We start from the raw sequence: 56,530 nt of genomic DNA on the forward strand, positions 1-56,530 counted from the left end.
CAATAATGTTTAAATTATCTGATATAAAGCCATGTTTTAAAGAAATGAAATTTCCAACTGCAAAATCTTGGCTAAAATCTTCATTATAATTTTCAATATAAAAACTTTCTGTTTTTTTATATGCTTTAAGTCTTTCTTTTTCAACTAGTTTCATTTTTTCTTTAATGCAGTAATTAAATCTATTAAAATCAAAGAAATCTCCTACATGTGTAATATTTCTTTCACTTTCGTTAAATTCAATAGGAGTAGTAATTTTAATAATTTTAATTTTAATATCTTTATCCACTTTCCCCTTAACCTCTTTCATGTGTAGTTTTATACATTATATATTTAAATCTACAAAATAAAAAGATTATATATGAAAAAAGCAACTACACAATATCATTATATTATATTTTAGTACCTAGTACTGTTTATTTATCCTACTCCTCAAACCTACCTAATATCATCAATATAAAAATCTGCATTCGGATATTGTTTATTTAACTTTTCTTAATCTCTCTCGTTCTTTTCATCTTCTTGACCTATACTATTAATAAACACTGGTAATGGCATATTCACATCTACCTTATCCGTAACATGCCGAGCAAATCACGAGCTTTCAAACGATCACTTGTTTTAATAGGTACTTCAACTGTTTCCACATGTTCGTTGTATACGAGGTTCATCCTCCTGTATCTGGATTAACTTTTTTTAACTACAACTTCTTTTGTTTCCGTTTCATCGCCTACTGCTGATTGTGTTAATAGAAACAATGTTTCTTTGGCAGATAAAATGGTATCGTCCATATTCTCAACTTTCTTACTTTGAATCTATTGGTCCGCTTTTTCTTTGCGTAGTAACTTAATACCTGTTACGTGAGCACTATTCGAGCTATGTACTGCCTCTATAACCCTTTGAGTAACATCGAGTGTCTTTATTTATATTTATCACTAATGTAATACATACATTTGTGTCCAACTTATATATTTGTTGTTAATAAGTTATTGCTTGGAAATTACACCATTCAATGGCATTAGCATATTGCATATCCTGGAGTCTTCGGATCCCAACTCATTCAGCATACGATATTTTCATCTCTATCTCAGTATTGTCGCTTTTATAAAAACAGAAATAATAAAATTAGTTGTTTGATTAATCAAATGATTTAGTGAAGTAATAAGTTACTATTTATTCTGGAACTTATTACTTCACTATCTTGTACACTTTTTTTCTTCTCAAAAAACAAAAAAGCCCACAACCACATGGGTTGCAGGCTTGATAATGGAGACGGCGGGATTTGAACCCGCGTCCAGAGGTCCTGATACAAATTTTTCTACGTGTGTAGTTTATCATTGAGTTTCGCATAATGAGAGGTGATAAACAACCAACATTATGCTAGTTTGATTAAGTTTCATCTAAACAGACTTCAAACGGCAGTGTTTAGCATATCCTATTAAGGTTGAATCGCGTTAACAGCACATAGGAAATACTGTTAGGCGATGCAGAGTGCTATTACGCAGCTACTGCGAAATTATTGTTTGATTTGCCAGTTATTATAAACTGAGTGTGTTAGTGACGGAGACAACCCTCCGACACGCTTAATAAGCTCTGGGGACCCCTGTCGAATCCATAAACGTCCCCGTAATAAAAAGTGTACTTTGTAGAATTTAAACTCATCCTTCAGTCCATAACATCTCGACCTCAAACAACATCAAGTCATTCAAGTCGCGAACCAAATTTATGAACTAAAATCAATGCGCTTTTCTAACAAAGCACTTATTAATATATCAAATGTAGCCCGTGTAAGCAATAGTATTGCTTAATAACGGGCTTTTACAGCACGATCCATATCACGTTTAACTGCTTTTTCTTTTAAAGCTTGTCGTTTGTCATATTTTTTCTTACCGCGAGCAATGCCTAGTAATACTTTACATTGACCATGCTTCAAATATAATTTTAACGGAATGATAGAATAACCAATTTCACGTGTACGGTCACCTAATTTTAAAATTTCACGCTTATGCAATAGCAACTTACGAGAACGTAATGGATCATGATTGAAACGGTTACCTTCTTCATAAGGTGCAATATGCATATTATTTAAATAGATTTCGCCACGTTTAACTTGAGCATAACTATCTTTTAAATTAGCACTACCTCTACGTATAGATTTAATTTCTGTACCTTGTAACACTATACCCGCTTCAATCGTATCTTCAATATTATAATCATGTCTTGCTTTGCGATTTTCAGCTAGTGTGCCCGGTGATTTTTTCTTAGCCATTCTGTCTCACCTCTTTGCTGCTTATTTTTTCTTTTTACGTGATTTTTTCTTTACACTTTTGTCTTTGTAAAATGGTTTATGCTTTGTATTTCCTTTTTTATCTTGTTGACGCGCATTTTTACCTTTACGTTGTTTACGTTTATTCTTACCGTTACCTTTATCATCAGATTTTGATTTATCTAATGATTTACCACGTGTCTTCGCTTGGATTGTTTTACCACGTGCTGGTCTTTGACTTCTATCATTTTTAGGTAATGGCATACCAACGATTTGGAAATCAATCATGCGTTCATCTACATCAACATGAGTGACTTTTACTTTAACAGCATCACCAATACGGAATACTTTAGCTTGACGTTCACCAATTAAAGCCATTTGTCGTTCATCAAAACGATAATAATCATCTGTCATATTAGACATATGAACCATACCTTCAATCGTGTTTGGTAATTCTACAAACATGCCGAAGTTAGCTACTGAACTAATGATACCCTCAAATTCTTCACCAATATGTTGTACCATGTATTCAGATTTTTTCAGATCATCTGTATCACGTTCTGCTTCGATAGCACGACGTTCACGTTGAGACGTATGCTCTGCAAGTTCTGGAAGTTTATCTTCCCATTTGCGTTGTTCTTTCTTATCCATTGAATGTTCAATTAGATACTTACGAATTAAACGGTGAACAGTTAAATCCGGATAACGACGAATTGGTGATGTGAAATGAGTATAGTACTCTGCTGATAAACCAAAGTGACCTAAGTTCACATCATCATAATGTGCTTGTTGCATAGAACGAAGCATCATTGTAGAGATAACCATTTGTTCTGGACGACCTTCAACTTCTTCTTGAATACTTTGAAGCGTTGTTGGATGGATGTCTTCTCCAGTACCTTTAATCATAATGCCAAAGTTCGTAATAAAGTCAAAGAACTGTCTTAATCGGTCTGATTTAGGTTGTTCATGGACACGATATATAAATGGTACTTCCAACTTGTTAAAGTGCTCAGCAACTGTTTCATTAGCTGCTAACATGAATGATTCTATTAGTCGTTCACCTTCACCACGTTCACGAATTTGAACGTCAGTTGGAATACCTTCATTATTAACTAAAACTTTGGCTTCGCTAATATCAAAGTCTATTTCTCCACGACGTCTACGCATATTTACTAAACGGTTAGATAAATCTTGAGCTAAATCTAACATTTCAGTAATTTCACTGTACTGACGACGTACATCTGGATTTTGATCAGTGATGATTTGATTGACCGCATCATAAGTCATTCTGTAATTAGAATGGATAACACTGTCGAAAATTTCATGATTGACTACTTCACCACGAGCGTTGATTTCCATACGACAACTTAACGTTAAACGGTCAACCTCTGGATTTAAAGAACAAATACCGTTACTTAATCTATGCGGTATCATTGGAATAACTCTGTCTACTAAGTACACACTTGTTGCTCTGTCATATGCTTCTTTATCTAATGCAGAATCTTCCGTCACATAATAGCTGACATCTGCAATACTTACAGTAAGCTCAGTATTACCGTTTTTTAACTTTTTAACACTGATAGCATCGTCTAAATCTTTAGCATCTGCGCCATCAATTGTAATAGTTAATTCATCTCTTAAATCATGACGACCTTCTATTTCTGAAGGTTTAATTTCTTCTGGAACATTTTCAGCTTCTTTAAGTACATTGTCAGGAAATTCTATTTCTATACCATGTTGATAAATGATTGATAAAATATCTACACCTGGATCATTTTTATGACCTAAGATAGCTGAAATATGTCCTTCTGGATTATCTGAACCATCTGCATATTTTGTAATTTGGACTAATACTTTATGCCCATCAACTGCACCTAAACTTTGACCATTAGGAATAAAAATATCTTGCATGATACGTTTATCATCTGGAATCACAAAACCAAAATGTTTCGCTTCACTATAAGTTCCTACGACTTGAGTGACAGAATGTTTTTCAATAGATTTTACTTCACCTTCTGTTTTACCTTTAAAGTCGCCTCTACCTTTATGAACTTCTACGATAACTGTATCGCCATCTAATGCTCTATTAATTTTTGTTGGTGGAATAAAGATGTCATCTACACCTTCTTCTTCCGGTCTAAGAAAAGCAAATCCTTTTTTATTCTGGCTTAATGTTCCTCTTACCAATTTTGAATTTGTTTTATTAGATTGCTTTCTTTGATATCTATCTGTCTTAGTACGTTCTATTAAACCAGTTTGCTCTAGTTCAACAAGCACCTTTATTAAATCTCTGAATGAGTCGGCACTATTTAAACCTAATGCATCTTGAAAATCTGATACTGACATGGGTTCATAATCAGGTTGTTTAATCATTTCTTCGATGGATTGTTTTAAATTCATTATGCCCCTCCTTTCTATCTATCTTGTTTATTTTTTATTCTGACCAATCTAATGATTCTAAAAAATCGTATATATCTTCAAAGACTTGTTCTTTTTCTTTATCAATCGTAATCACATGTCCTGAATTCGCATACCATTTGATATCTTTATCATCAGATTCTACAGTTTCATATATATAATTTGCTGACTGAGGATCAATCATTTTATCTTGTTCTGCTTGGACAACAAATATTGGGTCCATCACTTCATCAACTTGATTTTTGACACCTTTCATCGTAGCACTTAATTCTTCAAGTGTTTCTGTAGGATGAAAATGTTCCATTTCATAATCAATCGTTGCTTGGTCTTTACCCTCATATTTCTTGAAATTTCTAGCGTATTCTAAAAATCCTTCATAAATCGTGCTTGATGATTTATCATCCATTGGCGCACACATTGTTATAATACCCTTAACATCTCTGTTTAAGCTTAATTTTAATGCAAAAACACCACCTAATGATAAACCAGCAACTGCTATTTCGTCATATCCTTGGTCTACTAAATATTCATATCCATCTAAAACATCTTTAAACCATACATAAGGACTCGATTTCAAAATTTCTTCTGGTGGCGCAGCATGTCCTTCATATTGTGGCGCATAAGACGTATAGCCTTTTTTCTGTAAGAAACGACCTAATTGTCTTACATCTGAAGAATTACCAGTAAAACCATGTAATAACAATACTGCACGTTTACCTTCTTCAAAAAAGAAAGGCTTAGGTAGTTTGATTTGCATTATGTTCATCCCTCTTCCAAAAATTTATAAGATTTATTTAAATATGAGTTTTAAATTACATTAAGTATTATTTTGAACTCTAAGTGTATTATTTGAACTTCATTGCTTTTTATATCATTTATTTTGCAAGTTTAATTATAAATAAAAAAGCCCGACATGAACATCGTCGGACCTTATATACCAAGATAACTTATGCCAATCATAAGTAAAAAGAATATTACAGATAAAATTATTGTTAATCTATGCAAGAATAAATCGACGCCACGTTGTTTTTGTTTACCAAATAACTGTTCTGCGCCGCCACTGATAGCACCTGAAAGTCCATTACTTTTTCCTTCTTGGAGTAATACAACAGTCACTAATGCAATACAATCTATTATTAATAACACGATGAAAAATGTATGCATAAAAATTGTCCTCCATTCATTATATACGAAACGAATTATAACACATCTTCGTATTAATTATCAATCTTCTATCGATTGAATGTACTTTTGCGTTTAATTGAAACGATTAACATATAAGCAGCTAAAATAAGTGATCCAATTACTACAATTAAAATTGGAAATGCAGCAATGACATTTTTAGCTTCTAATATACCTTGTACGACCATATATAGGTTAACAAGAGTAAAAAATGCATTAGAAATATAAACAGCAAACATAAACCACCATAAGTAAGGATGGCGATTCCAATAAGCAATAACGCCTGCTAAGTATGCTAATAAATACATAATACCATCAAATCTAAAACTATTTAATACTTGATTCACAGAGTGTGTTGATGTCTTCTGACCTGCTAATGATAATAGTGATTTCACAGTCGTTGTATCTAACACGAAAAAGTTATGAATGATTAACAGGATAAAAAATATAAGTGAACTGATAGCAATTACATTACCTGTAACAACTTCTCGTCTCGTAGTTTCAGCCATTTTAGTTCTCCTTTTGAAATTGAATACTTCTATTATTATACCAGTTTCAATGTATAAGTTAAATCATGCTAATTTAAATGACATTCTAATATTAAATGTATTTTTAAATATAAAAAACCCGTTACAGCCTCAACTCTGTAACGGGTTATCATCTAGGATGCGATTCCTAGATATTTAGCGTGAACTTTATTGCGTGAACTCAACATTTAAGTCAAACTTATTTGTCTAAATTGTAGAATGATTTGATTCCATCAAATTTAGCTGTTTCATATAATTCATCTTCAATACGTAATAATTGATTGTATTTAGCAATACGGTCAGTTCTTGATAATGAACCAGTTTTGATTTGACCAGCATTAGTTGCTACAGCAATATCAGAGATTGTAGTATCTTCTGTTTCACCTGAACGGTGAGAAACTACTGCAGTGTAACCAGCTTTTTGAGCCATTTCGATAGCATCAAATGTTTCAGTTAATGTACCGATTTGGTTAACTTTAATTAAGATTGAGTTACCGATACCTTGTTCGATACCTTTATTTAGAATTTCAGTGTTAGTTACGAATAAATCGTCACCTACTAATTGTACTTTATCGCCGATACGATCTGTAAGTTGTTTCCAACCGTCCCAGTCGTTTTCGTCCATACCATCTTCAATTGTGATGATTGGATATTTGTTAATTAATTGTTCTAAGTAGTCAACTTGTTCAGCTGCACTACGTTTAGCACCATGTTCACCTTCGAATTTAGTGTAGTCATATACGCCATCTTCGTAGAATTCTGATGAAGCACAGTCAAATCCTAAGAATACTTCTTCGCCTGGTTTATATCCAGCAGCTTCAATAGCTTGAATGATAGTTTCTACAGCATCTTCTGTACCTTCAAATTTAGGAGCGAAACCACCTTCGTCACCTACTGCAGTTTCTAATCCACGTTTACTTAAAATTGATTTTAAGTTGTGGAAGATTTCAGCGCCCCAACGTAATGATTCTTTAAATGATTCAGCACCTACTGGTAAAATCATGAATTCTTGGAATGCGATTGGTGCATCTGAGTGTGAACCACCATTAACGATGTTCATCATAGGTACTGGTAATTGTTTACCATTAAATCCGCCTAAATATTTGTATAAAGGTTGACCTAATAAGTCAGCAGCTGCTCTAGCTACAGCGATTGATACACCTAAAATAGCGTTAGCACCTAATTTACCTTTATTTGAAGTACCGTCTAATTGAATCATCATTTTGTCGATAGATACTTGATCTAATACTGAAAATTCACCTTCAACGATTTCTGGTGCGATAATTTCATTTACGTTTTCAACAGCTTTAGTAACACCTTTACCTAAGTAACGTGATTTATCACCGTCACGTAATTCTACTGCTTCGTGTTCACCTGTAGAAGCACCTGATGGTACTAATGCACGGCCGAAAGCGCCACTTTCAGTTAATACTTCTACCTCAACTGTTGGGTTACCACGTGAGTCTAAGACTTCGCGAGCGTAAACATCTGTAATAATTGGCATGTTTAATTTCTCCTTTAAATATATGATTTAAAGCTATTATAGCTTTATTTATTTGATTAATAAAATAATAATACATGTCGTTAATGAAAAGTTAACAAATAAGGAGTGTTTTCCCCTTATTTGTAACAACTTTCCTAACATTAATGATTAATTAAAGATTCTCCAGTCATATCTTCTGGTTGTTGAACATTTAATAAATCTAATAATGTTGGAGCTAAATCTCCTAAACGTCCTGTTTCTCTTAATGTTACGCCTTCTTTAGTAACAATAACTGGAACTGGGTTAGTTGTATGAGTTGTCATAGGTTGATCATCATCTGTTAGGACTTGGTCAGAGTTGCCATGGTCTGCAGTGATAATCGCATGACCACCCATATCGATAATTTTATCTACAACTTCACCTAAACATTCGTCAACTGCTTCAATCGCTTTGATTGTTGGTTCTAACATACCACTGTGACCAACCATATCAGGATTAGCAAAGTTTAATAAGATTAAATCTAAATCACCTTTGTCTAATTCTTCTAATAAAGCATCTTTGACTTCATATGCACTCATTTCTGGTTTCAAGTCATAAGTTGCAACTTTAGGTGAATCAATTAGTCGTCTACGTTCACCTTCGAATTCAGCATTACGACCCCCACTCATGAAATAAGTAACATGTGGGAATTTTTCAGTTTCAGCTATACGTAATTGTTTAAGATTATTGTCTTGAGCTACTTCACCGATAGTGTTTTTAAGGTCTACTTTTTCAAATACAACTTCTGCATCAACATCATCATTGTATTTTGTGAATGTAGCATAGAATAAATCATTTACACGTTCTACTTCGAAACCTTCGAATGCTTTATTAGTGAATATTTCAGATAGTTGAGCTGCTCTATCAGGACGGAAGTTATAGAAAATAACTGCATCTCCGTCATTAACACCTTCATTTTGTCCTTCAACAATAAATGGCTCAACAAATTCGTCAGTTAAGTCTTTAGCATAGTTAGCTTCTACACCTTCTTTAGCTGTAGAGAACGTTGGACCTTCAAAATTACGAATGGCATTATAAGCTTTTTGCTCACGATCCCAACGTTTGTCACGGTCCATTGCATAATAACGACCTGAAACAGAAGCGAATTGACCAACACCTAGTTCTTTAAATTTAGCTTCAGTGTCTTCGATATATTTAATTGCAGATTTTTGATCAACGTCACGTCCATCTAAAAATGCATGTACATATACTTTTTCAAGACCTTGTTTTTTAGCTAATTCTAAAATAGCGAACAAGTGTTGATAATGACTGTGAACACCACCATCAGAAAGTAAACCAAAAACATGTAATGCTGAGTTATTATCTTTAACATGTTTAACTGCATTGTTTAACACATCATTTTCAAAGAAATCTCCATCTTCGATTGATTTGTTAATACGAGTTAAACTTTGATAAACAACACGTCCAGCACCGATGTTCATATGACCTACTTCTGAGTTACCCATTTGGCCTTCAGGAAGACCTACATCTAAACCACTAGCTTCGATTTGTGTAGTTGGATATTTACTATAATAACGATCGAAATTAGGTTTATTAGCTAATTTCACAGCGTTACCGTGTTCACTTTCACGATTTGCAAAACCATCTAAAATGATTAGGGCAGTTGGTTGTTTTGCCATAATTATTTTGCACCTTCTAACAATTGTTCAAAATCTTCTACTTTTAATGAAGCGCCGCCTACTAATGCGCCATCGATGTCTGATTGAGCCATGTATTCTTTAATGTTGTTAGGTTTAACACTACCACCATATTGAATACGAGTTGCATCAGCTACATCTTGACTTGAAACGTCTGCAAGTGTTTTACGTACGTGTGCACACATTTCATTAGCATCTTCAGATGTAGATGATTTTCCTGTACCGATAGCCCAAATTGGTTCATATGCGATAACAACTTGTTTAAGTTGTTCGTCTGATAAACCTTCAACAGCTTTCTTAACTTGGTTACCTACAACTTCATTTGCTTTTCCACTTTCACGTTCTTCATCTGATTCACCAACACAAATGATTGGTGTCATACCATGATTGAAGATAGCATGTGCTTTTTTGTTAACTTCTTCGTCAGTTTCGTGGAATAAATCACGACGTTCAGAGTGTCCGATAACAACATATTTTACGCCTAAATCAGCTAATGCTACAGGAGATGTTTCACCTGTGAAAGCACCATTATCTTCAAAATATGCATTTTGAGCACCGATTTGTAAGCCTTTAGCTTTACCATCTTTCACTGCTGTAATTAATGCGTCTAATTGGATTGTTGGTGCACAAATTACTGATTCAACTTCTTTTGGATCAGGTAATGTTGATAATTCGTTAACGAAATCTTTAGCTTCTTGAACTGTTTTGTTCATTTTCCAGTTACCTGCGATAATTGGTGTTCTCATTCATTACACTCCTTAATAATTTAATGTTTATTAAAATTCTTAAAATGTCTTTCGTGTTTTATTTTCCCAAATATATTCGAGAAAAACACAGAGTTACATTTATATTATTTATCATTGATTGCTTTAATACCTGGTAATTCTTTACCTTCTAGGTATTCTAATGATGCACCGCCACCTGTAGAGATGTGAGAGAAGTCATCTTCGAATCCAAGTGAGATTGCTGCAGCTGCAGAATCACCACCACCGATAATTGTTACAGCATCTTGTAAGTTAGCGATTGATTTACATACACCAATAGTACCTTTAGCAAAATTACTAAATTCGAATACACCCATAGGTCCATTCCATACTACTGTATGCGCACCTTGTAATTCTTTGTTGAATAATTCAACTGTTTTAGGACCAATATCCATTGATTCTTGATCTTTTGGAATTTCATCAATTGATACTTCAGTAATTTCTGCATCATTTGAAAATTCTTTAGCTACTTTAGCATCAATAGGTAATACGATTTGGTCTCCATTGCTTTCTAATAATTCTTTAGCAAAGTCAATTTTATCTTCTTCTAATAGAGATAAACCAATTTCTTTACCTTGTGCTTTAAGGAAAGTATAAGCCATTCCACCACCGATAAGAATTTTATCAGCAATGTTTAATAAGTTTTTGATTACACCAATTTTATCAGATACTTTAGCACCACCAAGGATTGCTACTACTGGTTTATGTGGATCATTAACTACGCCACCGATGAATTTAATTTCTTTTTCCATTAAGAAACCTGCTGCAGTTTCTAAATGAGTAGAAATACCTACGTTAGAAGCATGTTCACGGTGAGCAGTACCGAAAGCATCATTGACAAATACGTCACCTAATGAAGCCCAATATTTACCTAATTCTGGGTCATTTTTAGATTCTTTTTTACCATCTAAATCTTCAAAACGAGTGTTTTGTACTAATAAAACATCGCCAGCTTTTAAATCTTTAATTGAAGATTCTAATTTTTCTCCGCGAGTTTCAGGTACGAATACTACGTCTTTGTTTAATTTTTTAGATAAATCATCAGCAACAGGTTTTAAAGTTAATGATTCTTTGTCGCTTTCTTCTTTCACTTTACCTAAGTGTGAGAATAATACTACTTTACCACCTTGTTCGATGATGTATTTGATTGTTGGTAATGCTTGAACAATACGGTTGTCGTTTGTAATTTCACCATCTTTTAAAGGTACGTTAAAGTCAGCACGAACTAATACCGTTTTGTCTTTAAGTTCTAAATCAGAAACTATTTTTTTAGCCATTTTCATTTCCTCCTTTAATTAGGAAAACATATATTAAAAAATAAGCGGAGAAGCGTTTGTGCTCCCCGCTTACTCATAAGCTTTATTATAAATTTTAACAGTTAAGAGCACTAGTTAAATTAACTATGCTTTAATTATTTAGATAACTCAGCTAATTTGTTTAAAGTACGTACTAATTGAGAAGTGTAAGACATTTCATTGTCATACCAAGCAGCTACTTTAACTAATTGACGATCGCCAACTGACATTACACGAGTTTGAGTTGCATCGAATAATGAACCGTAAGTCATACCTACAACGTCAGAAGAAACGATTTCATCTTCAGTGTAACCGAATGATTCGTCAGAAGCTTGTTTCATAGCTTTGTTAACGTCTTCTACTGATACGTCTTTTTCTAATACTACTGTTAATTCAGTTAATGAACCAGTTGCAACTGGAACACGTTGTGCACCACCGTCTAATTTTCCGTCGATTTCAGGAATAACTTTACCGATTGCTTTTGCAGCACCAGTTGAGTTAGGGATGATGTTTTCTGCTGCAGCACGAGCACGACGTTTGTCGCCTTTTCTGTGTGGAGCATCTTGAGTATTTTGGTCACCAGTGTATGCGTGGATAGTTGTCATTAAACCTTCAACTAAACCAAATTCATCATTTAATACTTTAGCTACTGGAGCTAATGAGTTTGTAGTACATGAAGCACCAGAAACTACTGTTTCAGAACCGTCTAATTCTTGGTGGTTAGTGTTGTAAACGATTGTTTTTAAATCGCCTGTAGCTGGAGCTGAGATTAATACTTTTTTAGCACCTGCGTCAACGTGAGCTTGTGCTTTATCTTTATCAGTATAGAAACCAGTACATTCTAATACTACGTCGATATCTAAGTCTTTCCAAGGTAATTTGCTTGCATCTGGTTCGTCGAATGATTTAACTTCTTTACCGTTAACGCGGAATCCACCGTCGATAACTTCTACTTCACCAGTGAAGCGTCCTTGCATAGTATCATATTTTAATAAATGAGCTAACATATCGTCATCAGTTAAGTCGTTTACTGCTACTACTTCTAAACCTTCAACGTCTTGAATTCTTCTAAATGCTAAACGACCAATTCTTCCAAAACCATTAATTGCTACTTTTACTGCCATTATAATGGCCTCCTTTAAAATGATATTTAAAAAGCTTTGAACTTTTTATTCCTAATTTAATATTACTTTCGCCGCAGCTTCGTCAGTGATTAACACTGTATTCTCAGGTGCAATTGAAAGATAAGCTTTAATTGCTTCTCCTTTAGATTGACCACCTGCTACTGCAAATATAAAGTCTTTGGACTCAAGATCTTCTAATTGTAATCCAATCGTTTTCACTTTATGGACTACATTGCCTTGAGCATCAAAATAATATCCAAATGCTTCACCTACGGCGTGGTGATGTTGAAGTTTTTCTATCACATCTGTATGTGATTGTCGTCGATACGCCATCTTCAGCGCATCACCGATACCGTGTATGGTTACATTTGCTTGTTTTATTTTATCGAGTGTGTGACTAACTGAAGGTTCTAACATTAATGTATTATATGTAGATTCGCTTACGTTATCTGGTACATACAATGTTGTGTAGTAACCACCTGCTTGTTGCGCCATGCTTGATGCGATAGTGTTTGCTTGATAAACCATGTTCTCACCAAGTCCGCCTCTAGCGGGTACAAAGAATACATTAAATGGTAATAAATGAATGGATTCACTTACATAAGCCATTGTAGAACCACCTGTTACAGAAACAATTGCATCTTCATACAATATGCTTTCTAATAACTGACCAGCTTGTCTACCCATTTCTCTCTTAACTGTTTGTTTCTCGTCAGAATCACCAGGGACAACATGTACTTCTTTTATGTTGTACTTTTCTTTAATAGCTATTGCCATTTTATGGTCATCTGAATAGTGGTTGAAGTAGTCATTCAATTGTTTAATTACTTCTTTACCCTTTTCAGTGATTTCCATACCTGTTGATTTAACATTGATTAGTTCTTGTTTTTTTAATAAATCTGTTTCAGAACGTAGAACTCTTTCCGTCAAATCCATATGTTCACTTAAGCTGCGTCGTCCAACTGGCTCATTTTGAGAAATAGTAGTTAAGATTGAAAAACGACGATACATCTTTTCGACCAAATCTGGAATAATTTGTTGTTGAGTTTCGATCAAATCTTTCACTACTCGTTCCTCCTCAATATATTTCTAAAGGATGAGTCAATTTTGTTGAATCATAGAGGGTTGACGTTTAAAGTCCCACGTGGGACAAAATCTAACCTCTTTACAATTGCAATAGTACTATTATGCGAATTAAAATGCAAGTAAATCCGCTCAAAATTTTCCAAATATTGTGTAAAGCGATTTCATTCGTTGTACCTACAGTTACGTGAATTTAATCACTTGGTTACAATAATTTATCCTTTTTTGAAAGTTTGTTATGTCATCCAATGAATTTACTTTAATAAACAATATATTTATAATATTACCCTTTATATTGTGTACTAACCATTCGGTGATATTCTACGATATTCGACATTCATTTCTATTTCTAACACTTTAATTTATAATCTAATTAAATCAATTTCTAAACTAGGAAGAAGGCTTGTTCCATAATGAACAATAATGAAGAAAATAATGTTGAGGTCATCGACCCAACTGACCCTCGTTATAAAGATGAAGAACATTTTCATCAAAATATACAAGATGACTCTAAAAAAAGATATCAAACATATTCATATGGATGTACACACACAGGTTGTGGTTGCACAATGGGTTGTGGTACATTAATGTTTATTTCTTTTATTATTACAATGATAATTTATTGGCTATTTTAATAAGTTTGGTAATTTTCCTAATAGTATTTGTTAATAGAAAAAAACCGATTAAGTCATAGAGTTGTTTACATATAGTAAATGCTCTACATACTTAATCGGCTTTTTATTTAATCGTCTGATTCACTTTTAGATGAACTGCTTTGACTTTGTGAACTTTGAGAATTACTAGATTGTTGTGTGTTACTACGTTGCGTATTATTGCTTGAATTATTACTCTGTGATGATTGTTGTGTGCTAGGTTTAGCTTGAGTACTTTGTTTCTCTTGCGTACTTGGCTTTTCTTGGGTACTTGGTTTTTCCTGAGTACTTGGCTTTTCTTCAGTACTTTGTTTCTCTTGCGTACTTGGCTTCTCTTCTGTACTTTGTTTTTCTTGTGTGCTTTGTTTTTCTTTTGTTTTATTATCTACTTTTGATTTTTGTTGTGTTTTTTTCTGTTGCGTTCTTTGTTGAGTTGAAGGTTGTTGTGTTGTTTGTTGACGTGTATTTTGCTGAGTTTGCTGAGTTTGTTGAGTCTGTTGTTGAGTATTTTGATTTTCTTTAGACTTATCTTCAGAAGATTTTTCTTTTTTATCTTTATCGTCTTTGTCTTTTTTTTCTTTTTTATCTTTCTGCTCTTGCTTTGTCTCGTTATTAAGGCGCTCATTTGCTTTTTTAGAATGATCTACAAATGAAAATATAGCAAATGCTAGTCCAAATAATAGCAATAAAACAATAATAATACTTATTATTTTAGCGATTCCGCTCATACCTTTTTTGCCTCGATTTTCATAATCATTAAAATCTTGCTTTGACATATTCTCCCTCACTTTAAACATGGAATATTCTATAATATTAAATAAATCTTTATCTTAAGTTGATGAATTGATTCAATCGTTAAAAACATAAGTTAAAATGTTCATTAAGTTTAGCAAATAAATTTATACTTAAACTTATCTTACTTATGATAACATCATAATGAATAAGAAACATCAATTTTAACCATTTTAATATAAATTTAATAAGAACGGTTTGTGATAATAATGAAGAAAATACTTGATGATTCACTGGAATTTGATAAAGAAGAAAAACAAAAAATAACATTAAAAAAGATGCTCATATCAAATGATAATAATCAAAATCATGTTCCTAAACTACGTGAAAGCTTTTTTTATATCATTATCCTGTTGCTATTATTTAGCTTTATATGGATTTTTAATTAGTAATTTCAAAATGTCTTTTTATATTGCATAATATATTTTTCGTTTTTAAGTTAATTTCTGTAAAAAGATGTAATTATCATTTAGAATAGGATTGAAGGTAAAAAAAGACCCATACGCTGCTCGCATGGGCCACTACTAAAGGGAGTCAAAATTTACCTTCGCTAGTATATTATGGGGTATACTCATACTAATTAAGAGATGTTTAATTAATTTCCGAAGGTACAAATTTATTATAACTTAACACAAAAATTTTTAAATACGATTATAAAAAAGTCTTTGACATATTGTTGGCTAAAAAATGGATAAATTTTGAATAACTAGAATCACTACTAAGTAATTTATGAATTACAATTTTCAAGTTGAGGTGAAATAATGAAAAATTATTTAATAACTGGTGGAACGGGTATGGTTGGTTCGCATTTAGTAAACGAAATTAAAAAGTCAAATACCCATATAACAATTTTAACTAGACATGATGAACAATCTAATGATACTAAGGTTTCTTATGTAAATTGGGCTAAAGAAGGTTGGGAAAATAACGTTCCCTATGTAGATATTGTCATTAACTTAGCAGGCGCTACACTTAATAAACGATGGACTGAAGATTATAAACAGACTTTGATGTTAAGTAGAATTCAATCTACTCAAGCGCTAGTTGATTTGTTTAAAGAAAGAAAACATAAACCAGAAGTATTATTTAACGCGAGTGCAATGGGTTATTACCCTCCTGACTATCATCATAGTTATACTGAATTATTTAAAACGCTACCTTTCGACTTTTTATCAGATATCGTCTATCAATGGGAAAGATTTGCTCAACAATTTGAATCCTTTGGAACTAGAGTTGTATTAGGTCGATTTGGTATGATTTTATCTAATGATGGTGGTGCACTTCAAACTATGAAATTACCCTATCAGTTCTATGTAGGCGGTAAACTTGGTTCTGGATATCAATGGTATTCTTGGATTCATATCGATGATTTAACACGTGCTATTCTATTTACTATTGGTAATGAAAAAGCATATGGACCATTTAATTTAACTGCCCCAATTCCTGAACGTCAAAATCTATTTGGCTATACATTAGGTCGAGCTATGCACAAACCTCATGAAACATGGGTGCCAGGTTTTGCTATGAGATTAGTTTTAGGTGAAATGTCAACTGTAGTATTATATACACAAAAGGTATTACCAAATAAACTACAAGCACTAGGTTTTAATTTCATGTATAATAATCTTAAAAGTGCACTTGATGATTTAGTTAGTAAATAAGATAAGAGGTACATCTATGAAGAACTCTCAAAACAATCGATTAACATATATTTTACTCATTATAGCAGGCGTTATTTGTATAATTAACGGCGTACTTGCGTTTGACCATTCGATTATTATGATATCACTCTCTTTACTTTTTATGATTATAGGTATAGGTGTTTTATATTTTTCAATTCGTGGATTGAAAAATGAAACAAAGAAATCCAACAACAAAGCACGTTATAATAAATAAAATTGACACTCAATCAAAGTCGCACTTTGATTGAGTATTTTTTAATTAAAAAAGGTGTCAGAACAATTGAATTTGTCCTGACACCTTTTAGAATATCATTTGTTAAAAAGTTATTGTGTAATGAATTATTGTTTACCTTCTGGTTCCATTACTTCATCAACTAAACCATATTCTTTAGCTTCTTCTGCAGTTAAGAAGTTATCACGATCTGTATCTTGTTGAATTTTTTCAATAGATTGACCAGTTCTTTCAGCTAAAATACGGTTTAATTTTTCACGTGTTTTTAAGATATGGTTAGCAGCGATTTCAATTTCAGTTGCTTGACCTTGTGCGCCACCTAATGGTTGGTGAATCATTACTTCAGCGTTAGGTAAAGCAAAACGTTTACCTTTAGCACCTGCAGCTAATAGGAATGAACCCATTGATGCAGCCATACCAATACAAATAGTTTGTACATCTGGTTTGATGTGTTGGATTGTATCATAAATCGCAAAACCAGCTGTTACACTACCACCTGGTGAATTGATATATAAGTAAATATCTTTCTCTGAGTCTTGTGCTTGTAAGAATAATAATTGTGACACGATAGAGTTTGCTACATTATCATCAATTTGTGATCCTAACATAATAATTCGGTCTTTTAATAAACGTGAATAAATATCATACGCACGTTCACCGCGGTTTGTTGTTTCAATAACTGTAGGAATTAAATTCATTTATATTTCCTCCTTGTAATAACTGTTAATCCTAATTTTAAACTAAAAGTCAAAAATGGTCAAAAATAAAGCTCTTTAGCTTAACTTGTTCATTGACGTTAAGTTAAATACTTTTGTACACTAGAAATAACTATTTTTGATTGTACTTATTTTAATTGATTTAGTACAGAAATAAGCTTTATATCTTTACCCCTCGTAGTGTAATGGATAACACATAAGATTCCGGTTCTTAGAATAGGGGTTCGATTCCCTTCGAGGGGGCTAATAACGAAAAATTAAACACTTTTTGAAAATAAGAATCCCGTAATGACGGGGTTCTTATTATTTTGCCGTCTAATAACACACTATATAAAACAGATTTTTAGGGACTTTTTAGGGACCCAAGTTCCAAATAAAAAAACCACACCCAAAAAGGGTATGGTTAAAATAAATTAAACAGAAGATCTATTGTGAGAGATGGAGTATTGAAACTCCGAAAATAATTATAACACATTGAGAATAAAAAAACATTTATAATTTAACTAGAAATAGAATATAGTAATCTAAAATTAATGTATATAATTGAATATAAAAAAGAGCAGTCCCTTGGACTGCATCTTTAAACGAACAGAATTTTATGAGAACACTTTAAAGTCGAACACTACAATTACATTGGAATGTTCAAATATTAATATACACGATATTTTTACTTTTGACAATACATTATAAAAATACTGTTTTTTGGTAATTAATTCGCAAAATAAAATACTCGCACCTTAAAGGCTACGAGTATTTCGCAAATTTTGCATTACTAAAATGCATGGAAAATAACACTCAGTGACATGCTTGAGTTTTACAAAGGGATTATCGTAAGGCTAAGTTCTTTGCATGTAAAAAAATAATAACATAAAAAAAAGAGATAATTAAAACAATTATCTCTTTAATGCAAAGTATATGAGGTTATACATGCACATTATATAATACAACAATTAATAATATAATGCAAAAAAACAACATGAAGTATATTAGTTGGTTGTTTATACAGTTATATATTCTAAAGAAACACTATTCCAATATATCACACAATATTTTTTATGTACACATTAAATTTATGTATAAAAAATAAGGCGGTCTATTGACCACCTTAAATGCAAATTGAAATAATCCCTACACTCATTATAGCTTGTTTTTGAATACGTACAATAAAAAAGGTAGCCTTTCGGGCTACCCAGCATAAAGAAAAGATAATAATCGTTTAAAATGGTGATTTTATGAGTGTGGATAATTGGGGAATTATACCACAAATTAAATGTATCACTTATTTAACAGTGAAGAAACCCTAAATTGTCTTTTTTTCGATTAAATTCATAAAAAAACCACATTCATTTAGAATGTGGCAATAGAATATAGTACCGTCATAAAGACGTTATCGTTATTAGTTATATTATAGCATATTACTGATTATTTTCCTCTATTTTAATTTGATATTCGTATAGCTTTTCAGTAGTGTTTAAGGTTAAATTATCTACATCACGTTTGCCTTGCCTTAATTGTGATAGTACATATTGTGATACACCAGTAGCTTTATATATTTTATATCCTGTTATATCACTTTCAATCAATTCAATTATTTTTTTCTTGTATTCTGACAAGTTCTTCACCTTCATATCTATACCCTAATTTTTTCATATGTTGGATTCTTGCAAACTTAATTATCTCGGGCAATAATAAAATAAATATTAAAAGCATTACTTTAAAAATGATATTCATTTGAATTCATCACCTATCTGTAATATAATAACCATGAAAAGAGGTAGGGGCTTTTGCCCCTGTTGGATTAATCATTTTTTCTGATTATCTTTCTTGGCTTTAAGATAATCTAGATGCCATTTTCTTAGTTGTTTTATAATTGCTGGTGTTCTTTGTACTGTAGCAAGTACGATGAGCATCAGCATTTTTATGATGTCGTCCAAATCAACCACCTCCTCTCATGGTGGTTTGTAAGTCATTAACTAACTTACAAATACAATTATACTGCACAGTTGTTTATGTTACAAGTGTTTTATTTAAATTTTTACATAAAAAAATAGGGCAGTAGCTAGGACTACCCTTGATTGAAAGGAAATGTGTTAAATTACTTTTAAAGTTCTTTGTGATTATATTAATCAGAACTATATATTTATATTAACATATTATTTCCAGTTTATGGAACCCCAATACTTCTCATTTTTAATTTTTTCTTGTTTGTCTGTTATTTTACATAACGCACAATAGAAATATCCTGATGATGGATTAGTAGGATATTTGAACTTCGCCCACCAATAACCGTCTTTTTTAGTAATACTCACAAAGTCTACCCATTGATTGGATAACAACCAATCAGAACTAGGTACGACAGAACCTTTCACGCTTGGACTACGTCTTACTTTGATTGTTGTATTAGTAGTAAATCTACCTTTCCAATTCCATGTGATCTGTTTTTCTTTCTTTTTCTCTTTCGATTTCTTGAGTAATTTAGATTCTGTTTTCTTTTTACTAAATTTAGGACGTATAAACCACATTTGCGTGTCGTATTCGTGTTTACGACGTGTGACCGTTTCCCAACCGGTTCCATTATTGATTGGTCCACTTGTCCAACCACCACCGAGCCAGTTTTGTTCAAGTACAACGATGTAATCAAGTGTAGCCTCAACGACCCAAGCTACATGACCCCAACCATCGCCCATTTGTTCGCCCCAAACGACTAAATCACCTGGTTTAGCTAAAAAGCTAGGCGTGTTTTTGAATACTGTAGCCTCACTTTTAAATTTATCTTTATTATAAGCATTAAAAGGAATATCTTTCGCTCCATTACCTTTAAGACCATGACCAAATAATTTGTCCCAACCTACGTTTGCGTAATCGAAACATTGAAAAGCTGCGTATAAATCATAATCATATTGTTTATCTACTGTAGATTTTAACCATTTTACGAATTCATCACGTGTAAATGATGTCGCACCTTTTTCTACTTTCACTGGTGTAGCTTTAACTTTTACGTTTTGTTTGTAGTATTTAGCTACTAACTTATCAAGATTTGATGTATTTCTACCATACCCCGATGCCTCTAATGCATTGCCTGGATCTTGTTTACCTGCTTGAATATCTTGATGCCCCGGCATTCTAGTTTTGTAATCAATATGCCAATATTCTGCAAGATATGCTAATATTCTAGCACCGTTATCTAACGTTTTTCTACTACGTTCTTTATCACTGAAATAACATATTTCGACACCTATCGCTACATCATTAGCGTCTCTGTTGTACCAAATGTTATCTGTAGGGGCGTCATAGAGTACATGCCAAGCTTTCTCTGTTGTTGGTATACAAATGATACATTCTTTATCGTCAACGAATATATGAGCACTAGCTACGTTATTCCAAGGTATATTATAAGTGTTTTCATAATAGGTCACATTCGATTGAGCAGTTGTATTAATATTACCAGTATCATGTGCAACGATGAATTGTGGTTTTCCACCATCCATTGTTTCGCCATATCGGCGCGTTCCTTTTGTTAGTAATTGATATCTTACTTTAACACCTTTCCAATTCTCTGTAGCCATTGATAACACTCCTATTTTAAATTATTTTCTTTTAAGTATTCTTCTTGCGCTTTTGAATGCGAGTGAATAACATATGTGTTTTTATAGACGCCATATATCGCAATTACAAAAGGTACTATTGACGTAGCGAAGTTTTGCCATGCGTCTAATTTATCGGGCATTAAAAAAGGAACTTCTATACCACTTGCTTTTAATGCAAGGTATAAAGCCCCTAACATACCACCAAATAATCCAATGTATTGTTTTAATTTATCTGCAGTCATCTGTTTATGCTCCTTTTGAGTAAAATAAAAAGCCGGCATAACGCCGACTTTACTTAAATAATATAGGTGCTAGTCCAATTGCTGCAGATAATAAACCAAATATACCTGTTACAATTGCAGTAGCTATACCTACATTGAATGTTTGTTTTTTAGTTAATATTTGACTGAAACTTTTTATTTGTTCGTCGTGACCTTTAACTTCATACCTCAAGTCGTTAACTTCTGATACGAAATCTGTCATTTTATCACTAATCTTTTCTAAATGACTTTCTTGTTTCTTTTGTGATTCATAGGTTTGTTCTTGAATTACCGTTTGTTTATCCACTTTGTTATTCAAACTACTAATTGCCTCTGTGTGTTTTCTATCGTTCTCGTTGATTCTTTCATATATCTTACCTGTGTTACGCTCCCATTCATGTCGCAACACATATTTTTCATCGTTTTCGGACAATGCCTATCACTCCAAGCACACAAATTATAAAATTTAGCACTGCAAGTGTGGAAAATTGCAATGGTGTAAGCCAATTAATAGCATGAAATATACTTGCCGATGTCATTAAGAAGTAGAACAAACCATTACCTGCACCGCCCAACATAATTAAATAATTAAAAGTATTATTCATTTCTCTTTTAGGTAAGAAAAAAGGAGCGATGATCAACATTAAACTAAATACCATACCAAGAATACCCCATACCCAAATAGGCATGATGTTATGAAGTGCTACATAGAACTGTGAATCGTCTAATATATCTTCTTGTTCTTTTGCCCAAAAGAAACCTCTTTCGAACATAAGTATCCCAAAGCCCATATATAAGATTACTTTATGGATATAATCAAAATAAGTCTTTTTCAATTTAGCACCTCTTTGTTTTCAAAAATAAAACCACAAGCATTAAACTTGTGGTTCCTCTGTATAATTAATATCTATAATTTCTTTAGCTACTTTAATTGTCATTAATTCTTGAACTATACCAAATTCATGATTCAATTCATTCAATGCATTTAATCTTGAAGCTAACTTATCTGCTTTATCCTTTTCTACAACTTTATAAGCAGATGATGTGTTAACACTTGGGAAGAATTGTCCACGATAATCAATACTTAACGCAGTTTCTACACCTTTTTCATTTACCTGTACTAAAATATAATTTTCTTTTTTATTTACTACTTCATTCGCCATTTTAATGACCTCCTAAAATTTTGTATAAAAATAGTGCTAAGGATTACTCTTCCTCAGCACTTTCATTTTGTTCTTGAATGATTGCTTTTAACATTGCGTTTTCTTGCGTTAGTCTTGCCGCTTCCTGTGTTAGAAAGTCTATTGTTAGTTGTGGATTAGCTTGTAATTGATTGTTATTGTTATCTTTCATTGATTTGTTCCTCCAGTTTCTCAACTTTTTCGTTTAATTGTTGTATCGCTCTTAAAGACCATGACAACATTTCGTTAGTATTAACGCCATCTTGTAGTATAAATTCGACTGGGGTATCATAGTTATCTCCAATAACAGGGCCATGATGAATTACTTCTTTTTCATCATCTTTATACTTATAACTATAGAGTTTTAGTTCGTTGCTCAACACTGATAATGCGTCATAATTCCATTCTTGAATTTCTTTTTTATACTTCTCACTTGAGGCTTTAATAAAGTCACTTGCTCTAACCGGTTTATACCCAGTGTCTCCACCATTCCAAAATAAATTGTTTGTTACACGTAACTCGTTTGACGACACCCCAATATAAAAGTCTTTACCATCCGTATCATTAAGTCTTATTGAATTAGATTGAATATCTCTACATTGTAAATCTCTATAATTAGGATTTCCGTTATTGTAACTTAATTTATTAGTTATTCTTAACTTGTCATCGACACAAGCATATAAGTTTGAACTTTTAGCAAACCAATCACCTAATAAAGCTCTAGCATAGAAGTCTCCTGAGCCAATATTTCCATCTTTATCAGTTGCGTATACATAGTTCGTTTTTGGCGATTTATCAAATCTGATACCCGAACCAAAGTCATAAGGACTATTATTCGTACCAGTGATCAAACCATAGGATAAAACACCATCGGTATCGGCTCCTGTATCATTATTTTTAACCCAAAATCTAAACTCATTGGTACCTGTTCTGTTATCTTTCATTGGTCTAACATAAACAGAACCGGAATTACTTTCAATATTAACAGTTAGGTTAGAGTTAAGAATTATTCTACTATAATCACTCTCTAATGCTACAGCTCCATAAGTCGAATGTAATCTAACACCTCTCGAACGATCATTATACTTAGTTGAATGAAACTCTAACGTTCCTGCAGTTTCATCTCCTGCACCACTCATCATTGTGGACAAACCTTTTTCTGTCATATATAAGTTATATCCTGTATCTTCATTTGAAGCCATAATATAACCATCTCTAATACCAACCGTTAAATTTGATGTGTCTGTTACGTTCGCCCAAGTTCTAGTGAAATAACCTTTAGATAAAATACGTTTATTTTGGATAGTAAGATAGGTCTTATCATCTCCACCACGAATACCTAATTTGTTTACATCTATATTTAAACCCTCATTTGAAAGGTTAAGTCTATTTACAATTTCATCTTTACCAACTTTGTTGTCTAACTTCTGTGTTGTCACATTAAAGTCTTTATTCACTGTGATATCGACTTTATCGCCTTTCAACTTGATACCGTCACTACCAATATTCATTAATTGAATTGCGCCATTTTCGTCGTATGTGAATGTCATACCTGTAGCAACATTGTTTGTGAAGTCCGATATGACTTTAGATAGCGTTTTTTTGCTAGAGTTGAGTTCTTCTTTAGTTGCACGTTGTTGTATATCTTTACCGTTTTGACTGATAGAAGTATTCATATTGGTAAGTTTGGTATCTGTTTCTTCCGGTGCTATATCATAATCAGTTGGAATAGTACCTTTTTCAAATTTAATTTTTGCATTTCTGATATCATCTAACGTCATTACAGAATTATCTGTATACCTAAATTGGAATTTTATTTTCTTGTATTCAGATTTAAATGCAAATGACAAACTTGGATTTAAATCTTTATATCCCGATGAATAGACAACGTTATTGTTATCATCATAAGCAAAGAGCCAACACTGAACTGTTTTACCAGTTATAGGGCTATTTATTTTAATAATATAGTTTTCAGATTCTACATTTATAAAGTTAATATTTCTAACTCTGGTAGTAACAGAATTAGCAGGCGCTCCAGTCGTAACATTTAATAACCCAAATTCTAAATTGTCATTTGCTAAATAATTTCTTCCACCTACTTTTAAATTACGATACTCACTTATACTGACTTTATCGCTAATTTGATTGCTTAATTGTAATCTTTCACTATCGGCACTATCCAGCCGTTGAACAATACCGTTTTGATCAGTTTGATAATCTATGCTTTTTACATAACTTTTCAACTGTTCTTCTGTGTCCTCACGTGAAGCTTGAACGGCTTTCTCTATAACATCTGGTGTGCCGATCATATTGTTATTTTCATCAATAGTTAACCCAAATTTAGCAGCCACTTTATTCAATGCGTCATTAAATTTCTCATCAGTATATTGGGATTGAAGTAACTGCAATCGTTTATCTGCAGAAAGTTGAGCGTCACGCATAGCTTTATATAAATTTTGTAACTTTTGTCTATAGGAACTAAATTGACTTTGAACATCTATTAAAGCACCAATAGTAGCAGTATCTGGAGTCATAGCGTTTAAATCACTTTGAATACTTAGATAGATTTCATCAATATTATTAATTTCAGTTTGAAGTTTGTTTTTAAGATCTGTATCAACCAAGTATTCACTGTTTAATACTTCGTTTGTATCATTCAATATCTTACTATGTTGAATTGAAAGGTTAGCAAATGTGTTTTGTAATTCACTTAGTAGAGCTTTCTCTCTCGTGATACCTCCGATTTTCTCAACATCATCTACAGTTTCATTTAACCATTCACCATTCCAATAACGACGTAACACTGCAACATTAGGATTGCTCGTATCGTACCAAAGCATATCGTTAGCCGGATTTTCTGGTGGCGTATCTTGTTTGAATATCTTACGTTCAAAGTATTCTAATTGGCCTGCAACTAAATCATTAACAATTGTATTCATATTCGTTACGTTATCATTCAATTTCTTACTTATATCGGCAAGTTTTTTATTGAATATATCTCGTAAACTACTTTCTTCATATTCAACCACATTCCCGAATTTATAACTACTTTCATCAGTGAGTAAATCATAATCTACACCAATGACTTCTGCTTCTATATAAAGCGGTGGTCTGAAATCTCTATCTTTAATACGCACAGTGTCGTGTAGCGAAACGACCATTTCAGGATAATGTTTATGAATGTCTGTGGAAGTAATTTCATAACTGATTGCCGATTTATTACGTTTATTTAATTCTGTTTTAGCGAGTGTGGTTAAACGCTCATCAGTCATATTACTATCGTCTGATTCAGGCTCATATACACTCCATAAATAACGCCCAGGCAATCCAAACTGTGCCTGAGCGTCATCATCTGTAACTATTTTTTCTAATCTTTGTCCAGTGTCGTTTTCAGGACCAATAGCAAATAATGCAGTCCGTACTTCTGACATATCAACGGTACGTGTCATTCCAGTTAAGTCTTTACCTTTAGTGATTTCTTTGCCTTTAAATAAGTTCTTTGGTTGCTTAAGTGATACATATCTATGCTCAACTGTATGTGAACCGAGTTCAATATAATAATCTGCTACCATATTATACGTTGTGCATAACATGTTGATAACTTCATACGGCGTTGAATAAGATGTCCATGATGTTGTTCTCATACCACCATGTTCAGTGTCATCTGACATTTCCCAACCAGTATTACGCAGCGTCTCATTCAAGGCTTGAGACGTGCTATACGAACTATATTTCCCAGGTTTAATTGGACGTGATTTGTCGATATCTTCTAAATATGATGCATTACTTTCTACATCAGTTGTACCATCAAAGTTATCTACCACATGAGAAATAATGAACTCACGATAAACACCATTATTATCTTGTACAATAATACGATTACGTTCACGCAAATGTTCAGCACGATCATTTAACATTGTGAAATCGAATGTTTCTGATTTTTCTTCGGCGTTGGTACTCATCACTGCATTTAATAATGCGCCGTCATCACGACTAATATAATCAATGATTTTGTCATTGAAATCTAAAATATGAATGCCTGTATGTTTCATTTTGTCACCTCCTTATAAATATCTATCTTGCCAATAAACGGTAGTATCAAAAGTTTTTTCTGGATAGATGATACATTCGTTATAACCACTATTGATATTAAAAAAATCACTACCAAACGTTTTTAAATCAAGTGATGGATCTTCATTAATCGTCACAGTTTTATCTTGTGTATTAATGTTAATCACATCACCTTTTTTAATTATCATGTCACGTGCTTTAGGCGGTTTAGGTAACTTCTCATGAGTGTAACTACCTAAAATATATGTTGGCATATGATAATTCGTACCGTTTTTTGCAGTATAAACACTTACGGCCGCGATAGGACGTTGATAAAATTTACCACTGTCTTCCCATTGTTTTTCATTTACATCAACTGGAATAACACGCTTAGGATATTCGAGCTCTTTATATTTCCATGTTTTGATTTTAAAGGTTGTACCTGCACGTTCTAATCGCATGTATATGACAATGTCATCCCATTTATAAAACATAGGTGAGTTCGTATATTCGTAAATCTTTTTCTGTTGACCTAACTGATCAAATAATGTAATTACAATACCACCAATCGCTTGGCTTGCTCTAGTATTTCGGTAGCCGATACTAGCAATTAGGCGATTGTCTGTATCATATAAGTATTGAGCACAATGTGTAGAACCTTTTTTCTTTTGATTCACATGAATTTTACAAGTGGAAACAAAATCTTGTGCAGATTTACCAAAACTGTGTTTATATTCTGCGCCATTCCAACCTGTTGTCGATGTGATACTATCTTGTTTTAATTTAAATGCATCGTTTGATGAACTCATTTCAAAACTACCACCATTGGTACCGCCTGTGTAATTATCATTGATGGTGCTCCCTGATTGTTTTCCCCAACCTGTAAAAGCTCGCATCTCATTATTCCAAAGAATTGGAGAGTAATCTTCAACTGGTTTATCCAAGTCATCGTCGCCAATCATGAAGTAATCTTCATCGTTCTTAGTAATCATATAATAACTTGCATTTTGTAATGCTGTTGCTTGAATAATTACTGGACTATCTGCGGTTCCTGTACTAACTGCACTGACTTGGTCTGAAATGGCAGTGTTTTTGGTGCCTTTAACGGCGTATTTGTAAGGGTCTGCTAAGACAACAGAAATTGTAAAAGAATAAAATCCATATTTATCTTTTTTTAATTCTATAGGGCCTTCAAAATATGCATTCCAGTACCAATCTTGTTAAGTAAATTGCAGTGGAACTGATTCCTCATAATTAAAGAATCGAACTAATTCATTTAACACATCATCATGCGTTTTAATACCACCATGAGATAAGTAGTCATTATGAACGATCAATGGTAACTCAAATTTGATTTCTTTTAAGTTTCTATTCTTAACAATACTTCCTGGACGACCTGCAACCTCTTCGGTTTCTAATGCAAAATTAAAAGAGGGTATTTTAAACCCTCTTTCAACAACTAACCATAGAAGTGTTTTGTTATTAACTTTGATTGTATCAAGCATTATCTAACCTCCCCTGGTTTAAAATTTTGCTTTCTTGATTTCTGTCTTTCATATTTATCTATACTGTTAAACACTTGTCTTTCATGAGTGAATTGATCAATAGCAGGTTTGAAGTCCTTATCTGCAATAGCTTGATTGCTAGTAACTAACTGTGTAAGTAATGCTATTTGTTCTTGTTGTTGTGCAACCATTTGCATAAGTATCGAACTATCATCACTACCACTATTAATATTAGGTAATTGGTTAGGACGTTTATTACTACTTGTATTAGAACGACCTCTTTGGATATCTTGAGCGGCTAAAGCCAACATTTTCATGGCATCTCCACGTCGTGATGGATCTGTTGGGATTATCCATTCTGGATACCCACCTTCTGCAATGTTATACCAACCTGCATTTTTGATTAAGCCTCCTGTAGCAAATCTACGATGTCCACTAGGACCCCAACCTGAACGTCCGTAAGGTAAATCTCTACGCCAATTTGAGTTATTGAAGAATGCTAATAATTGATCGTAACCATTTTTAATATTTTTATGACCTCTTACTGCATAACTTCTGAATGTACTAGGCACATATTGAAGTAATCCTTGTGCAGGTGTACCACGTAAGTTGTTTATATCACCAATATTACCTTGAGTAACACCTGCGTTACCATTTGACTCACGTTGAATTTGAGCGATGATACCATTCAATTCTCTTCCTGAAAGGTTTACTTTCATGCGTTTAGCTGCACGTCGAATATCACCTCTCCATTTGGAAGCAGCTTTATTTTGACCGCCACCTCCACCACCATTATGTTTTTTCAACCAACTTGTAGGGTCTTTTGCTACTCCACCCCACTGCATTTCATAGTGTAAATGAAGTCCAGTAGAGCTGCCTGCACCTTGTCCGTCTTCTGCAGGACTACCACCTGATATACCTAAGTAGGTTCCTGGATGTACTTTTTTGGTACCTGTAAATGCTAGTTTGTGCAAGTGACCATAGATAGACTTAACATTACCGTTGGTTACTTCCATATGGTTACCAAAACCACCACTCCAGCCTTGGAAAGCTCGAGCAGTACCTGACATCGTTGAATAAACTTTGTCATGTTTATAGTTAATATCTAAACCATGGTGTGGACGTGGGAATGGATATCCAGCTTTTGCAGCTTCAGCAGCAGTTCTTGCAAATCCAAAGTTGATACCTTTAGATAAGTCAATGTAACCACCGTCGCCACCACCACTATCTTCTAGCCATTCTCCAATTTTTTTAGTAGCAGCTTCTTTAAGTTTTTTAAACATACCAGTCATCATATTGTATGGTAGTTCGGCGGCCTTACTTATACCGAAACTATCCTTACTAATACCAAAACCTTGAAGGACTTTATTAAGTAATTTCCCTGGATGTTCTATGTAGTCCAACACATCACCAACAGATTTTTTTAGCCAGTCTTTACCTTTACCTGCAGTTTCTAGTGTTTTATCTACAATAGCTTTCCCGCTTTTAACAACCTTACCTGTAATGGCACTAGCTTCTTTGCCTACATTACCAACAGTTTTCTTAACATTTCCCATTACATCGCCGACAACACTATCGCCGTGTTTATGTTTTTTAGGTTTCTTACCTCCACCTAATAAATTAAAACCAGTGCCGCCTGCAAATCTAGGTAATGAGCCTTTAGAAAATTGAGGGTTACTATTTAAAATACTATGTGTTTGAGCTCCATTTAATACTGATGAGCCTTTAGGTAAGAAAGCTGTTGTATCTCTATTAGGTGTGATAGCAGTTTTTCCATTAGGGTAACGTATCATTTCATGTCGGAAGCCACCTGGACCATTTCCTCGACCTTTATCTCCAACTGTAGCAAATGTATCGCGATTAATTTTTCCATTAGTTACAACATTTTGAGTATGAGTAGATTCAGTACCAGTGTGTAATTTAATGTATGGCAATTTATCCATACTTAATTTTCCAGCTACCCAGTTAACACCTTTGATTAATTTATTTAATCCACCTTTAACACCACTGACCATGCCACCGATATGGCTTTTAATTCTTCCGATTAAAGTTTTTAATCCACTAGCCATATTTCTGAATGTATTTCTAACACTGCTCCATAAACTTTTTGCAAGACCAGTTACAGAATTTTTTATACCTTTCCATTTAGAAATGGTATCACTTTTTACTCTACCGAATATGCTACTTGTACCACTTTTTAAACGATTCCATGTATTTTTAACGCCACTCCAAAGGTTTTTAGCGTAATTTATTACAGAATTTTTGATATTTTTCCAAGTTTTAGTAAGCCAACCACGTAATTTACCAAATACCGATTTAGTATTGTTCCATAAATTATTATAGTATCTTTTTACACCGTTAAATAAACCTTTAGCAAAATTAACAACTTTATTTTTTATATAACCCCATACTTTAACAGAAAAGTTTTTTATATTATTAAATACACGCTTTACAAAGTTCCATGTACCAGTAAACGCACGTTTTACACCATTATAAAGGCCTTTTGCTAAAGCAATAACCTTATTCTTAATATACGTCCATACTTTGATTGTAAAATTACGGATAGCACCAAATATCTTTTTAATTGTTCCCCAAAGATTATTAAACGCACGTTTTACACCAGTACTTAAAGCTTTGGCTAAAGCAATAACTTTGTTTTTGATGTAGCTCCAAACCGAAACAATCCAACCGCGTAAAGTGGTAATAATTTTACGTACTCCGTTAGATAAACCTCGTATAGCTCCAACAACACCGTTTTTAATTGCATTCCAAACGCGAATAGAAACTGCTTTAATGAAATTCCAAGCACTAACGATAAAAGATCTTAATCCACCTATTACACGCTTAGCAATAGCAATCATTAATCGTATTATACCAACTATTGCATTTTTGATTCCGTTCCAAATTACTATACTGACAGTTTTAATACCATTCCATATAGCTACAAATGAGTTGCGCAACCAACCCATAAGTGCTTTAGCTACGTTAACAGAAATTCGAACTGAACTAATAATTACATTTTTAATTACATTCCAAACAGTGCGTACTGCAGTAAGCATTAATAAGCCAATCGTTCTTAAGAAAATAAGTAGATTGCCAAATGTCATTCGAACTAATCCACCAATTGCCATTAATGCACCACTGAATATTTGTTTAATGCCTTGCCACATTAAACCAAAATCGCCAGTGAAAATTCCTTTAAATAGCTTAATTACTCCACTTATAGCAGTTAAATTGCCCTGAACAATCATTCGTATACCAGTAAACACATTGATAACAATTGCTTTGATGCCACCAAACACAATACTGAACGCGCTTCTAATACCATTAAGTATAGGTTTGATAACCACATTGAATAATGTATTCAATATTAAACCTACTGCACTTTTAACTGCATTAAAGGCATTAATAACTGTTGACCCATTATCTTGCCAAAAAGCTTTAAAGAATGAACCAATAGCTACTGCAGTAGAGCGAACAAACGAGATAAACTGATTATAGGGGCCACGTAACATTACAAGAGTAGATGTAAATTGTCTTGCCGCTTCTTCAGGTAATATTTTTTTAAGTATATTAAATCCACCTGCAGTGTCACCACTAAAGACTGATTTAATAGCACTACCAAACTGTTTAATAACATTCCATAAAGCGATAAACCCATTCTTAACAGGTGTGATAACGGCATTAACTATGTTTCTAAAGGTCTCAGATTTCTTATAAGCGACATAAAACGCCGCTCCAACGGCTGCAATAGCCCCTGCAATTAATGCATAAGGTCCTAGTGACGCCCATGCAGCAACTGCTTGAGCTCTTAGTAAACCTATCATCGTTCTAATTGGTCCTAAAGCTTTAGATATTCCATTTCTAAACCCTGCCATAATGCCTTCGCCTGCACCTAGTTCATTCAGTAATTTCATAGCTCCTGCTATTCCTGTAATTCCATTAGCAACCGCACCAGTCATTATAAGCAACGGTCCTATTGCTGCAACCAATCCTGCAAAAACTGTGATAACTTGTATTACTGGTCCAGGTAATTTTGTAATCGCACCTATGATTCCTGTCAACACATGAATCAAACCTGTTAAAGGCCCACCATTGCTTTGAGTGATCTTAATTGCTAATGATTCAAACGCACCACCAAGTTGTTCAACGGCACCTTTAAGTGTATTGTTCATCTTGTCTGCTGCTTCTTTACTTGCACCATCTGAATTTTTAAGAGATTTACTATATTTGCCTATTTTCTCTGGACCCGCATCTATCATTGCTAAGAAACCACTAGCTGATTCAGTACCAACAATTTGAGATACGGCTGCAAGTTTTTGCTCTTTCGTCATACCTTGCAAGCCTTTTTGGAATTGTCCTACTAAAGCAGGCATGCCAACAAACTTACCTTTAGAATCTGTAAGTGAAATACCTAGTTCGTCCATTGCTTTTTGTGACGCTTTGGTAGGTTTAGCTAATCGAATTAATGAAGCTCGTAACGTTGTACCTGCTTGCTCACCTTTTAAACCTGCATTACTCATTGCCATGATGGCACTAGATGTATCTTCAAGACTCATGCCTAGAGAATGAGCTGGAGAACCTGCATATTTTAATGCCTCTCCCATGTAACTTACATCTGCGGCAGATTTATTCGCACTCATAGCTAATACATCAGCGATATGACCCGATTTAGACGCTTCTAAACCAAATGAGTTCATTGTAGACGCCATAATAGTTGCAGTAGTAGACATGTCTGCACCACTTGCTGCTGCTGCATCAATAACACCTGGAATCGCAGACATTGTTTGTTTAGCGTTAAAGCCCAATGCTGATAATTCTTTCATACCATTACCAACTTCAGACGCACTAAATACAGACTTAGCACCTAAGTCAATAGCTTGATCAGTCATTGCTTTTAATTGACCCTTACTTGCTCCTGCAATAGCACCAACCTTAGCCATTTGAGATTCAAAGTCCATGCCTTTTTTAATTGCAGCACCAAATCCTGCAACTACTGGTAAAGAAATATACATAGACATGTTAGAGCCTATATTCCTCATAGCCATTCCTGCACTATTGATTGAATCTCTATATTTGTTGACGCTTTGTATTGATCTACCAAATCCACTTGTGCTTAAAGCCTGTGCATTACGTTGCTTTTGAGACAACTCATTATAAGCATGTCCAGTTTGGCGTATCTCAGATTCAAGCTCATTCATTTTAACTTTTTGTTGGACAATTGCACTTGCAAGTTCACGTGCCTCTTGACTGTTTTTACCTTGAGCATTTGCTACAAAATTGTATTGAGCGGTTAATTCTCTTAAAACTGTCTTTTGTTGTGTCATGTTGTTCTTTAACGTAATCAAATGATTTTTATAACTATTTACACTTTCTCCTGCTTTAGAAAAATTACTTCTAGATAAAGTTAAAGTGTTATTCAAATCTGTCATTTTATTACGAATTTGAGACATGGAAGAAATACCTTGTTGTTGTTCCATTTTCAAACGTCTATGAGCTTGAGTTGTACTATTTAATTCAACACCTAAGTTTTTAAGTTTAAGTCGCTCTTCACTTAATTGAACACCTAGCTCTTGAGCCTCTTTACTTGTTGCACCATACTGATGCTTAGCGTAATCATATTGTTTTGCTAAATTCTGAACAATGAGTTGTTGTTGTTTCATACCATTATTTAGCGATTCAATTTTCGCTTTATAGGCACTTGCCGTTTGGCCTGACAACTTAAAATTATTAGCACTAATACGTAAAGATTGTGCTACTTGTGTAATCTTTTGTCTAATTTGAGTCATAGACATCGTTGCAGACTTTTGTTCCATTGCAAACCGTTGTGCTTGAGCTGAAGTTTGACGGTATTGTCCCTCTAAGGTGTCTAAAGATTGCTTTTCTTGAAGTATCTTTTGTCTTAACTGTAAAGCCTCTTGGCTATTCACACCTTGTTGTCTCGCCACATTACGATATCTTGTTTCAAGCGTTTGGATTGTACGTTTATGCTTTTCTATTACGACATTTAAGCTGTTTAAATAGCTTTCGTAGCCTTTTGTAGACTTCTCTCCGCGTTCAAAAGCCATATTTGTAATATTTAATTGACGTCTCATCGTACCCAAAACATTATCTATCTTCTCCATAGAAAATACAGTTCGTTTTGTTGATTGACCAAACTGATTTAATTCTGTTTCTGTTTGATTTAACTGTCTTTGATACATATTTAAGGCTCTATTTTGACGACTATACTCCAATCTTAGCTTTTCCGCTTCTACACTTGAACGTTGTTCTTCTGTAGACATTTTTTTCAATTGATTGGCAATGTCTTTCATACTGTTTTCAGTAACATCAATACCTTTTCTTAACTCTTTAGTTCTAGTATTTAAGTTACTCATTGAACGTTCAGTATTTTTAAAATCTGCATTAGATCTTGTCATCTCACTACTTAATGTTTTGAATTGAGCTTTGATTTGTTTGAGAGAACGCTCAACCCCAACATCTTTCATATTCATTAATATGGATAAACCTTTAATATCTGCCACTCATTGTCCCCCTTTCTTAAAATAGGATAAAAAAATAAAGCCCTAGCAATTATGCTAAGGCTAGAAATTTGCAAATATTGCATCTGCTTTAGCATCGGAAGTGACTTTATTAGTGTTACGTTCATCTAGTATTTGTAATACATAGTGATAAGGCATATTTAACACTTCATTAACATCCTTTCCTTCCTTTACTAAATCTCTGACAACAATATCTAAATGATTTAACATACTTGAGTAAGTTAAATCGTCTTCATCTAATTGGTTTAACTGATGCTCTGAATAAACTTTTTTGTTTCTTCGTCTTGTTGTCCATTTGCGATGAATTCAACTTGTCTTTGTAAAGCAGTTACTGCATCTGGTGCATGTAATCGAGCTTTTACGTCTTTTGCAGTGAATTGACCACCGTAAATTTTCACAACAACATCGATTAATTTATCTAATTGTTCTTTAAAACTCATTTCAACTTCTCCTGATTCCACACGTTCTAACTCTGCCATGATGTCTGTTGCTTCATAAAGTACATCCATTGGAATAAAGTGTGGTGTTAAGAAAGTCTCCATTTTAATTTCTTCAGCTTTTGGGTTTTCTACTAATTGAATGTAGTTACGTTTTAATTTAGCCATTTTATTTCTCTCCTTATTTGTTATATAATCTTTCAAAAAATGGTGTTTCATGTCCTGCTTTTTCTAAACGCTTTTCAAAATCGTTAATCTCTTTTACTGTTGCGTCTACTTCTTCATTTTGTTTATATGATCTGTCGGTCTTTTTATCTTTACAATCTGCTAAAACTTTAAATTTGGCCATTTAATCACTCCTTAAGAGTTGTTATTTTTGTATACAAAAATAGGCGACCGATTAAAGTCGCCATAAATCAATTATGCAGTTGGTGTTGCTACCTCTGTTTTAGAATCGTAAGCACCTAGTAATAAACGTTTGAAGAATTCTGACTCATCATCATCTTTAGACTTAGAATCAAAAATGATTTTACGTTTGTCGTCGCCAATACGATGCATTGCAGTACCTTCAACTTCTTCTTGAGAGAATTCCCATTTATCTTCTGCAGTTTGACCTTCCATTTTCGGTTCGGAGAACATAACTTTCGTTAAACCGACACGCTGGAATGAACCATCACGACGTTCACGTTTAAACCAAACAGCAACATAGTTACTTTGTTTACCTTTTAATTCTTCATAGATACCATTTTCGTCGTAAACTTCATTGAAGATAATTTCTCTGATTTCTTGTGGGAATGCATGCATAGTTAAGTTGATTGAAGCTTCACCATCAGTTGTACCTGATTCAATGATACCGCCATCTGCATAAGCATTAACGATTTCTCCACCAGATTCAACAGAAACTTCTTGTAAACCTCTTGTTTGAGTTACTTTTTCGTAAACCATATTACCTACTTCATCTGTAGTTAATACTGCGAACCCTAAATCCTTAATATTAATATATGAACGTGGCGTTTTTGCTTGTTTGACCATAATTAATTTTCCTCCTTATAAAAAATAGCCTCATATCGTCTCGTTGAACGATACAGGCTAAAGTCCTTATTATATTCATTGCCTAAGTTTGTTACTTGGCTAACTTTTAAATATTTCCATAATAAATCACTAATCAATTGCGATATTTCGTTTCTTCTTAGTCTTGCATTGTAATCATCTGAGTATTTAACAAACACATCGATTTGAACGATATAACTATAAGCGTATCTATCTCCGTCAATATATGTCTCAGGTATAGGGTCGTCAAAGTCATCTAATACAATATAAGGTTTAATGATGTCTTGTACATCAGGGTAATCATTAAACTTAATGTTCTCCTCATCTACAAGTCGCATCAAAGCGTCATTACTAGTTAATTTTTCATATATAACGTTTAGTATATCAATCATAACGCTTTTTTCACCTCTTCTTGAATGACTTTGTAAAAAGTGTTTCTTGCACTTCTGATAGCCTTATCTATCGCTCCCATACCTTTTGGCTTAATAAACTTACCACTTTTATTGTGAAAACCTTTTTCGTTTAAATGAACAATAGCATACCTGTGTTTTTCACCTTCCCAATACAAGCGAATGGATCGCGCACCATTTTCCCACATTGGTTTAGATAGTTTTACTTCACCATACTCAGCACCTGTATCTCTAAAATAACGAATATTAGCTTTAACCGCTTCAAGTATCACTTTACCTGCTGCAATTAAAGCCTCATCGTATATCTTTCGCATTCTCGTCTTATTAAACTTTTTCTCAAGTTCTTTCATCACTGCTTTTTCATCAAACTTTATACTCATGATGTTGTCACACCACCCAAAATCATTAAGAAATCTTCATTCTCAACATCGGGTTGTACTAATTTAATGTTTAAGTCTTGCGTAATGTAAGGCGATTCCACATTAATATAGTGCCTCTCTGATGGTATATATTGCCCATGTGTTTCTCTGATAAATATCTTCACATCATGTTCAGTACCATTGGCAATAGCGTTTTGTAACTCTGTCATCTTCCATTGTGGGACGTATGCCCAACAACTGTATAAAATTTTCTTACGTTTAACGCCTGCCTCTGGACCTTTATTTGCTTGATACTCATAAAAATGAACTCTAGTATTTAACTTTTTAGTTGTTATGAATGGCTTCTTAAATGGTGTTCTCATGTGTACCACTTCCAGTCACATTATTCAAACCAAAGTTAATCAAATCATCTTGGTAGTTATCATTGAAATACTCAAGCAAATCTTCATATGCATAACATGATCTTGCAAAGACTAAGTCTTGACCTTCTAAATTCTCATAGATGTTAAACTCGCCAAACCTCGACACAAGATTACTGTATGACTTCTTCAAAAGATTTTTTAAATACTCGTCCTCTGTGTCATGTGAGATTTTAGTGTAATCTTTAAATTCATCTAATAATTCATCTGTGATGCGTTCCATTTACATCACCTCAATCCTTATGCAGTTGGCGTTTTGCCGTCAGTTGTACCACCTGCTGCTGTTTGTGATTTAGGTCCAGTAGCGACATTTAAATCATAAACTGCAGAAGCTTTATTATCTGCTGGTTGACCATACGCAAATGTTTTAGCAGTGAATAATACTGCGTCTTCTAAAGCTAAAGTTTCGTTGAATTTCTTAACTGTTAATCCGCCACCACGAACTGCATCGTAACGATCAGTTACAAAAGCGACTAATTTTTTCTCAGGAACAAATTCAGACGCAACAACAGAAACATTATAAGGTAATACAGTAACAAAACCACCATTAGCAGTTAAGTATGTGTAACGTGCTTGAATATCCCATTCATCTTGAGGGTTTACAACTAATGTTACTTTACCATCAATTTTTAATTTCTTGCCTCTTGCATCTACAGATAAGTTTTTCAATACATCTTTAAGTTCTAATACAGTCGTATCTGCATCAGCAAATGTTAAAGTGCCTAAAGATGTCTTATCTGTAACTGCACCATTGTCAGTATTAATATCTTTCATTAAACCAACTGGTTGTAATTTAGATGCGCCGCCACCATTAATAACTGCAGCTTCTAATGCTACTGAGATAGCTTCTTGAATTTGCGTACGTACGAAACGTTCAATCCAGTTAGGACCAAAGATTGATAAATCATCTGGTAATACTACAAAACAAGTTAATTTATATTGTGTGAAGTCTTCTTCACGGAAAGCAGCGTCTAATTGGCCTTTAATTTCGCCAAAGATTTTACCCCATACCGCTTGACCAGCAGGGTCCGCTTTAATTACACGCGTTTTAATACCTGCATTTTGGAAATTAATTTTAGATAATAACGGATGTTCTTTTTGTAAATCATCAAACACACGTTCAACAACAGTCTCTGGTAAGATTTTGTCATCTGTATATCCTACTTCATAATTAATTTCGTTGAAGAATTTACGCTCTTCAGAAGTTAAAGGGTCTTGAGAACGTTTAGCTAAAATGCCATTGTCAACAACACGGTTGTTAACTCTATCCTCGATTTCTTCTTGTAAGTCATTTGATAAAGCGTCAAACATAGCACCAAATGCTTTTGATTGTTCTTCATCACTTGCACCATTTTGCACTAAGTTAGCAAATTTTTGTTTGTGCTCATGATAATTTTTGAGCTTTTGCTCGTTTTGTTTCATATCAGCCATATTTCTATTTCCTCCTTAATTTTAAACATTAAAAATAGCCTCCCGTTACTCACGAGAAGCTAGTTAAAATGTAAAGCGATTGAATTTTTTGTTTTGTGGTTGTTCTGGTGGCTTAGGTGGATTATCTTCATGTTCTTGTTTTGAATCATCCTTAACCACACTTTTAGCAACATCTTTTAACAAAGTAAAGATGTCATCTAACTTATCATTCACAACTTTTAAATCAATATCTTTTTCTTCAGGTTTCTTTTCTTCTTGTGGTGGTGTGTCTTGTTCTTGCGGTAAGTTGTCCGCGTTGTAATGTTTAAATTTATTTGGCATGTTCTTAAACTGTGCCTCCATTTCCGGTGAGATTTTTGCTGCTATTGGTGTTGCATTCTGAATTTCATCAATAAGTCCTAAGTTTTTACATTCTTCGGCGCTTAACCATGTTTCTTCGTCTAACATCTTTTGAAGAAGCGCATGATCAATATCAGGGTTTTTAGCAACATAGCTATTAAATACTGTACTATTAATTTTATCCAAATCATCGGCTTGTTTTCTTAAGTCATTTGCATTGCCCATCGCAATAGTCCATGCATTATGAATCATCATCATACTATTAGATGGCATAACAACTTTATCGGCTCCCATAGCAATAACTGTTGCTATACTTGCAGCTAAACCTTGTACATTTGCCGTAATATGTGACTTATGGCTTTTAATCATATTGTAAATAGCTATTCCGCTAAACACTGAACCCCCTGGAGAATTAATATTTAAAGTAATATTCTCTACATCTCCTAAGTCTTTTAAAGCTTGATTAAACGATGTGGCACTTGTTTCAATATCGTTCATACGTTCATCTACAATTTCGCCATACATATCTATGCTAGCTGATGTAGGTGACGTCTTTTTAACATTGAAAAAGCCTTTACTCTTGTCCACTTGCATTAGTCTCACCTCCTTTAAATGCATCTGCAGTTTGAAGGTTTTTCGTGATGATAAATTTATCTAATTCTGGGTCATCGGCAGGGTCTTCGCCCGTCATGATTCGTACTTGATTTCGAGTAAATGTACCTGATGAAACTAATTTATCAATCGCTTCTGACATTTGTAGTGGGTCTCGCTTATCGATACCTACGACTTTAATATGTTTATCTTCATTTAAATATTCTTGCTCATAGAAAAATTTTGAATTTAATTCAGATTCGATTTTTCGTAATAAAGGATTAATACAAAACTTCAAATATGAATCTATTTGTTTTTCTAGGTCTGCCATTTCGCCAATAACTAACGATGGTGGCACGCCTATCATTCTTGCTATATCTGTAAGTATGGTACGCTTTAACTCTTCTAGCTCTTTAAACTCTTGAGTCCCTTGTGAAGCGCCTTTACTTGAATGTTCTTCATATTCTAGGCCTTTTGTTAATGGTGCTATAGCTATAGAGTTGTTTTTAAACGCCTCAAACATCATATCTATATAGCCTTGTAGTTTTGCTCTTCCATCTTCAGCCTTAAATTGAGTGGTGTCGATATTTAGGACACCTCTTACTTGATTGTTCATCAGTTGCAAGTCAATCATGCGACCAAATATCTCGCCATAATCCTCAAATAAGCCCATCGAAAAGTCCTCAAGTTTTTGATTACTATAAGTTAAATAAATAACATCATCCATTAAAAAGAAACGTTTAAATTCAAAGTTGTTAACCATAACATTTATGAATTTATGTGGGTATAGTCCCATGTCGTCATCTTTTACAAAGTCATCGGCAACAAAAAAGTACCCGTCGTCATTCTTTACGACAAGTACCTCATTATCTATGATTAATTTGTAAATAAACTTTTGCCAAAAATCGACTGCATTTTGATTCTTGTTCGGTTGAACATTTAATTTATAATGCAAGTCATCTTTTTCTCTTTTATTACCCGTCATCACTCTAAATTCACTTTGAGATATAGTTCTAGCAACCATTTCAATAACCGTATTTAAAGCAATTTGTTTTAAATAGGCTTTTTTACTTTTATCTTGAAGAAACTCGAGATCATACATCCATGACAATTCAGAATGTCGTTTAAACACATTATCAAATAATCCCATTTAATTTGAACCTCCCTTCTTTAGAACCTTAAACCACGTAACAAGTCTATCTCATCATCTAAGTTAGAATCTTTTAGCTCGTCTGCTCTATATAACGCATGTATAAGCGCTTGAAATCCATCAGTTTTACGTCGGATAGGCTCTTTCTTTTCATACTCTTTGTTGCCGTCTTTACGAATCTTAACGGCAACATTCTGTGTATACCAACGCATGAGAGGATTATCTCCAAATATTAAATGACGTTGTGCAAACATGTCCTCAACACGTGGTGCTAGCAGTGACTGAATAGCTCTAGTATTTTTAATCACTTCATATTCAATACCTGCATCTTCAAATAAGGTTCTTAATAAATCCATTCTGAAATTATCAGCTATTACTTTTTTAAGCCCGTAGTTTCTTTGTGCTTCACTAAACCAATCAATAATATGTTTAGGGCTTATTGTTGGCTCATCTACAATTGTTAATAAGCCTCTTTCTTCCCATTCTTTAATAGGTGGTTTGAGTTTATAAGTATCTAAAAATTCTTTTCTTGCAAATGAATGAGTCTTCCAAATGTAATCTTCGCCTGAACGGAACAATAATCCAACTGCTGCAAAGTCTTTTAAACTTGCATAGTCTAAACCACCGATACATTCATTATTTTCTAAGGGCGGTATAGGTCGATTAGTCGCCATGATGTCGTCCCAAGGTGCTACAACACTTTGTGAATCAGTTTCAGGCATATTCATACGCTTTGTCATAAACTCTGGTCTATTAGATGGATTAAACTTAAGTCCTAAATACTGTTGATGTACTTCTTTGAAAAGTTGTTTACCGTAATCACTTGTAGGTTCTTCGAACATGGGATTCGCTTTTTCCCATTTTTCAGGGTGATCAAGTTCATTCTTATCATCAATCTTACAAATGAATGGGAATAATCTATCTTCAGGGCTAATTCCTTTCAATACATTATCTGCACGTTCTTTCAGTCTATCTAAAAAGCCTTCTCGGACATAGCCATCTGTACCGATATAGAACGTTCTAGGATGTGCAACCTTACCTAAACCACTTCGTTTAATATTGATAACCGAATCTTTCTCATAGCCATGAATTTCATCAAAGAAAATGCAACCTTCACGTGCACCGTCTTTTGTTTTTTCATTAGAGGTATCAAAAAGAAATTGAGATTTAGTTGATAAACCTTCCACATAAACCTTACTTAAGTAAAAAGGGTTATTAGGTCTTTCAGCAGTTACATATAAATCATTGCCCTCAATCATTTCATAGATTTCTCTAAAGCTAACCTGTGCTTGCTTTTCACTATTCGCAACCACCGACATATTGTATTTAGGTATGCCATGTAAAGGTGTCATAAAAAAAGCACCTAATGTGCTAATATAACCATTTTTACCCCCACCACGTGCCATTGAAATAAAGAACTCAGAGAAATAAGGTGTCATTGTATCTTCTTCATACAAAAATACAAAACATGATATAAATTTTTGAAAATCTTGTAGTGGAAAAAACCATTTTTGACTAAACTTGATGTAATCTTCAATTCGTTGTGTGTCAAAGTAAAGATCGTCACGTTGCAAAATGTTATCTTCTAAAAAAGATATTAACTTATGACGTTCTTTATTGAATAAAGCTTTACCTGATTTACCTTTTTCTATGTAGTCTGTAACGTATTTAGGTATCTTCATGTTAAATCAGGTCCTTTCGCAGCTTCTTCTAATCGTCTTTGTTCTGCTTTCTTATCTAATTGGAACGATTTTTCCAATGCAAGTAATGAGCCACTGACTTTATTCTTCTCTGCAATAGCAGGGTTAGCCTTAACAAACTCTTGACTTGCATTTTTAACGATTGTTATGGGTCCTGACTGTTCAATATAAACATCTAAAGCGTAGAAAAGTTTTAATAAATTAATATAACGTTCTACTTTTTCCACTTCAACATTATTATTGGTGTCAATCTGTGACATTAAGAAGTCTTCTGAGTTATTAATCTTTTTAATTTGATTGGGTGTTAACTTGTCTTTTAAGTATTTGTCGTTTTTCATTTGCCCTCCCCCTTTCTTTGTTTTTTTGAATTAGATAATATTTTTAATTGTCTATCCCCTAATGTATCAATTAGAGTTTTAAACTTGGATAATTGACCCAAGCGCCGGTTTCCGACAAATCCTTTAGGTATGGGATTCTTGAAACTGGGGGGATTTTACAATTTTATTTATGTTATATAATTTAATTATCTAAATATTTTTACCACTGTTCGTCATTGAATTTTATTTCTTTTCTGTTTGGGTTAAATTCAAATCTGCCATGTTTTTTATTGTGGTGATATTTGCATAAGGTTTGTAAGTTATCTAATTCATAAGCAAGTTCTGGATGAGTTTCTAATTCAAGAATATGGTCAACTTCTAATGACTGATGTTGATTGATTGTTAGCTTACCTTCTTCTTTACATCTCACGCATTCATAATGATCTCGTGCTAATACTTGCTGTCTTGTCTTTCTCCATTTGGCTCTCATATAGAACTTACGGTTATTGTTTCTTATATCTATATACTCACTAAACTTGCTCATTATATCCACCTTATGCATAACAAAAGACACACCACTATGTGATGTGCCTCTTATATTCTTATCGTATGACTCCATTATAATCTTATTGATATACCTAATGCACATAGCCTTCGATGTCTTCGATGTCTTCTATCTCTTCGATACCTTCTCATCATAGTGTCCTCGTTGTACATCCATATACACACCGACTATCTCATTGATACATGCATAGAATGTAGAGTCGCTATTAATCTCCATCAAGTCTTTAATAGTCTTATGTTTAACCCCTAGCTTTAGCATCTGTAATATATGATAGTTCTTATCATTCGTAATATAATCTTCATACTTATCTATGAACTCCATCTTCTGTAGTAATTTAATATTACGTCGATACTCTCTATTCCTATCTAACACTTTGACTAATACCTTATCACCTGTACCACCTTTAGCTTTAGGCATTACTGCTTCTATACCATACTGTGCAGTAGATGTACTATCTGCATCATATACCTGTGCTTCAATAATATTACGCATCCACTTATAATTGTCTATCATGTTTCTTACTTCGTCACGTGTATACATCTACTACCTCCGTTACCTACATTTAGTACCAGGTACTAATAATAGTATAAATTATAAAGGTACTAGAGTAAATTAGTACCTTTACCTTAAATATATATATATAATTAATTTTAAACTCTTTGCATTCTTCCATAGCAATCCTTTTTCAGTTTGACAAAAGAATTGTTATCCATTTGACTTTGTACATACTCTGAACGCCCATGTAATTGTCTTACTTTATATAGCCATGGTTTCTTTAGAGTATTTCGTGTGTCGTTACTTTTATCATTTTTATTAGCAATTTCTAAATTTTTTAAAGATTTATACTCAGCATATTGAGTACGGCTCATACCTTTAGGTACGTTAAACACTTCTTCTTCAGTCCAATTATCCCTTATTCTGTTACTAACAATACCATGATCTAAAGCATTATCTTGCATCTTTTGTAGTTCCAAGTTAGTTAGCTCTCTTTTTTCATTTTTAACTTTAATGGTAGTCTTTAACATTTAAAACATCTCCAGATTGTTTGTATAGTGTTTTTCATTTTATATCAAATCATGGTATTGAGCTACCCTACTTTTTAAAAAATTATTAATTTTTATTAAACTTGTTAGCTACCTTTTCCATTTCCTCTTGTAACTCTCTAATCCCTTCTTCACCATTATCTTTAACAAAACGAGTAAATAAGTATACGTTAGTGTATCTCAAACCGTTGTTTTCATTACGTAACATACCATTATTTCCAACAAGGAATAATATAATAACTGCAAGTATGATTGATATGATTATCCACATTAGTTACTCACCTCATCTTCATGCTTATCTAGCCACTTTAAAGGTTCATAATCCCATTCACTTTTTTGATAGAGTGAAAGTTGTTCTTTTAACCGTGTATTTTCATTCCATACATCTGTCATTGTATCGAAGTACTTTCGTGCTTTCTTCTCTGCCTTAATACATCTATACATTGCATATGACCATACAAGAAACATAACTATATTAGCTATTAGTCCAGCCAACTCCATTACTCTGACACCTCTCTCATCAATCGATTAAGATGTGCATGGTCTGCGTCAGTATAATCTAACGGCACATCTAACACATCATCACTCTGCCACCAAATAATTAATTGTTCCGTCACGTACTTACCTAACTCATACATTGCTATTGTGAATATTAGTTTTGAAATGTGTTTAATCATTGTCTTCCTCCTCATTAAAAACATCTAATCTCTTTCTGCTAGTTACTAGTTTTAAATCCCTTAGTCCCCGAATGAATTCTTCTCTACGTTTTTTGTCTTTAAATATCTTCATTGCCTCTTCTTTGCTCTCTGCCTCAACCACCGTAAACGTTTGATTATCCTTAGCCTTAGTCACGTGATTGTGTGGTATACCTGTTGAATCTGTGAATGTTGTGATTAGGTATTGCATTAATCTATGACCTCTAAAATTTCATGTTTCATTCTGTATTCTTTGACGGTACCATAGCAGCGTTCTGCAATATCCATAGCACTATCTAAATAAGAAGTTTTAGTAGCTTTTTCTATGTCTTTAGTGAAACTGTATACATTTCCAAATGCATTTGTTGATACGTACAAGCCACTCTTTATTTCAATAATATATTTCTTGTCATTTTGATTATCTTCCATTCCCACTCACTCCTTACCTATAGAAATTTCACTATTATTTTAAATTTGTTAATTATCATTAAGAATAGCAATGCTATTAAAACTGCTAATATATCTTTCTCGACAGAAAATCCTACAAGCAATATTAAAATAATAAAAAGTCCGATTTTGTATACAGTAGCGTGTTCATCATTACCAAAAAGATACTTATCAACAAAGTAATCTAATGCGACTAACCCTATTCCGATTATCAGTAAAACAATTATGTCATTCACTTACCCAGCACCTCTTTCACTTTTGTTAGAATATCTTTATTTTTAACCGCCTCGATTTCGACACGTTTAGAATTAGTATCCTGTTGATCCGAAACCATCTTAAACATATCCTTTTCCTTGGTCTGCTGTTCCGTCTTGCCTTGCATGGTTACGCTCCATTTTCTTTTTGTATGCATCAATGAGTTGGTCAATAGTGTAGTAATCATACGCTAAACTTATAGGCATTAGCATATAGGTTAAAGAATCTCTATTACTAAATTCTTCTTTAACCAATAACTCCCCTAAATCTTCATATATCGCATAAAAGTACAAAATGTCTTTTAGGTTATTTGCATCTTGTTTTATGTTATTTAAAAAGATATGAATATACTCCATTTCCTCATCATCAAAAACAACTTTCGTTTGATTCGCAATACTCAATCCAAACGCCAACATATCTGCTAACTCATCAAGTTGTACATCTAACGGCTTACCTGGTTTCTTCTTCCAGTTCTTGAACGTTTCCAACGTATTAAACCATTCAAAGAATTCAACTACATAGGCAATCTTGCTATCTTGTAAGTTAAGTGTCGGTATTCTATCGTCAAATTCCTTTTGTATTTGTAATAACTCTTGTAATTGATCTACTGTTAATTGATTAGTCATTGGAAATCATCTCCTTAAATTTTTTACTGCTAATGTAAACGTCTATTAAATTACAATGTTTAAACCATTCACTCGGTTTATAATTGTTGATTGCATTTTCACCAAATTGTTTTTTCAAAAATTCATCTTCTTCTTTCTCTCTTTTAAAAAAATATTCCTTACACTGTTCTTTATCTGGTTTACTACCATCTTCATAAACCATTAAAAACGCATCTTCTATATTGGTAGTTTCTCCACCGTGTTCCCTGATATATACACCTGGTTTGTCTTTATACTCAAAAGCTAATGCTGGAAATTTGATACTCGCTCTTGTAGTTCCACTTGTTTTCATTATTGTTCCTCCCAGTATTTAATTAAGATATGTGAGCAATGGTCTTCGTAACTTTCAGACCAATCTACTTGATAACCACACACTTCAAAATCTTTAATATTGTTCTCTTTTATGAATTCATTTACATCTTCTTCTACTTGTGTTGATGTACGTTCAAACTCTTTAACTTTAAACATCATTCGCCACGCTCCACACTTATAATTTGTATAGTTAACCCTTTTCGATTAAATTGTTTTGTAATCTTTTTCCTTGCCTCATACTCGTTAACTGCTTGAACTTGTTCAGTAAATGTATAGGGCTTGTTTGGGTTCAATGAATATTTAACTTTAAAAGTTCGTAACATCACTCCCCACGCTCCAATCCCTCTAAAAATTCTTCAAAGTCATTCGTACCGTCTAACTCGTCCATACGTGATAGCATTGTACCCGTTGCTAATAAATAACCTTTCGTTTCTGTCACAGTGTTAGTATTTGTTAATTTGTTAAGGCTATTGTGATATAACTCATACTCGGCTAACGTATCGTTTTTTAATTCGTCCCAAGCGTTAGCTTTCTTCTCCAACTCCCCATAATATTCTGGTTTAACAATAACAAGATTACTAATCTCACTTTGTTCCAAAAATTCTTCGGTCGCTTGCATATGTCCTGTTTTGCATATTTGCCCATCTTCATCTTGAAAAATAACGTATACCTCTTTAGTCATGGTTAGCCTCCTGTAAAATACCTTTTAATATCTGGCAATCTTTGTAATCTAACGTCTCGTATTCGTCTAAATCTGATACGTGACCGAGATTGGTTTGTATCTCATCAAACGCCTGTGCTTTACGCTTAACCTCTGCCATATCATCAATCAACTCATCACGTTGCTTTTTTGTATGAGTCACGTTCATCTCTTAATATCTCAAATGCTATTTTACTTTTAATCAAACTATCTCTAGTAACTGCATAAGTATCTTTTAATGGGTTATATTCGGTTATCGTAAAATCTCTCATTCTGCTTCCTCCAGTTTCATAAAGACTAGCCAATGTGTTTTTGCTCTTTTGTTACCAAATAAAGGAGCTTGATTAAAACATTTTAATATTTGGCCAAGTTTTATTTGTTCCTCATTCCACTTAAATATTAATGTTCCGTTAGGCTTTAAAACTCTCATACACTCGTTGAAACCTTGCTTTATATCATCTGGCCAATTTTCATTTAAACGACCATACTTTTGAACTAACCAGCTTTTATCCCCACCTGTTTTTAAATGTGGTGGATCAAAGACAACTAGATGAAACGAATTATCCTCAAACGGCATATTTCTAAAGTCGGCCATAATGTCGGGTTTAACAACTAACTTTCGGCCATCGCTTAACTCTGTATCTAATTCTCTGATATCCATGAACGTTACATCTTTATTTTCCTTATCGAACCAAAACATCTTGCTACCACAACAAGCGTCTAATATTTTAGTGGTCATTCGAACATTGCCCCTTTTCGCCAAATTAAATGTGGTAGTCCATTTTCGTCGAAGTAAGTTATCGATAAAGATCTGTTGAGAGGATTACGGTTGCGCTCTAATTTTAAAATGTTTTTTATTGATTCATTCTTATAGGATTTGCTACCATCTCCATGAACAGGGTTTGTATAAGCAATTACTAAATGGTTTAAAGCCTTATCTTTCGTGATTTCTTCCTCAACTTCTACTGTGAATTTATCTGTTTTTGTATATTTATATTTATCACTAAAATCAACAAGACCATATTGATCGAATCTAATTGTCTGCCCCTGTAGATGATTACATCTATAAACTTTATCTGTTATATCGTTATCCCAAGCCCACTTAATAACCTCGTGTAAAGTCATCTCTACTTTTCGTTTAATCTTTACCATGTCCACTCACTCCTAAAATAAAGTTAATTGTCTTTCGTCTTCCAAAGTTAATCCGTGTTGCTTAATGTACTCGTTAAACTCCTGCTCACTGTTGAATGTGGTTTTAACTCCTGACCACTTCGTCTTGTGATGACCGTGTAGGTAATACACGCCATTGACAATATGCATGTGGGCTACTTTCTCATCGTCTTGGTAAAAGTATCGTTTAGTGCCGAAGTATTGATTGAGGAATGCTTTTTTGTTCATCTCATACACTCCCTATTACTTTTAATGTGTTGCTCCATTACTTTCATCGTCACTTTGCGTCCTGCCACTTTAACTACAAAGCCCTGCACGCCTTTCTTACGCAGTTCACTTTGTATCTGCGTCGGTGTTTTACCTGCAGTGTCGTATTTATAACGTTGGTTGATCGTTGATGAAAGTTCTAATGTGTTAGTTGTCATATAGCTACCTCTTTGTAATCGGTTGCCCACATGAACATTAATCCATCTTCAACGTAGTTTCTATTACATTTCCTTGATACATTCGTTCTATCTAAATTCATATGCTTACTAGCCTCTCTAGTGCTTAAATACTCTTCAACAATGTTGTTATTAGAATCAACTAGATAAACTGCTTTAGAACAACCTTTATTTATTCTGTACAATCTATATTTCTTGAATGACGTTGCAAATAAATTATCTGCGGTGATGTCGTTGTAAATTCTATTTTTAGGATACGCGTGCATACCATTCTGAATACCTGCAATAAAAGTTTTAAATACTATGTCGCTAGCTCGATGATGTTTATTTTTGTGAATGATGTTCAATGAACCTTTGTTGTTATTAGCAAATTTAAATTGTCCGTCTAATGTCTTAAATCTACCTAGATTACTTACATACAATTGATAATGTTCATTGAACTTCCAAACTTCGTCACTTACTTTTATAAGCTCATTGATTTCTTGTTTCTTTTTTATACGTGGTAGTTTGTCTGTAAAGAAACAATTTAGTTTATAGTTAAACTGACCTTTGTGTTTCTGTTGGTATATTGTCATTTCTGGAATACCAGTAATATAACTTAAATGCTTAACAGTTGTTTTAGTGATAGTATGCGCAAATGGTTCGTACATATAGATCATGATTAATCACTCCATTTTTTCAAGTAATCTTCCTGCATAGTCATACGCTTTTTTGATATCTTCTTTTTCATTGTCTTTTCTGCCACTACGCACAGGGTATTTAATCATATTGCCCTTCATATAGCCTTTGAATTCTTCAAATGAAAGTTGTTGATATAAGAATTCAATCACGTCTATCCCGTCGCTACCTTGATAATGTTTCGGTGTTCTATTAGATACGCCCACTACTTCATCTAGCTTTTGTGTAAACGGTAAGTCCACCACAACAAAATCATCATTATCAGTTAGTCTGTAGGTTTGTCCATTATGCATAATCAAGTTGGTGAAATCCTCTCCAGTCACTAAATTTTTGCAACGTTGAGTATACTTACCATATTGCGACTGTCCATTATCTCCTATGAATTGCACCCAATCTCCAGCATTTAAATCTTTTATCCTCATCTCTCTATCCCCTTTGCACTCTGCCGTAACAGTCTTTTTTGATTCTTGCTATTAAATTATTTTTCTCTAACTCTTCAAAATATCTAGTGCGTACTCTGTGTTTTGCTAACATTTCTTCACGTCTTTTTTTATCTTCTCTTCTTTTAACTCTACGACGTTGCTCTACAATCAAATCTAATTCTTGTTGCATTTTGTATTTATCAGCTAACATCTTTTCGTTCTGATATTCTTCACGTCTCATTCCACTAGGTGCATCTATTGCGTCTCTGAAATTCCAACCGTTTAACAATCTTGTTCTTAAACCTTGCATAGTTATTTCATTAAGGCTCATAATTTCTAAATCTCTAGGTATCAATACATAAGATTTCCCTTTCGCATTTAATGTTTTGCTTTCCATATTCACTCCACCTCTACTAATTCAATTAATTCCATGTCTTCTTGCATGAGTTCTTTATTAGGATTCTTTGCGATTAAATCTAAAATGCGCTCACGTTCTTTCTCTGTAGTGATTCGGTTATTAATCCACACTGGATATCTCACACGTACTTTTAACTTCGCCTAAACTTCAATTGTTTCTTCTCTGTGTTCCATAAAATCAACCTTTCTCTTTCTTACGTTGACGTCTAACTTTCACTAACTCCTCATGTGTAATCCAATCAAGCCCTGTATATTTAGGCGCTTTACATATCCATGTGAGCTTTACATCTCTATATAGGTATCTGAACATCTTCGCTTTTAGCTTTGCTGTTTCAGTTGGCATACCTTTAACGTCTATGACTTCGATTAACTCGTCATTAAGGTAGAGTGCAAAATCAGCAATGTATTCTGTCTTACGTTGTTTGCCAGTTTTAGGAATCAACTCATATTTTGGTTGTATTTCGATACGATCATAGTTAACGCCGTTCATCTTACTTTCCAAATATTGGTAATATTCACACTCTACTTTGCTATCGAATACATGTCCTTTGTACTCAACTTTCTTTGCGTTATATTTACTCATGTGCCACCTCTATAAAAATTCAAATAAGTTAGCTTGTAGTCCTAATTCTTCTTCGTATTTAAGGTCATACACGCCCTTAAATCGTTTTAGCTCACTATCTGTCATAATTTTCTTTTCGTCGCTGAAATGAGCGCCTGTGAGTGAATAAACCTCATTCACACCATCTTCATACTTGATGACTTTGATATCTTCCGTGCCATCTTCTCTATATAGGTAATATTTTTCTTTTGCCATTTATAACACTCCTAGTATTCGACAATGGCAGGGCGTATAAGACGTTCTGCCAGTTTTTGGTAGTATAAGTTCTCTAACTTCTTCTCGTCGCCCTGTGCGCATTCTATGAGCTTCTGTGCGTATACATCAGAACACTGTAGATTTGTTTTAATTTCTTCTAACGTAATCAAAATTTAAGCCCCCTAGTTCTGTAATCTTGACCGTCCATTTTGATTAGCGTTGTATTGCTCATAATTCTGCTGAATATACGTTGCATATCTTTATTTCTAGTCATTTCTTTTTCGTCTAAATTGGTAGTGAATATGTTGTGCTTACCTACACGACTTTCTACTAGCTCGAACATCTTGCTTGTGGCAAACTCATTCATGTTAATGCCAAAGTCATCAAACACCATTAGATCCACATCACTAATAATTTGTGCTAATTCCTGTTCAGTCATACCGTTTCTATTGTTGTAAGTGTTTTTGATAGTTGATATAAGTTGAGGGACGTTCATATAAAGCACTGTGTAGCCTTTTGATTTAACTTCTTTAACTATGCTCATTGATAAATGTGACTTACCTGTACCAAATGAACCTTGTATAAGTAGTGATTGTTTATTATCTAATGTGAAGTTATCTGCATATCTCTTACATAATCCTTTAGCATAGTTAAGCTGTTCTGATGTAGGTTGGTAGTTATCGAAAGTGACTTTAGCTAAGTTGTCATTGATAATTGATTGTTTAAATATCTTTTCCGCTTTAGACTTACGTTGTTTCTTGCGATAGTTTTCAGTAGATTCTTTTGCTAATGCAATCATGTCGCAGTCACAACCGTCTTTGACTACTTGTCCATTATCGAATTCGTAGTAATCATACTTGCGACCACAGTCATTGCAATGCAATCCGAATTCTTGTTTAACTATCTTATTTCTAAAACCTGCTTGCTTAACTAGGTTCTGGAAAGCCTCCATCTCATCACTCCTTTAGAACGGTAGATTTTCCATATCCAATGGCTGTGCATTATCAAATGCGTTAGCATATGGATTGTTAGACTCTTCTTGTATTTCTTCGCTGTAGTCATTCATATAACTTTCATTAGTAAGAAATGTTTTAGGATATTTCTGATATTGTTTATCTTTAATCGTTTTAAGATATTCTCTAGTGCCTTGCATGATCTGTTCGAATGAATGTTTTTTAAGACAACTCTTGAATTTAGAAAAGGTCAGTTTTTTATCTTTCTTCTTATCATAAAGTTTCCACCATTCTTCAAAACGCTCACGCGTAACGTCAGTTGCGCTATTATTAATTGTGTTACTGTTATTTGTATTATTGTTATTTGTAATACTGTTAATTGTAGTGGGCTGGTTGTCGACCGATTGAATTTCAACCGGTTGACTGTCGACCGGTCGGATATCAACCTGTCGAGGGATATGAAAGAGTGTATATAAATTACTTCCGTAAATGTTTCCGTTTTGTTTTCTATCGACTTGTAAATATCCTGCATTCTCTAACTCACGTCTAGCACGTTGATAACGTTGTTTACCTATGTTAAGTTCGTGCTTAATTAATTCAACACTAGGAAATGAACTCTCATCTGAACCACCATAAGCTGATAGGTAACTGTATAAAGCCTTAGCTTCAATACTGATGTCTTTGTCTTTCATAACTCGCTTAAATACAAGACCGTAACCAGTAATATTACTTTTGATTTTATTTGTCATCACTATCACTCCCCGTACAATATCCATTCTGGCGTTGTATTGTATTCTTCTGATATTTTCCTAACAGTTTTCATCGGTGGTAATTGCCATCTATTCTCCCAGCGATTAACTGCTATGCGCCCAACTCCAACACGTTCTCCAAATTCGATTTGTGATAACTCTTCTTTCATTCTTAAATTATTAATTCTATGAGCAATACGCATTCTATCTTCAAGCGTAATCATTCTTGATTTCATTGTTTTACTCCTTTCAACATTGCATTAAGACGACTATCAACTTTGATCCAACTGTTTTGTAAGTGATATTTTTCATCAAATGACTTAACACCAATCGCATGTTGTTCGTTATGATGTTTTCTACATAACGCCAATATGTGTTTATCGTAGTGATTCATCTTATTCCTGTTCATTCCTCTACCTACTGACTCATAGTGAGCTAGGTCGCTACTTGGAGTGCCACAGATGACACAGTGTCGTGTAACGGTTGCCCAATAAAGATAATTTTTATCTTCTTTCATTAATTCACTCGTTTTATAATTCAATGGAATAGCATTGGTAAAAATCCATTCGAACATTACTTCTATAATTTGCTTAGCTATAGTTCGAGTGCAATTTGCTAAAGATATGCGTTCTTCGTAGCCATACAGAAACTTTACATAATCTTGGAACATTTGCCTCATATAATCTCGAGGTTGTCCTGTATGAGCTTCTATGTCGTTACATAACGCGAATATCAATTTACGTTGTTGTCCAGTGATAGAATTAGGATCTATCACCGAACAATCAACATCAATTGGTTGGTTTAAATCTAATAGTTCGATAACTTGTTCTGGTATTTCTACACCAGTAACAACTACATCGTATGAACCATTGTTATTTGGTTGGTATTTAATAATTTGTGACACTTAATCACAACCTAGAAAGGCAAATCTGAATCCTGTATATCAATTGGACCATTAGCGTTTGCAAAAGGATTATTATTATCGTTCACACTTGGTTTACTAGATTGTTCATTGCCTTCATTTTTCTCATTCTCTTTAATTCCAACTTTTTCATAAATTGGTGTGCCATCAAATTTCCAAAAACGTTTTAATACTGTGTTCCACTTGTCTGTGTAGTCATTGTATTTACGTTCAAGTTCAATATTGATTGGTTTTCCGATTACATCTCTTTCAGTAAAACTGAATTGTCCATTATTATCTTGAATTCCTAATGCTTTTAAGAATGTGTATAACCAATTTTTAGCGAAGTCATTTGAAGTATCACCATTAGCATAATGCGTGAATTCTCCCTCTTCTTTATGCGTGAACGTGATCGCTATTTGTGGGTGTCCATTCTTAGATTCTTTAGATTCAAAGTTTTTAACTTTCACACTGTATTGTCCTGGTTGCATATAGTTACCGATTTCTTGTGCGCCTTGTAAATTTAAATTGAAGTTCATAATTAATTACCGTCCTTTTAGTTTTTTATTAGTTTCCGTTTTGTGCCATATCTACAATTTTTGAAATTGAAGCATTTTTAATGTTTGGATTCTTGATTGTTATTTCTGGATTATGTCTAACTTTAGTTGTATATAAATTCGATGGCTCTACTGAAAACACATAATCATGTGTAGCGTTTCCGTTTTCATCAACATGATCATCAATAAATGTATGACCAATAATGTCGAACTGAGTTACTAAATTATTGTGTATAGCTGCTTGCACTTCGATTGATATTCTCGGATTTATAATGTTGCCGTTCTCATCTTTATCTTCTGAATTAAGTCCTTCATGTCCTGTTAATATAACGTGAACCCCGAGTTTGTCTTTAACCTTTAATAAGTATCTGATTGAATTAACAATTAATTTAGATGTTTCGCCATAATCCTGTAGCCTTGCTTTTTTGACTTGGTGTGTATTCATTACATGCGTAAGTGTTATATCCCTTAATTTTTGTGCTGTTTCAATAACAACTACATCAATTAACTTTCCTTTTTGTCTACCTGCATTTACTATCTTTTCGATACTCGCTATCGTATTTCGAAAGGCTATATAGTTATCTACTTTCTTTACAAAACCTTGTCGTGTTACTTGAGTACCATCTTCATGTATATCGATAATAAACGCGTTATTTTCTCTAGTGGCTAAAGTTGTCTTACCAGTTCCTGATTTGCCATATGCCATAATTGAATAATAGTTTTGAGTATCTTCATTAATTTCTTCAATGCCTAATTCTTTCAGTATGTCAGATTGTTCAGCATTTGATTCAGTCATCTACTTCACCACCAAACTTATCGTTTGTTTAAGTTGCGCTCCTGGTATTTCTTTTCCTGCTTTTAAATCATCAGTGAGCATTTTTGAATTTAGTTTAGGCGCTTGTGATACCCAATATTCTTTAGGTATTTTAGATTCGTCTACAACATCTTTACTCGCACCGTTTTTACGTTTGTAAATGTAATTCTTAGATGTTCTGTAGTTATCTAACTGTCGTTGTTCTAACATGTCTGAAAGATAACCTTTCAAACGGTCTGAAAACTTTACTTTTGATTTTTTCAACTCTTGTAGACGTTTAAGCTCTTTGTCTATAGCATCAACATCTGAATCAACACTACGTTTAAGTCCTACAATGTTATCTACTTTTTCATTTAGTTCCAATTCGATTGAGTCTAATGTGTCTTGTATGATTTGTGGGTCAACATCTTCATCAGCCATATTTAAAACTGATAAGAATTTATCGTTAATTTGGTAAATGTTACTCATCTACACATTCTCCTTTTAAGATTTGATATGCTCTTTTGTACATTTCTTTTTGTTCTTTATACATATTGATTTCAAATTGCATAATTCGTCGTTGATGCTCTAATTCTTCATCACGTTCAGCTAGTTGAGATTTAAGTCGCCATTCGTTCTGCCATGTAATTTTGAGTAATTCTAATAATTTTTCTTCTGTTTTATTCAT

70 protein-coding genes, 1 tRNA gene, 1 other RNA gene and 5 pseudogenes are annotated in these 56,530 nt (G+C 33.5%); 4 read left to right on the plus strand and 73 right to left on the minus strand.

Going from position 1 to position 56,530, the window contains the following annotated elements:
* The 14 genes and pseudogenes from CD121_RS05200 to CD121_RS05265 form a co-directional block, all read right to left on the minus strand.
* Positions 1-286, minus strand: a pseudogene (locus CD121_RS05200) (hypothetical protein); the annotation flags it as partial.
* A 206-nt stretch (positions 287-492) separates the two neighbouring features.
* A pseudogene (locus CD121_RS05205) lies at positions 493-920 on the minus strand (terminase small subunit).
* A 341-nt stretch (positions 921-1,261) separates the two neighbouring features.
* Positions 1,262-1,623, minus strand: a transfer-messenger RNA (tmRNA) gene (ssrA, locus tag CD121_RS05210).
* A gap of 178 nt (positions 1,624-1,801) precedes the next feature.
* Complete coding sequence (gene smpB, locus CD121_RS05215; RefSeq protein ID WP_017636860.1) at positions 1,802-2,266, minus strand: SsrA-binding protein SmpB; 465 nt, start codon at positions 2,264-2,266, stop codon at positions 1,802-1,804.
* Between the two features lie 21 nt (positions 2,267-2,287).
* On the minus strand, positions 2,288-4,663 hold the full coding sequence (gene rnr, locus CD121_RS05220; protein ID WP_126567563.1) for a ribonuclease R: 2,376 nt from the start codon (positions 4,661-4,663) through the stop codon (positions 2,288-2,290).
* Between the two features lie 34 nt (positions 4,664-4,697).
* Entirely contained in the window at positions 4,698-5,438 is a 741-nt protein-coding gene (locus CD121_RS05225; RefSeq protein ID WP_017636862.1) for an alpha/beta hydrolase, read from the minus strand.
* A gap of 173 nt (positions 5,439-5,611) precedes the next feature.
* A complete protein-coding gene (secG, locus tag CD121_RS05230) occupies positions 5,612-5,845 on the minus strand; it encodes a preprotein translocase subunit SecG (protein ID WP_017636863.1) in 234 nt (77 codons plus the stop codon).
* A 68-nt stretch (positions 5,846-5,913) separates the two neighbouring features.
* Positions 5,914-6,372: a hypothetical protein gene (locus CD121_RS05235; protein ID WP_126567564.1), complete on the minus strand. Its 459-nt coding sequence runs from the start codon at positions 6,370-6,372 to the stop codon at positions 5,914-5,916.
* Between the two features lie 217 nt (positions 6,373-6,589).
* Positions 6,590-7,894, minus strand: a complete 1,305-nt coding sequence (gene eno, locus CD121_RS05240) for a surface-displayed alpha-enolase (protein ID WP_017636865.1) — start codon at positions 7,892-7,894, stop codon at positions 6,590-6,592.
* A 140-nt stretch (positions 7,895-8,034) separates the two neighbouring features.
* On the minus strand, positions 8,035-9,552 hold the full coding sequence (gene gpmI, locus CD121_RS05245; RefSeq protein ID WP_070452420.1) for a 2,3-bisphosphoglycerate-independent phosphoglycerate mutase: 1,518 nt from the start codon (positions 9,550-9,552) through the stop codon (positions 8,035-8,037).
* Positions 9,553-9,554: 2 nt separating this feature from the next.
* Positions 9,555-10,316 (minus strand): triose-phosphate isomerase, encoded by a 762-nt coding sequence (gene tpiA / locus CD121_RS05250; RefSeq protein ID WP_017636867.1) that lies wholly within the window; start codon positions 10,314-10,316, stop codon positions 9,555-9,557.
* A 104-nt stretch (positions 10,317-10,420) separates the two neighbouring features.
* Positions 10,421-11,611 carry a phosphoglycerate kinase gene (locus CD121_RS05255; RefSeq protein WP_029056542.1) on the minus strand — a complete coding sequence of 397 codons (1,191 nt, stop codon included), beginning with the start codon at positions 11,609-11,611 and terminating at the stop codon, positions 10,421-10,423.
* A gap of 134 nt (positions 11,612-11,745) precedes the next feature.
* Positions 11,746-12,753: a type I glyceraldehyde-3-phosphate dehydrogenase gene (gene gap / locus CD121_RS05260; protein WP_017636869.1), complete on the minus strand. Its 1,008-nt coding sequence runs from the start codon at positions 12,751-12,753 to the stop codon at positions 11,746-11,748.
* Between the two features lie 51 nt (positions 12,754-12,804).
* Positions 12,805-13,818: a sugar-binding transcriptional regulator gene (locus CD121_RS05265; protein WP_126567565.1), complete on the minus strand. Its 1,014-nt coding sequence runs from the start codon at positions 13,816-13,818 to the stop codon at positions 12,805-12,807.
* A gap of 431 nt (positions 13,819-14,249) precedes the next feature.
* Between CD121_RS05265 and CD121_RS05270 the strand changes: the two genes are divergently transcribed.
* Positions 14,250-14,471 carry a hypothetical protein gene (locus tag CD121_RS05270; protein WP_017636871.1) on the plus strand — a complete coding sequence of 74 codons (222 nt, stop codon included), beginning with the start codon at positions 14,250-14,252 and terminating at the stop codon, positions 14,469-14,471.
* Positions 14,472-14,578: 107 nt separating this feature from the next.
* On the opposite strand, the gene CD121_RS05275 is transcribed toward CD121_RS05270, so the two are convergent.
* Positions 14,579-15,265 carry a DUF4887 domain-containing protein gene (locus tag CD121_RS05275; protein WP_126567566.1) on the minus strand — a complete coding sequence of 229 codons (687 nt, stop codon included), beginning with the start codon at positions 15,263-15,265 and terminating at the stop codon, positions 14,579-14,581.
* A 777-nt stretch (positions 15,266-16,042) separates the two neighbouring features.
* Here CD121_RS05275 and CD121_RS05280 point away from each other — a divergent pair.
* Positions 16,043-16,942 carry a TIGR01777 family oxidoreductase gene (locus CD121_RS05280; RefSeq protein WP_126567567.1) on the plus strand — a complete coding sequence of 300 codons (900 nt, stop codon included), beginning with the start codon at positions 16,043-16,045 and terminating at the stop codon, positions 16,940-16,942.
* A 16-nt stretch (positions 16,943-16,958) separates the two neighbouring features.
* Positions 16,959-17,177, plus strand: coding sequence for a hypothetical protein (locus CD121_RS05285; RefSeq protein ID WP_017636875.1), 219 nt, complete (start codon positions 16,959-16,961; stop codon positions 17,175-17,177).
* Positions 17,178-17,302: 125 nt separating this feature from the next.
* Here CD121_RS05285 and clpP read toward each other — a convergent pair whose 3' ends face one another.
* A complete protein-coding gene (gene clpP, locus CD121_RS05290) occupies positions 17,303-17,893 on the minus strand; it encodes an ATP-dependent Clp endopeptidase proteolytic subunit ClpP (protein ID WP_017636876.1) in 591 nt (196 codons plus the stop codon).
* Between the two features lie 189 nt (positions 17,894-18,082).
* Here clpP and CD121_RS05295 point away from each other — a divergent pair.
* Positions 18,083-18,154 (plus strand) — tRNA-Arg (locus CD121_RS05295).
* Between the two features lie 1,172 nt (positions 18,155-19,326).
* Here the strand turns inward: CD121_RS05295 and CD121_RS05300 are convergent.
* The 57 genes and pseudogenes from CD121_RS05300 to CD121_RS05550 form a co-directional block, all read right to left on the minus strand.
* Positions 19,327-19,524: a hypothetical protein gene (locus CD121_RS05300; protein ID WP_017636877.1), complete on the minus strand. Its 198-nt coding sequence runs from the start codon at positions 19,522-19,524 to the stop codon at positions 19,327-19,329.
* 189 nt (positions 19,525-19,713) lie between these two features.
* A complete protein-coding gene (locus tag CD121_RS12375) occupies positions 19,714-19,845 on the minus strand; it encodes a hypothetical protein (RefSeq protein ID WP_017636879.1) in 132 nt (43 codons plus the stop codon).
* A gap of 219 nt (positions 19,846-20,064) precedes the next feature.
* The gene (locus tag CD121_RS05305; RefSeq protein ID WP_126567568.1) at positions 20,065-21,477 is read right to left on the minus strand and encodes an N-acetylmuramoyl-L-alanine amidase; all 1,413 of its coding nucleotides are present in this window, start codon (positions 21,475-21,477) and stop codon (positions 20,065-20,067) included.
* A gap of 11 nt (positions 21,478-21,488) precedes the next feature.
* Positions 21,489-21,740, minus strand: coding sequence for a phage holin (locus tag CD121_RS05310; RefSeq protein WP_015365107.1), 252 nt, complete (start codon positions 21,738-21,740; stop codon positions 21,489-21,491).
* A 49-nt stretch (positions 21,741-21,789) separates the two neighbouring features.
* Positions 21,790-22,191 (minus strand): hypothetical protein, encoded by a 402-nt coding sequence (locus tag CD121_RS05315; protein ID WP_046464354.1) that lies wholly within the window; start codon positions 22,189-22,191, stop codon positions 21,790-21,792.
* Positions 22,175-22,594, minus strand: a complete 420-nt coding sequence (locus tag CD121_RS05320; RefSeq protein WP_371683219.1) for a hypothetical protein — start codon at positions 22,592-22,594, stop codon at positions 22,175-22,177. The genes CD121_RS05315 and CD121_RS05320 overlap by 17 nt, the downstream gene beginning before the upstream one ends.
* A 39-nt stretch (positions 22,595-22,633) precedes the next feature.
* Positions 22,634-22,921: a hypothetical protein gene (locus tag CD121_RS05325; protein ID WP_126567569.1), complete on the minus strand. Its 288-nt coding sequence runs from the start codon at positions 22,919-22,921 to the stop codon at positions 22,634-22,636.
* 43 nt (positions 22,922-22,964) lie between these two features.
* Positions 22,965-23,111 carry a hypothetical protein gene (locus tag CD121_RS12225; RefSeq protein ID WP_041613899.1) on the minus strand — a complete coding sequence of 49 codons (147 nt, stop codon included), beginning with the start codon at positions 23,109-23,111 and terminating at the stop codon, positions 22,965-22,967.
* Entirely contained in the window at positions 23,101-26,991 is a 3,891-nt protein-coding gene (locus CD121_RS05330; RefSeq protein ID WP_126567570.1) for a phage tail spike protein, read from the minus strand. Before CD121_RS05330 ends, CD121_RS12225 begins: the two co-directional genes overlap by 11 nt.
* 12 nt (positions 26,992-27,003) lie before the next feature.
* Positions 27,004-28,494 (minus strand): annotated as a pseudogene (locus tag CD121_RS05335) (phage distal tail protein).
* On the minus strand, positions 28,494-34,988 hold the full coding sequence (locus CD121_RS05340) for a phage tail tape measure protein (protein WP_425506997.1): 6,495 nt from the start codon (positions 34,986-34,988) through the stop codon (positions 28,494-28,496). Before CD121_RS05340 ends, CD121_RS05335 begins: the two are co-directional and overlap by 1 nt.
* A 90-nt stretch (positions 34,989-35,078) precedes the next feature.
* Positions 35,079-35,246, minus strand: a complete 168-nt coding sequence (gpGT, locus tag CD121_RS12535) for a phage tail assembly chaperone GT (RefSeq protein WP_200271292.1) — start codon at positions 35,244-35,246, stop codon at positions 35,079-35,081.
* Between the two features lie 35 nt (positions 35,247-35,281).
* Complete coding sequence (gpG, locus tag CD121_RS05345; protein WP_017636890.1) at positions 35,282-35,641, minus strand: phage tail assembly chaperone G; 360 nt, start codon at positions 35,639-35,641, stop codon at positions 35,282-35,284.
* 13 nt (positions 35,642-35,654) lie between these two features.
* A complete protein-coding gene (locus CD121_RS12230; protein ID WP_185817745.1) occupies positions 35,655-35,822 on the minus strand; it encodes a hypothetical protein in 168 nt (55 codons plus the stop codon).
* Positions 35,823-35,893: 71 nt separating this feature from the next.
* Positions 35,894-36,508, minus strand: a complete 615-nt coding sequence (locus CD121_RS05350) for a major tail protein (protein WP_246456633.1) — start codon at positions 36,506-36,508, stop codon at positions 35,894-35,896.
* Complete coding sequence (locus CD121_RS05355) at positions 36,508-36,915, minus strand: hypothetical protein (RefSeq protein ID WP_126567573.1); 408 nt, start codon at positions 36,913-36,915, stop codon at positions 36,508-36,510. Before CD121_RS05355 ends, CD121_RS05350 begins: the two co-directional genes overlap by 1 nt.
* Positions 36,912-37,313 carry a hypothetical protein gene (locus CD121_RS05360; protein WP_126567574.1) on the minus strand — a complete coding sequence of 134 codons (402 nt, stop codon included), beginning with the start codon at positions 37,311-37,313 and terminating at the stop codon, positions 36,912-36,914. The genes CD121_RS05355 and CD121_RS05360 overlap by 4 nt, the downstream gene beginning before the upstream one ends.
* Complete coding sequence (locus tag CD121_RS05365) at positions 37,310-37,675, minus strand: head-tail adaptor protein (RefSeq protein ID WP_126567575.1); 366 nt, start codon at positions 37,673-37,675, stop codon at positions 37,310-37,312. The genes CD121_RS05360 and CD121_RS05365 overlap by 4 nt, the downstream gene beginning before the upstream one ends.
* Entirely contained in the window at positions 37,659-37,955 is a 297-nt protein-coding gene (locus CD121_RS05370; RefSeq protein ID WP_126567576.1) for a phage head-tail adapter protein, read from the minus strand. Before CD121_RS05370 ends, CD121_RS05365 begins: the two co-directional genes overlap by 17 nt.
* Positions 37,956-37,972: 17 nt before the next feature.
* Entirely contained in the window at positions 37,973-39,163 is a 1,191-nt protein-coding gene (locus CD121_RS05375; protein ID WP_126567577.1) for a phage major capsid protein, read from the minus strand.
* A 63-nt stretch (positions 39,164-39,226) separates the two neighbouring features.
* The gene (locus CD121_RS05380; RefSeq protein WP_017636898.1) at positions 39,227-40,096 is read right to left on the minus strand and encodes a head maturation protease, ClpP-related; all 870 of its coding nucleotides are present in this window, start codon (positions 40,094-40,096) and stop codon (positions 39,227-39,229) included.
* A complete protein-coding gene (locus CD121_RS05385; protein ID WP_126567579.1) occupies positions 40,077-41,243 on the minus strand; it encodes a phage portal protein in 1,167 nt (388 codons plus the stop codon). The genes CD121_RS05380 and CD121_RS05385 overlap by 20 nt, the downstream gene beginning before the upstream one ends.
* A 20-nt stretch (positions 41,244-41,263) precedes the next feature.
* Positions 41,264-42,925, minus strand: coding sequence for a terminase TerL endonuclease subunit (locus CD121_RS05390; protein ID WP_126567580.1), 1,662 nt, complete (start codon positions 42,923-42,925; stop codon positions 41,264-41,266).
* On the minus strand, positions 42,922-43,281 hold the full coding sequence (locus CD121_RS05395) for a hypothetical protein (RefSeq protein WP_126567581.1): 360 nt from the start codon (positions 43,279-43,281) through the stop codon (positions 42,922-42,924). The genes CD121_RS05390 and CD121_RS05395 overlap by 4 nt, the downstream gene beginning before the upstream one ends.
* Positions 43,282-43,480: 199 nt before the next feature.
* A complete protein-coding gene (locus CD121_RS05400; RefSeq protein ID WP_126567582.1) occupies positions 43,481-43,804 on the minus strand; it encodes an HNH endonuclease in 324 nt (107 codons plus the stop codon).
* 129 nt (positions 43,805-43,933) lie between these two features.
* A complete protein-coding gene (locus tag CD121_RS05405; RefSeq protein WP_126567583.1) occupies positions 43,934-44,365 on the minus strand; it encodes a hypothetical protein in 432 nt (143 codons plus the stop codon).
* Between the two features lie 110 nt (positions 44,366-44,475).
* Positions 44,476-44,850, minus strand: coding sequence for an SA1788 family PVL leukocidin-associated protein (locus CD121_RS05410; RefSeq protein ID WP_017636903.1), 375 nt, complete (start codon positions 44,848-44,850; stop codon positions 44,476-44,478).
* A gap of 85 nt (positions 44,851-44,935) precedes the next feature.
* Positions 44,936-45,139, minus strand: coding sequence for a DUF1514 family protein (locus tag CD121_RS05415; RefSeq protein WP_017636904.1), 204 nt, complete (start codon positions 45,137-45,139; stop codon positions 44,936-44,938).
* Positions 45,139-45,369: a hypothetical protein gene (locus CD121_RS05420; RefSeq protein WP_126567584.1), complete on the minus strand. Its 231-nt coding sequence runs from the start codon at positions 45,367-45,369 to the stop codon at positions 45,139-45,141. The genes CD121_RS05415 and CD121_RS05420 overlap by 1 nt, the downstream gene beginning before the upstream one ends.
* The gene (gene rinB / locus CD121_RS05425; RefSeq protein ID WP_126567585.1) at positions 45,369-45,545 is read right to left on the minus strand and encodes a transcriptional activator RinB; all 177 of its coding nucleotides are present in this window, start codon (positions 45,543-45,545) and stop codon (positions 45,369-45,371) included. Before rinB ends, CD121_RS05420 begins: the two co-directional genes overlap by 1 nt.
* Positions 45,538-45,774, minus strand: coding sequence for a DUF1381 domain-containing protein (locus CD121_RS05430; protein WP_126567586.1), 237 nt, complete (start codon positions 45,772-45,774; stop codon positions 45,538-45,540). Before CD121_RS05430 ends, rinB begins: the two co-directional genes overlap by 8 nt.
* Positions 45,774-45,998, minus strand: coding sequence for a hypothetical protein (locus CD121_RS05435; protein ID WP_126567587.1), 225 nt, complete (start codon positions 45,996-45,998; stop codon positions 45,774-45,776). Before CD121_RS05435 ends, CD121_RS05430 begins: the two co-directional genes overlap by 1 nt.
* Positions 45,999-46,345: 347 nt before the next feature.
* Positions 46,346-46,891, minus strand: coding sequence for a dUTP diphosphatase (locus CD121_RS05445; protein ID WP_126567589.1), 546 nt, complete (start codon positions 46,889-46,891; stop codon positions 46,346-46,348).
* Positions 46,884-47,222 (minus strand): hypothetical protein, encoded by a 339-nt coding sequence (locus CD121_RS05450; protein WP_126567590.1) that lies wholly within the window; start codon positions 47,220-47,222, stop codon positions 46,884-46,886. The genes CD121_RS05445 and CD121_RS05450 overlap by 8 nt, the downstream gene beginning before the upstream one ends.
* Complete coding sequence (locus CD121_RS05455) at positions 47,222-47,401, minus strand: hypothetical protein (protein ID WP_126567591.1); 180 nt, start codon at positions 47,399-47,401, stop codon at positions 47,222-47,224. Before CD121_RS05455 ends, CD121_RS05450 begins: the two co-directional genes overlap by 1 nt.
* Positions 47,398-47,565: a hypothetical protein gene (locus tag CD121_RS12235; protein WP_185817746.1), complete on the minus strand. Its 168-nt coding sequence runs from the start codon at positions 47,563-47,565 to the stop codon at positions 47,398-47,400. Before CD121_RS12235 ends, CD121_RS05455 begins: the two co-directional genes overlap by 4 nt.
* Positions 47,565-47,924 carry a hypothetical protein gene (locus tag CD121_RS05460; RefSeq protein WP_126567592.1) on the minus strand — a complete coding sequence of 120 codons (360 nt, stop codon included), beginning with the start codon at positions 47,922-47,924 and terminating at the stop codon, positions 47,565-47,567. The genes CD121_RS12235 and CD121_RS05460 overlap by 1 nt, the downstream gene beginning before the upstream one ends.
* Positions 47,917-48,148 (minus strand): annotated as a pseudogene (locus CD121_RS12240) (hypothetical protein). The gene CD121_RS05460 and the pseudogene CD121_RS12240 overlap by 8 nt, the downstream one beginning before the upstream one ends.
* A 62-nt stretch (positions 48,149-48,210) precedes the next feature.
* On the minus strand, positions 48,211-48,681 hold the full coding sequence (locus CD121_RS05465; RefSeq protein WP_126567593.1) for a class I SAM-dependent methyltransferase: 471 nt from the start codon (positions 48,679-48,681) through the stop codon (positions 48,211-48,213).
* Positions 48,678-49,094, minus strand: coding sequence for a hypothetical protein (locus CD121_RS05470; RefSeq protein ID WP_159463310.1), 417 nt, complete (start codon positions 49,092-49,094; stop codon positions 48,678-48,680). The genes CD121_RS05465 and CD121_RS05470 overlap by 4 nt, the downstream gene beginning before the upstream one ends.
* Before the next feature lie 12 nt (positions 49,095-49,106).
* Entirely contained in the window at positions 49,107-49,340 is a 234-nt protein-coding gene (locus CD121_RS05475; RefSeq protein ID WP_126567595.1) for an SAV1978 family virulence-associated passenger protein, read from the minus strand.
* Positions 49,337-49,537, minus strand: a complete 201-nt coding sequence (locus tag CD121_RS05480; RefSeq protein WP_126567614.1) for a hypothetical protein — start codon at positions 49,535-49,537, stop codon at positions 49,337-49,339. Before CD121_RS05480 ends, CD121_RS05475 begins: the two co-directional genes overlap by 4 nt.
* Positions 49,534-50,214 (minus strand): hypothetical protein, encoded by a 681-nt coding sequence (locus tag CD121_RS05485; RefSeq protein WP_126567596.1) that lies wholly within the window; start codon positions 50,212-50,214, stop codon positions 49,534-49,536. Before CD121_RS05485 ends, CD121_RS05480 begins: the two co-directional genes overlap by 4 nt.
* 6 nt (positions 50,215-50,220) lie before the next feature.
* Positions 50,221-50,655, minus strand: coding sequence for a DUF3310 domain-containing protein (locus CD121_RS05490; protein ID WP_126567597.1), 435 nt, complete (start codon positions 50,653-50,655; stop codon positions 50,221-50,223).
* A 4-nt stretch (positions 50,656-50,659) separates the two neighbouring features.
* Positions 50,660-51,052 (minus strand): SA1788 family PVL leukocidin-associated protein, encoded by a 393-nt coding sequence (locus CD121_RS05495; RefSeq protein ID WP_126567598.1) that lies wholly within the window; start codon positions 51,050-51,052, stop codon positions 50,660-50,662.
* Positions 51,053-51,054: 2 nt separating this feature from the next.
* Positions 51,055-51,246, minus strand: a pseudogene (locus CD121_RS05500) (hypothetical protein).
* 4 nt (positions 51,247-51,250) lie between these two features.
* Positions 51,251-51,655 carry a DUF1064 domain-containing protein gene (locus CD121_RS05505; protein WP_126567599.1) on the minus strand — a complete coding sequence of 135 codons (405 nt, stop codon included), beginning with the start codon at positions 51,653-51,655 and terminating at the stop codon, positions 51,251-51,253.
* A gap of 9 nt (positions 51,656-51,664) precedes the next feature.
* On the minus strand, positions 51,665-51,889 hold the full coding sequence (locus tag CD121_RS05510) for a DUF3269 family protein (RefSeq protein ID WP_126567600.1): 225 nt from the start codon (positions 51,887-51,889) through the stop codon (positions 51,665-51,667).
* Positions 51,890-51,900: 11 nt separating this feature from the next.
* Positions 51,901-52,059, minus strand: a complete 159-nt coding sequence (locus CD121_RS12385; protein WP_246456617.1) for a hypothetical protein — start codon at positions 52,057-52,059, stop codon at positions 51,901-51,903.
* Positions 52,056-52,841, minus strand: coding sequence for an ATP-binding protein (locus CD121_RS05515; RefSeq protein WP_126567601.1), 786 nt, complete (start codon positions 52,839-52,841; stop codon positions 52,056-52,058). Before CD121_RS05515 ends, CD121_RS12385 begins: the two co-directional genes overlap by 4 nt.
* A gap of 12 nt (positions 52,842-52,853) precedes the next feature.
* Complete coding sequence (locus tag CD121_RS05520; RefSeq protein ID WP_126567602.1) at positions 52,854-53,594, minus strand: helix-turn-helix domain-containing protein; 741 nt, start codon at positions 53,592-53,594, stop codon at positions 52,854-52,856.
* Between the two features lie 2 nt (positions 53,595-53,596).
* Entirely contained in the window at positions 53,597-53,827 is a 231-nt protein-coding gene (locus CD121_RS05525; protein ID WP_126567603.1) for a helix-turn-helix domain-containing protein, read from the minus strand.
* A complete protein-coding gene (locus CD121_RS05530; protein ID WP_126567604.1) occupies positions 53,824-54,495 on the minus strand; it encodes a putative HNHc nuclease in 672 nt (223 codons plus the stop codon). The genes CD121_RS05525 and CD121_RS05530 overlap by 4 nt, the downstream gene beginning before the upstream one ends.
* Positions 54,496-54,506: 11 nt before the next feature.
* A complete protein-coding gene (locus tag CD121_RS05535; protein WP_126567605.1) occupies positions 54,507-55,031 on the minus strand; it encodes a single stranded DNA-binding domain-containing protein in 525 nt (174 codons plus the stop codon).
* A 28-nt stretch (positions 55,032-55,059) separates the two neighbouring features.
* On the minus strand, positions 55,060-55,845 hold the full coding sequence (locus CD121_RS05540) for an AAA family ATPase (protein WP_126567606.1): 786 nt from the start codon (positions 55,843-55,845) through the stop codon (positions 55,060-55,062).
* The gene (locus CD121_RS05545) at positions 55,846-56,331 is read right to left on the minus strand and encodes a siphovirus Gp157 family protein (protein WP_126567607.1); all 486 of its coding nucleotides are present in this window, start codon (positions 56,329-56,331) and stop codon (positions 55,846-55,848) included.
* A complete protein-coding gene (locus CD121_RS05550; protein ID WP_126567608.1) occupies positions 56,324-56,530 on the minus strand; it encodes a hypothetical protein in 207 nt (68 codons plus the stop codon). Before CD121_RS05550 ends, CD121_RS05545 begins: the two co-directional genes overlap by 8 nt.

Source organism: Staphylococcus pasteuri (assembly GCF_003970495.1).
Classification (GTDB): Bacteria; Bacillota; Bacilli; order Staphylococcales; family Staphylococcaceae; genus Staphylococcus; species Staphylococcus pasteuri.

Excerpts from the sequence above, each read along its gene's own strand:
- CD121_RS05325 (WP_126567569.1), bottom strand. The coding sequence starts at position 22,921 with ATGGCGAATGAAGTAGTAAATAAAAAAGAAAATTATATTTTAGTACAG.
- CD121_RS05420 (WP_126567584.1), bottom strand. The coding sequence starts at position 45,369 with ATGGAGTTGGCTGGACTAATAGCTAATATAGTTATGTTTCTTGTATGG.
- rinB (WP_126567585.1), bottom strand. The coding sequence starts at position 45,545 with ATGATTAAACACATTTCAAAACTAATATTCACAATAGCAATGTATGAG.
- CD121_RS05340 (WP_425506997.1), bottom strand. The coding sequence starts at position 34,988 with ATGAATATGAAAGATGTTGGGGTTGAGCGTTCTCTCAAACAAATCAAA.
- CD121_RS05390 (WP_126567580.1), bottom strand. The coding sequence starts at position 42,925 with ATGAAGATACCTAAATACGTTACAGACTACATAGAAAAAGGTAAATCA.
- clpP (WP_017636876.1), bottom strand. The coding sequence starts at position 17,893 with ATGAATTTAATTCCTACAGTTATTGAAACAACAAACCGCGGTGAACGT.
- CD121_RS05310 (WP_015365107.1), bottom strand. The coding sequence starts at position 21,740 with ATGACTGCAGATAAATTAAAACAATACATTGGATTATTTGGTGGTATG.
- smpB (WP_017636860.1), bottom strand. The coding sequence starts at position 2,266 with ATGGCTAAGAAAAAATCACCGGGCACACTAGCTGAAAATCGCAAAGCA.
- CD121_RS12230 (WP_185817745.1), bottom strand. The coding sequence starts at position 35,822 with ATGGCCAAATTTAAAGTTTTAGCAGATTGTAAAGATAAAAAGACCGAC.
- CD121_RS05415 (WP_017636904.1), bottom strand. The coding sequence starts at position 45,139 with ATGTGGATAATCATATCAATCATACTTGCAGTTATTATATTATTCCTT.
- CD121_RS05360 (WP_126567574.1), bottom strand. The coding sequence starts at position 37,313 with ATGAGTATAAAGTTTGATGAAAAAGCAGTGATGAAAGAACTTGAGAAA.
- CD121_RS05540 (WP_126567606.1), bottom strand. The coding sequence starts at position 55,845 with ATGACTGAATCAAATGCTGAACAATCTGACATACTGAAAGAATTAGGC.
- gap (WP_017636869.1), bottom strand. The coding sequence starts at position 12,753 with ATGGCAGTAAAAGTAGCAATTAATGGTTTTGGAAGAATTGGTCGTTTA.
- rnr (WP_126567563.1), bottom strand. The coding sequence starts at position 4,663 with ATGAATTTAAAACAATCCATCGAAGAAATGATTAAACAACCTGATTAT.
- secG (WP_017636863.1), bottom strand. The coding sequence starts at position 5,845 with ATGCATACATTTTTCATCGTGTTATTAATAATAGATTGTATTGCATTA.
- CD121_RS05225 (WP_017636862.1), bottom strand. The coding sequence starts at position 5,438 with ATGCAAATCAAACTACCTAAGCCTTTCTTTTTTGAAGAAGGTAAACGT.
- CD121_RS12225 (WP_041613899.1), bottom strand. The coding sequence starts at position 23,111 with ATGAAAGATAACAATAACAATCAATTACAAGCTAATCCACAACTAACA.
- CD121_RS05445 (WP_126567589.1), bottom strand. The coding sequence starts at position 46,891 with ATGACTAATCAATTAACAGTAGATCAATTACAAGAGTTATTACAAATA.
- CD121_RS05470 (WP_159463310.1), bottom strand. The coding sequence starts at position 49,094 with ATGGTAAAGATTAAACGAAAAGTAGAGATGACTTTACACGAGGTTATT.
- CD121_RS05270 (WP_017636871.1), top strand. The coding sequence starts at position 14,250 with ATGAACAATAATGAAGAAAATAATGTTGAGGTCATCGACCCAACTGAC.
- CD121_RS05395 (WP_126567581.1), bottom strand. The coding sequence starts at position 43,281 with ATGAAAAACGACAAATACTTAAAAGACAAGTTAACACCCAATCAAATT.
- CD121_RS05370 (WP_126567576.1), bottom strand. The coding sequence starts at position 37,955 with ATGGAACGCATCACAGATGAATTATTAGATGAATTTAAAGATTACACT.
- gpGT (WP_200271292.1), bottom strand. The coding sequence starts at position 35,246 with ATGTTAAATCATTTAGATATTGTTGTCAGAGATTTAGTAAAGGAAGGA.
- CD121_RS12235 (WP_185817746.1), bottom strand. The coding sequence starts at position 47,565 with ATGTTACGAACTTTTAAAGTTAAATATTCATTGAACCCAAACAAGCCC.
- CD121_RS05455 (WP_126567591.1), bottom strand. The coding sequence starts at position 47,401 with ATGATGTTTAAAGTTAAAGAGTTTGAACGTACATCAACACAAGTAGAA.
- CD121_RS05515 (WP_126567601.1), bottom strand. The coding sequence starts at position 52,841 with ATGGAGGCTTTCCAGAACCTAGTTAAGCAAGCAGGTTTTAGAAATAAG.
- CD121_RS05525 (WP_126567603.1), bottom strand. The coding sequence starts at position 53,827 with ATGAAATCAAGAATGATTACGCTTGAAGATAGAATGCGTATTGCTCAT.
- CD121_RS05385 (WP_126567579.1), bottom strand. The coding sequence starts at position 41,243 with ATGGGATTATTTGATAATGTGTTTAAACGACATTCTGAATTGTCATGG.
- CD121_RS05430 (WP_126567586.1), bottom strand. The coding sequence starts at position 45,774 with ATGCAATACCTAATCACAACATTCACAGATTCAACAGGTATACCACAC.
- CD121_RS05330 (WP_126567570.1), bottom strand. The coding sequence starts at position 26,991 with ATGAAACATACAGGCATTCATATTTTAGATTTCAATGACAAAATCATT.
- CD121_RS05465 (WP_126567593.1), bottom strand. The coding sequence starts at position 48,681 with ATGACCACTAAAATATTAGACGCTTGTTGTGGTAGCAAGATGTTTTGG.
- CD121_RS05365 (WP_126567575.1), bottom strand. The coding sequence starts at position 37,675 with ATGAGAACACCATTTAAGAAGCCATTCATAACAACTAAAAAGTTAAAT.
- CD121_RS05485 (WP_126567596.1), bottom strand. The coding sequence starts at position 50,214 with ATGATCTATATGTACGAACCATTTGCGCATACTATCACTAAAACAACT.
- CD121_RS05480 (WP_126567614.1), bottom strand. The coding sequence starts at position 49,537 with ATGACAACTAACACATTAGAACTTTCATCAACGATCAACCAACGTTAT.
- CD121_RS05535 (WP_126567605.1), bottom strand. The coding sequence starts at position 55,031 with ATGAACTTCAATTTAAATTTACAAGGCGCACAAGAAATCGGTAACTAT.
- tpiA (WP_017636867.1), bottom strand. The coding sequence starts at position 10,316 with ATGAGAACACCAATTATCGCAGGTAACTGGAAAATGAACAAAACAGTT.
- CD121_RS05285 (WP_017636875.1), top strand. The coding sequence starts at position 16,959 with ATGAAGAACTCTCAAAACAATCGATTAACATATATTTTACTCATTATA.
- CD121_RS05450 (WP_126567590.1), bottom strand. The coding sequence starts at position 47,222 with ATGAAAACAAGTGGAACTACAAGAGCGAGTATCAAATTTCCAGCATTA.
- CD121_RS05375 (WP_126567577.1), bottom strand. The coding sequence starts at position 39,163 with ATGGCTGATATGAAACAAAACGAGCAAAAGCTCAAAAATTATCATGAG.
- CD121_RS05280 (WP_126567567.1), top strand. The coding sequence starts at position 16,043 with ATGAAAAATTATTTAATAACTGGTGGAACGGGTATGGTTGGTTCGCAT.
- CD121_RS05495 (WP_126567598.1), bottom strand. The coding sequence starts at position 51,052 with ATGGAAAGCAAAACATTAAATGCGAAAGGGAAATCTTATGTATTGATA.
- CD121_RS05545 (WP_126567607.1), bottom strand. The coding sequence starts at position 56,331 with ATGAGTAACATTTACCAAATTAACGATAAATTCTTATCAGTTTTAAAT.
- CD121_RS05405 (WP_126567583.1), bottom strand. The coding sequence starts at position 44,365 with ATGTATACACGTGACGAAGTAAGAAACATGATAGACAATTATAAGTGG.
- CD121_RS05550 (WP_126567608.1), bottom strand. The coding sequence starts at position 56,530 with ATGAATAAAACAGAAGAAAAATTATTAGAATTACTCAAAATTACATGG.
- gpmI (WP_070452420.1), bottom strand. The coding sequence starts at position 9,552 with ATGGCAAAACAACCAACTGCCCTAATCATTTTAGATGGTTTTGCAAAT.
- CD121_RS05380 (WP_017636898.1), bottom strand. The coding sequence starts at position 40,096 with ATGCAAGTGGACAAGAGTAAAGGCTTTTTCAATGTTAAAAAGACGTCA.
- CD121_RS05235 (WP_126567564.1), bottom strand. The coding sequence starts at position 6,372 with ATGGCTGAAACTACGAGACGAGAAGTTGTTACAGGTAATGTAATTGCT.
- CD121_RS05475 (WP_126567595.1), bottom strand. The coding sequence starts at position 49,340 with ATGAACAAAAAAGCATTCCTCAATCAATACTTCGGCACTAAACGATAC.
- CD121_RS05400 (WP_126567582.1), bottom strand. The coding sequence starts at position 43,804 with ATGAGCAAGTTTAGTGAGTATATAGATATAAGAAACAATAACCGTAAG.
- CD121_RS05255 (WP_029056542.1), bottom strand. The coding sequence starts at position 11,611 with ATGGCTAAAAAAATAGTTTCTGATTTAGAACTTAAAGACAAAACGGTA.
- gpG (WP_017636890.1), bottom strand. The coding sequence starts at position 35,641 with ATGGCTAAATTAAAACGTAACTACATTCAATTAGTAGAAAACCCAAAA.
- CD121_RS05355 (WP_126567573.1), bottom strand. The coding sequence starts at position 36,915 with ATGATTGATATACTAAACGTTATATATGAAAAATTAACTAGTAATGAC.
- CD121_RS05410 (WP_017636903.1), bottom strand. The coding sequence starts at position 44,850 with ATGTTAAAGACTACCATTAAAGTTAAAAATGAAAAAAGAGAGCTAACT.
- CD121_RS05510 (WP_126567600.1), bottom strand. The coding sequence starts at position 51,889 with ATGGCAAAAGAAAAATATTACCTATATAGAGAAGATGGCACGGAAGAT.
- CD121_RS05490 (WP_126567597.1), bottom strand. The coding sequence starts at position 50,655 with ATGAGGATAAAAGATTTAAATGCTGGAGATTGGGTGCAATTCATAGGA.
- CD121_RS05460 (WP_126567592.1), bottom strand. The coding sequence starts at position 47,924 with ATGACTAAAGAGGTATACGTTATTTTTCAAGATGAAGATGGGCAAATA.
- CD121_RS05275 (WP_126567566.1), bottom strand. The coding sequence starts at position 15,265 with ATGTCAAAGCAAGATTTTAATGATTATGAAAATCGAGGCAAAAAAGGT.
- CD121_RS05305 (WP_126567568.1), bottom strand. The coding sequence starts at position 21,477 with ATGGCTACAGAGAATTGGAAAGGTGTTAAAGTAAGATATCAATTACTA.
- eno (WP_017636865.1), bottom strand. The coding sequence starts at position 7,894 with ATGCCAATTATTACAGATGTTTACGCTCGCGAAGTCTTAGACTCACGT.
- CD121_RS05505 (WP_126567599.1), bottom strand. The coding sequence starts at position 51,655 with ATGAGTAAATATAACGCAAAGAAAGTTGAGTACAAAGGACATGTATTC.